The organism is Mesobacillus zeae (assembly GCF_003570705.1).
GTDB lineage: Bacteria > Bacillota > Bacilli > Bacillales > Cytobacillaceae > Mesobacillus_C > Mesobacillus_C zeae.
Genome location: NZ_QWVT01000011.1, coordinates 1 through 57,671 on the forward strand (window position 1 = coordinate 1; position 57,671 = coordinate 57,671).

Below are 57,671 nucleotides of genomic sequence, written 5' to 3' on the forward strand. Positions count from 1 at the left end.
TTCGTCATTTACACAAAATTATTGACGCTCCCCTATTAAATGACGGTAAAAAAGTAATAAATCTGGTATGATTATATCAGAGAATCTAATCCTCCTAAATCAAAAATACTAAAGCTAGAGGTCTTAAGATAAGACTTTATTAGCTTTATTTTTTTATATATAAGTGTTGATATTCTACTGTAATACAAAATAAATGAGGAGAGCGTAAAATATCTTGTGTAAATGAAAAATAGAAAAAGGAAGGCCTGGAAGAATTGGAATGAAATCCTCTTTCTTAATCGTTTTAGTAGAAGCCTGTCCCGTTGTATCCAACAGAAAATTAATATTGAATAACAATGAGGTAAAGGCATCACTTTATTTAAAGGGTGTTATTACCTCATTGCACTATGGACATTAGAGGAAAAGCGTTCAGCCTTTATTAGTAGTTTTAAACCTCAAAATAATTTTGAAGTAAATAAGAGATCCATTTACAAAGAGGATGATTTCGAATATTTTCTAGTAAACCTTTCACAATAGCAGGACTTAAAGTCGGTTCACGCAGCTGTTGCTTTAGTAGGATTAACGATTCTTTTTCAATAGGCTCTTCAATTTCTTCTATTTTTTGTTCCAAAATTTCAAGAATCTGCTCCTTCGATCCTTCCTCGCACATCGGCTGCTTTATTACTTGAATCAGATCTTCTGAAATAAAAGGAACGTGAGTGTGCCGCGCTAATAGATTTGTTTTTTCCACAAGTGATTCTGACAAGAGGTTCAAATCTAATGGAACGTTATAAAAGAGAAACAGCTGGGAATACGTATTCATAAAGCCTTTAATACAATACATCAAATCATATTTTGTCTGTTTGACCTCTTCCCCATATAAACGTTCAATCATCGATAAAATAATGTTCTCGATTAACCGATCAAAGTAATGCATTTTTACAATAAATTCTTCATTAAAAGTCTGCGATTGTTCTTTCATGAGGATTTTTGCAAAATCCGAATGCTGATGAAAGGAATGAAAGGTTGCATAATAAAAATCATATAAAAGTTTTTCAATCTCAGTATTCCTGACTATGTAGTCAATTTCAGTGGTGAATTGCATCATAAAGTGGTCAATCAATGCTATAATCAGTTCGTCCTTTGATTTGAAAGATAAGTAAAAAGCACCTTTTGAAATACCGCAATGCTCTGTTATTTGTTGAACAGATGTGGCTTCAAACCCTTGCTTCGCAAATAGTTCTAATGCTTTATCCATAATTAATTGCTTTTTCATTTTAGCTGATCTCTCCTAGGTCATATTGACAAATGACTCGTTGGTCATTATTATATGTAAATGAGTGTGATAAGTCAATTTGGGGTAGGTGTAGCAGTGAAAGGTTTAGTTAATTTTGTCCTGAGGAACAAACTTGCAGTATGGTTGCTTACCATCATTATTACGGTATCTGGTATTTATTCAGGTACACGTATGAATATGGAGACGATTCCTAATACTTCGATTCCTTACTTAATGGTCATGGACGTTTATCCTGGTGCCACTCCTGAGAAAGTAATGGAAGATGTGTCCATGCCGATTGAGAAGGCGGTAGAAGGACTTGAAGATGTAAAAGCCGTTTATTCAAATTCATATTCTAACATGTCCAGTCTGCAAGTGGAATATGAATATGGTATCGATATGGCTGAGGCAAAGCGTGCCTTAGAATCGGCGTTAGATACCGTGAAATTACCTGAAGGAACAGAAGAGCCGAAGGTTACAGCGATTAGCATGAACATGATGCCGGTTGTGGCTCTCAGCGTAAGCAGTTCAAAGGAAGATATCGTTGAATTAACATCAACTGTTGAGGATATCCTTCTTCCAAAAATCGAAAAAATTGATGGTGTTGCGTCTGCCACAACTACAGGCCAGCATATTGAAGAAGTCGATCTTACGTATAATAAAGAAAAACTGGCTGAGTTTGGTTTAACCGAAGATAAAGTAAAACAAATGATTCAAGCAAGCAATATGGCGGTTTCATTAGGCCTTTATCAGTTTAAAGAAGGTGAACAAGCAGTCGCTGTTGACGGCAAGTTCATGACAGCAGATGAATTAAAGAATATGTTAATTCCTGTTACGCCATCTGCAGCCAATCCGTCCCCATTTGTGAAACTGAGTGACATCGCTAGTATTGATGTTAAGGGTAAGATTCAATCTTTGTCACGTACAAATGGTGAAGAGGCTATTGCCATTCAGATTGTGAAAGAGCAGCAAGCCAACACGGTTGATGTGGTCAAAGGTGTGAAAAAGGTAATCAAAGAACAAAAGGCGAAGATTGATGGACTTACCATTGATGTCACGCTTGACCAAGGTAAACCAATTGAAGAATCGGTTTCAACCATGGTGGAAAAAGCACTATTTGGCGGTTTGATTGCTGTATTAATCATTTTACTATTCCTACGTGATTTTAAATCAACGATTATATCGATTGTGTCTATTCCAGTTTCCATTTTTATGGCGTTATTGATATTAAACTGGATGGATATCACTCTTAATATTATGACGCTCGGGGCGATAACGGTGGCCATCGGTCGTGTTATCGATGACTCAATCGTCGTCGTGGAAAATATTTACCGTCGTCTGCACTTAAAGGAAGAGAAACTTAACGGACGCGCCCTTGTCCGTGAAGCAACAATTGAAATGTTTAAACCAATCCTGTCATCAACATTAGTAACGGTTGCGGTATTCGCACCATTAATCTTCGTTGGCGGTATGGTAGGTGAACTGTTCGAGCCATTCGCCTTAACGATGATGTTTGCGCTTGGAGCTTCCTTGCTTGTAGCGATTACTATCGTTCCTGCTCTATCTCACTTCTTATTTAAGAAAAAGTTATATGGTGAAAAGACAGAGAAGAGCCATAAAGAGGCTGGTAAGTTAGCTAATTGGTACAAAGGTGCCCTGAGAATGACCCTTAACCACAAAGTGATTACTTCTATTATTGCAGTGGTTTTATTAGCAGGAAGTTTGGCATTAACGCCATTAATCGGTTTCAGCTTCATGGGCAGCGAAGAAGATAAAGTAATGTACTTAACGTACACGCCAAAAGCAGGCGAGTTGCCGGATGAAACCATGGAAAACGTTAAAGAAGTCGAAGAGAAGATGCTCAAACGGGATGATATTGATATCGTTCAAATGTCGATCACCGAAAAGGGTGATGAAATGACCGCGATGATGGGTGGCGGAGGCGGCGGTGCCTTAATGTACCTCATCTTTGATCCAGACATGGAGGACTTCCCTAAAGTTCGCGGGCAAATTGAAGACTATGTTAAAGACATTGGCCAGTCAGGAGAGTGGAGTTCACAGAACTTCTCTCCAACTTCGATGAATTCAAATGAAGTCAGCTACACGTTCTATAGTGAAAATCTAGATAAACTAAATAAGTCGGTTGAAATGGTAGAAGAAGTGTTGAATAAGAGTAAAGACTTAAAAGACGTTTCTTCCAGTGCCGAGGATGCTTACGTTGAATATACCTTCAATGTAGCACAGAATGATTTGATAAAGTATGGTTTAACCTCAGGTCAGATTGTTATGATGTTAAACCCGAATAAAACGCAGGATGTTTTAACCACAATTGAAAAAGATGGGGACACATTAGATGTCATTGTTCAGCAAGAGCAATCTAAACAGCCAGAGTCAATCGATGATCTTCTAGCGACACAAGTTCCAACTGCGCTTGGTACAACGATGCCTCTGTCTGAACTGGTAACAGTGAAGAAAGGGACAACGCTCAATACGCTTGCCCGCAGTAAAGGTGAATACTACGCAAGCGTTTCAGGAACAATCCTTGGTAAAGATGTATCAAAGGTAACGTCTAAAGTCGATAAAGAATTGGATGAGCTGGATTTACCGAAAGGTGTTACCGTTGGAACTGCCGGTGTACAGGCAGATATGACAGAAACCTTTACACAGCTTGGAGTAGCGATGCTTGCGGCAATCGGAATTGTTTACTTTATCCTTGTTGTAACATTCCGTGAAGGTGTCGCCCCATTTGCGATCCTATTCTCATTGCCATTTGCGGTAATTGGTTCATTTGTTGGTTTATTAATCGGCGGTGAAACAATTTCTGTATCTGTCATGATGGGTCTATTAATGTTAATCGGTATCGTTGTAACGAACGCCATCGTACTGGTAGACCGTATTATTCATATGGAACGCGATGGTATGACGATGCGTGAAGCGGTTCTAGAAGCTGGCGTAACGCGTCTGCGTCCAATCCTAATGACAGCAATCGCAACGATCGGTGCATTAATCCCGTTAGCACTTGGTTCAGGTGGTGGCGGATTAATTTCCAAAGGTCTAGGTATTACCGTAATCGGTGGTTTAGCAAGTTCTACGCTACTAACATTAATTGTTGTACCAATCGTCTATGAAGTATTATCTAAGCTATTCAAGAAAAATCGCAGAAACGAAGAAGAAAATTAATCATTTATTTGGCCCAACAAGTTGGTACGTCATCTTGTTGGGTTTTTGTTATGTAAAAGATTGGTTTCTGTTGCAGGTTTCACCAGACGTACATGGATAAATTTAGTATGATTATAGCTGATATATTAATCAGCATGGTATAGCAATTACTCTTCAAAAAATAGAAGTTGCTAAAAACCAAACAAGAGTCTATTTAAAAGTCAAAAATGATACACCAGATAATGCATCATAGTAAAGAAGCTGGTGAAAACGCTCTGCTTTTCGCCAGCTTCTTTTTTATTGGGGCTGTTAATTTTATTTCTGTAAGAATTTTGGTAACTTCCAAACGCAAATAGATTAAAATTGTGTATAATGCAATCATTGTATTTAGTGGAACTATGCGGAAAAATCAGAGGTTTCGATTCTCGGAGGAATGAAATGAAAACAGCATTTAAAGTTATTATTAATCTAAGTTTTATCATTTATTTATTCATGCTGGCGGTTATATTATTCTTAGGTTCAAGGGGATATCTGAGGGCAGATATGTCACTGCTTGAATATATAAAGAACTCCTCCAATATTGTCCCATTTAAAACGATAAGTATATATATGAGAGCAATTTTTGATGGAGGAATGAATGCTGATATACCTATTAAAAATCTCGTAGGTAACTTTATATTGTTTTTGCCGATGGGTGTTTATCTGCCATACTTTTTCAAGAGGATAGACAGAATCACCTTCTTTTCCATGGCTATGTGCGTGCTGGTATTTAGTATTGAAGTTATACAACTAGTTACAAGAAGAGGCAGTTTCGATATAGATGACTTTATTCTTAATATGTTGGGAGCCTGGCTGGGATTAAGGATTTGGAAAACAAGATTTTTTCAACGTTTATTGAAACAACAGTCAGAGCAGCAGCTTCCTTTACAGTAGGAAATCAACATTGCTTTTGAATGAATACGAGATATTTAAAGTCATTCGCCACCATCGGAGGAGAGATGATGTCTAACAAGAAGAAGTTACTGATCATTTTAATACCTTTGGTGGTTCTGCTTATCTGGATTGTCTACTCCTATAATCAGCCGCCAGAGTGGGCGGGAGAGTCCAAGGATGGAGTCTGACAAGCTGATTTTACAAGTGAAGCCTTTTCTGCAAAAGGATTTTGGAGCGGAGAGGTTTATACTCAGCAGGAGAATATTACTATTCAAAGCATAACATTGAAAAAAGGCACTGCCGCTCTTCATAAGAAGGAGGGGAAGGGTTCCGTCAATAGAGCTGGGGCGTTTATACAACTGAAGTGTTAAACAAAACAAAAGGACTACTCCGTCAATTTTAATTGGACTGATCCTAAAGGAAAACATAAGGATATGATAAATATATCGCCAAGCCACAGGTATTTTGTTTTGCCCACTTTTCTGCGCTGGAATTGAGTATTAAGAAAGATGAGGGATTCATCAAATAAGGCCGCCCCAACAGGTTCGTTGCTCTGCAACCTAGTGGGGCGGCCTTTTTCTTTTAGTAAAAATCCAACTTGCTGTTTAGTGCTTCACTACTTCTTGTCCGCGGACGTTCCAGGTAACTGCGAATAGCAACGCTGCAAGGCCGCATGAGATGGTCAAGAGAAGGAAACCTGCATCCCAGCCGGATTTTTCGACAATCATACCCCATAACCGCGAAAAAGAGACTGGAACCCTGCTGTGCGTGTACTCGATGTCTTCACGCAGCTCGTCCGCAAGCTGAAATCCAAGGTGACAGTCAAAAATCCAATCGCATATTATACCGGGATCCTCAACAAGAAGTTTGAGGAAATGTATTTCGAGAAGCTGTACGAAATGGAGTTTTGTAATATTACCCAATAACCGGATAAAATAGGGATTTTTATTCCGTTGATAAACATAAACTTTGTAAGAAGGCAAAATTCAGGGATGAAAAAAACTTGAATAGTTTACTTTTTAAGGATTAGATAAGGGGATTGAAAGGGTATTTTTAAATATACTATTTTTCGATGATTCGCAGAAAGAAAAGCATTATACTGTATAAGGATTAAATTGTATATGGATCACCGTTTTTTTCTTAATTTCCCTGGACGATATAGGTTTTTCGTAGATTTGTGGGTTTCCAGGAAGCACAAAATTTATTAAGAATATTTTTCTGCAAAAAAAGACACTTTTCTGCATGCAATGTCGTCTTTATAAATGTAGACTATACATTGTGATAAATTTGTAGCCAATTTAACTATCAGCATGATGAAGTTGCAGAGATAATTGGAGGAATTTTTTAATGAAAGGACAAACGCACAAAACCCGTTACATCGCTGGATTGGATGGCCTTCGGGCATTAGCCGTACTGTCAGTAATTGCATATCACTTTAATTTTAGCTGGGCCAGTGGAGGATTTTTGGGTGTTGATATCTTTTTCGTACTGTCTGGCTATTTGATAACATCGCTTATTTTACCTGATCATGATCATCCGTTCGAATTTAGTTTAAAGAAATTTTGGATTGGACGAATCCGGCGCTTGCTTCCGGCAGCTTATGTCATGATCATGTCAACATTCGTCTGGGTCGTGCTGTTTCATCGGGAGTTGCTGACCACTGTTCGTGGCGATACGATTGCTTCTATTTTTTATGGCAGCAACTGGTGGTTCATTTTTCATAAACTCTCATACTTCGATAGCATGGGCTCTCCTTCACCTATAAAAAATCTTTGGTCTTTAGCAATAGAAGAGCAGTTTTATCTAGTATGGCCCCTTGTGGTATTAGCAGGATTACATATATTGAAAAAACGAAGCAGGTTTTCTACTTTCGTCCTTGCTGGCGCTTTTTGTTCCGCACTGTTAATGGCAGTGCTTTATGAGCCAGGTTCGGATCCGAGCCGGGTCTATTATGGGACAGATACGCGCTCTTTTGAACTACTCATCGGCTGCTGGCTCGCTCTTGTCTGGCCAATGAAGCGATTGTCTACCAAAAAGGTTTCTGCCAATCTTAAAAACAAGTTAAATATTACGAGTGCCATTTCTTTTGGCATCTTTATCCTGTGCGTCGTATTCGTTGATGAATATCAAACGTTTTTATACTGGGGTGGAATGCTGCTGGTTTGCCTGAACGCAGCTGTCCTCATCGCGTGTGTTTGCCACCCTAGCAGTTCTTTAGGCCAGCTGCTCTCATGGAAGCCGCTCCGCTGGATTGGCACTAGGTCCTATGGGATTTATCTCTGGCATTACCCTGTGATCGTGCTGGGCACTCCCGTTTATGAAATAGGCCAGCCTGTATATTGGCGTGTTGCTTTACAGCTAATCATTACATTCGGCATTGCGGAAATTTCCTATCGTTTTATTGAAATGCCTATCCGAAAACATGGACTCCTGCCATTCCTCAGGCAGCTTCACCCATCTTTGAAATGGAGCAGCGCATCTTTCACCAGAAGAGCAGCCACTGTATCCCTGACCATGGTGCTATTGGTATTTACCGCGGGAATCACCGGTGTGGTGAAAGGGGAAGGAAATGGGAGAGAGGAATCTCCAACAATAATAAAAATAAACAATTCGGAGAAACCTGCAGCAAGAGAAGGTTCTGGTAAGGATGCTCCTGAAAAACAGGGAATCCATCCGGCCGAGAAAGAAAAGCAGGATAAAAAGCCGGAACAAAAGCAAGAATCAAATATGGAACAAAAGTCAGAATCAAACCTGGAAGTGTCCGAATCGGAGAAAGAGGAAGCCGCTCCTCCGCCAGAAAAGATTATGAATAAGGAAATACTCGCCATTGGGGACTCTGTCATGCTGGACGCTGCTCCAAGCCTTCTCAAACGGTTTCCGAACATAACGATTGATGCAAAAGTGGGAAGGCAAGTGTCGCAGGCTATTCAATTAGCACCCAGCTATGCAGCGTTTAATCATCCGGACAAAGCGGTCATCATCCAGTTAGGGACAAATGGGTTTTTCACTGAAGATCAAATAGATACATTGCTAGACTCTTTCTCAAATGCTGACATCTATTTAGTCAATGCGCGAGTTCCGCGCCCGTGGGAAAGGAAAGTAAATGAATCTCTAAAAGAAATAGCGAAAGAGCATGAACATATTACATTGGTTGATTGGCATGGAACGGGAATCAACCACCCCGAATATTTTGGATCTGACGGTGTACACTTAGGACATAAAGGCGCCGAAGCTTTAACAGACCTAATCACTCAAACGATCAAAGAAAATAAGCCCAATGCGGATATTTACTAGTCAAACGGCAGAACCTCTGCCGTTTGATTTTTTTTCTAAAAGTATATCCTGAACACTTTTTGCTATTAAGTAATTGCCAAAATTAAAAATAACAATAGATGGAGAGACCGTCTCGCTAGACGGTCTCTCCATCGTTTCAATTAAACTTGTATATTGTTTTTTACATGGGAACCGATTTGCGAAAAAATAGGCGATACGAAGAAATACAAGAGTGTTTACTGCTGTCCTTACTGCCAGTTTGTATGAAAGACTCCTGCCATATCGGTTCGTTGATACGTATGGGCACCAAAATAATCACGCTGTGCCTGCAGAAGATTGGCATTTGAGCGGCCTGTCCGGTAACTATCATAATAAGTAATAGAGTTGCTTAAGCATGGGAATGAGATGCCGGAATTTATCCCTTCACTGACTACTTTGCGTAAGCCTGCATGATATACTTTTGCCTTTTCAGCAAAATGGGAAGCAATTAATAAATTTGCCAGATTCGGCTGTGCTTGATAAGCTTCGCTGATTACGTTTAAAAATTCTGCGCGGATGATGCAGCCGCCACGGAAAATAAGGGTAATATCTTTTAATGGCAAATCCCAGCCGTAAAGCTTCTCTTAGAAAAGTATAGGCTTCTGCAATCAGCTGCATATCGGCATACTCAATGCCGTTGTGGACCATTTTCACAAAATGGCCTGCCCCTTTGGGACCCATATACGCACAGCAGGGCTCGCCATCTACCTGGGCTGCTATTTTTGTAAGAATGGGAGCTGCTTTTTCATATACATCTTTATCCCCGCCTGGCATGATAGAAGGCCCTTTCAAAGCTCCGACTTCGCCGCCGGAAATCCCAATCCCTAAATAACCAATTCCTTTAGATTTCAACTCATCATATCTGCGCTCCGTGTCCTTGTAGTGGGAGTTGCCGCCATCCATGATCACATCACCATTTTCAAGAAAAGGGAGCAGCGACTGAATGATGGAATCGATCGGATTGCCTACTGTCAGCATCATAAAAATCTTCCTGGGGCTTTTTAGTGACTGGACAAACTCTTGAATTTCATAGTACGGATGGATAGATTGTCCTTCACTCTTTTGAACAAGCTGGTCGGTTAGGTCCCTTGTGTAATTGTAAACCGCAACCGATAGAGCAAGACCTGAGTAAAAGAACCTGAAGGGGGTACTGTTTTATAGTCGCGCTTTTCACCGGGAGGGCTTGGACGCTGCTTCTTTTGGTGGAACCGGTATAATAAATGGCATGATGCAAATGTTAAAAAGGTCTGCATTGTGTTTATATGGTATGTATAAGGAATATAGGTTTGGGATCTGTTCATATAAAAAACAAGAAGGAAGGAGAAACTATGACAGAGAATAAAGGATCAGGATGGAACTTAGATAACAGTTATACCAGGCTGCCGGAATTGTTTTATTCGAATACTAAGCCAACGCCTGTACGGTCGACCAAGCTGGTCATTCTTAATGAGCAGCTGGCAGCATCACTTGGTCTGGATGCCGAGGGACTTAAAAGCGAAGAAAGTGTAGCGGTGTTTGCCGGAAATAGGGTTCCAGAAGGTGCTTCGCCGATTGCACAAGCTTATGCCGGGCATCAATTCGGGCATTTTACCATGTTAGGCGACGGCCGGGCTGTGCTGCTGGGCGAGCAGGTCACATCCCAGGGCGGGAGGGTTGATATCCAGCTTAAAGGTTCGGGCAGAACGCCATACTCCCGTGGAGGAGATGGCCGGGCGGCACTCGGGCCGATGCTGCGTGAATACATCATCAGTGAAGCGATGCAAGCGCTTGGCATTCCAACTACCCGCAGTCTGGCAGTAGTGACAACGGGTGAAGGGGTAATCCGGGAAACAGAGCTTCCTGGCGCAATTCTGACCCGTGTGGCTGCAAGTCATTTACGCGTCGGTACTTTTCAATACGCAGCGAATTGGGGTTCTATTGAGGATATTCGAGCCCTTGCCGACTATACGCTAGAGCGCCATTATCCCGATATTGAAACGGACGAAAATCGCTATTTATTGCTTCTTCAGGAAGTAATCAAGCGTCAGGCCGGGCTTATCGCCAAATGGCAGTTGGTTGGCTTTATTCATGGCGTCATGAACACTGACAACATGGCGATTAGCGGTGAAACCATTGATTATGGTCCTTGCGCTTTTATGGATACTTATGACCCTGCAACGGTATTCAGTTCCATTGACAGGGACGGCCGTTATGCCTATGGCAATCAGCCGATTATTGGCGGCTGGAATCTTGCGAGGTTTGCTGAAAGCTTATTGCCGCTGCTGCATGACGATGAGGAAGAGGCAGTTAAAATAGCTCAGGATGAGATTTCAAAGTATATGGATCTGTATCGCCAGCATTGGCTTGCCGGAATGAGAGCAAAACTGGGGATTTTTAATGAAGAGAAGCAGGATCAATCTCTGATTGAAGACCTCCTCACTATGATGCAGAAGCATCGGGCGGATTATACGAATACCTTCCTTGCTTTAACCTTTAATCAGCCGGAGGATAAGCCCCTATTCAAAAACGAGGAATATGCCAAGTGGCATCAGGAGTGGCAGGCGAGACTTGATAGGCAGCAAGAATCGAAGGACGCATCGGTCCAGTTGATGCGTGACAGCAATCCTGCGGTAATCCCCCGTAACCACCGGGTGGACGCAGCTTTGAAAGCTGCAGTGGAAAAAGGAGATTACAGCGTGATGCAACGGCTTCTGGACGTTCTGGCCAAACCTTACGCACACTCGGCCGAACAGGCTGAATACGCTGCACCGTCTGCGTCTGAAATCCCTTACCGAACCTTTTGCGGTACCTGATAGAAGCTGTAAAAGAAAAATGGAGGCCGGCGCCTTGGTTAGAGGCTTTATTAGTTAAAGATGATCGTCATTGCCCAGGGTTATGCCGGGACAAGGCGATCTTTTTTGTTTATATTTTTTTTAAAACAATTCGTTTTTTATGAAAAAGCGTGGTTTTTCGAGAAGATTGAGGAGGAAACGATTCTTCTACTCGCTTTTTAGCAAGCGGTCTAGCGGATTAACCATGTGTAACCGGTTCCGCAAAGACAAAATAAGATGCGTTTTGTCTTAATAAAGCAGGACAGCAACGTCTATCTACGGTAATAGCTATTCTATCTACAATTACTGTAAAAAAATTATAAATAACTGCAGGTGGATTCACAAGAACGTTGAAAAAAAACAAAGTTCCAGTAATCAAAAGAAAGGATCCCGTTACCATATGGGATCCTTTTTTATAGTGCTATTAAAGTCTTAAATATAAGATGCGAAACACCGCAAACGCAGTTCAACAACTTAACCATTTATTGCTTCAATATGCTTTTCGGAAAATCCAGATTGGGAATGAATAAACGATATCGAGATTTCGTTGAATTCTTTTTCTTTTTCGATATTGCATACATGTCCGCTTTTTGGCAGAATGTGCAGCCGTGCATTCATGATCTTCTTGTACCGTTTTTTAATATTGGGCAAAAACATGTAATCCTCGCTACCCATGATGTAGATAGCAGGAGTTGTATGCACCGGCTTTTTTCTGGCGAAAAATTGATTCACTTCCTGATGCAGAATTCGATACCAGCAGAAAAATTCTCGCTGCCCTAATTTCACTGCTTCCCTAATAAAGGTTTTTCTCGCTTCCACATGATGTTCCCTCGGCATTAGAATCCACGCCACCAATCGATAAATCCACATATATGGAATGAAGTACTTTACTCCTTCTACTAATCTGACAAATAAAATTAAAGGTGGATGAATGCGCTCAACTGAGCCGCCTAAAACCATTGATTTTACCCGGTCAGGCGATAAATGCTGAATAAATTGAATCACCATTGTACCCAATGATATGCCAACAAAATGAGCATCCCTAATACCGTGATAGTCTAAAAGGGCGATGACCTTATTGGCGATTTGTTCAAAGGATCGATCCGTCTCATCCTTTAACCCTGCATGATTACCACCGTGACCGGGAAGGTCGACCAAAATTAAATTGAAATGCTTGCGATATTCCTTAATTTGTTTAAACCATATCGATGAACTTCCACCCATTCCATGAATGAAAATAACCCACTCTTTTGAATTTGGATGTGAAAGAACTTTATGATGTAAAGTTTCCAAATCAAGCTCCTTAATAATTATATTTTTAATAATCTTTAAAAAAGTTATTCGATTTTTATTATACTGTGTTTTGGTTTCCGTCTCCACTGGGAGTATTCGACCGGTTTATTGTTATGAGGTGATAACATATAGTGTGAAAATCTGGGTGGAATTGCAGGCTCAATTACTTTGTGGGCAATGGTAATTAGCATGCTTATCTAGAGGAATGTAATAGGCGATAGGGTTCATGAAAGTTATACAGGAGAGTATCGATAAGTAAAAAGTTCTATATGGACAGAAAAAATAAAGGTATTTTGTAACGGTACATGGAAAATAAAAGATAATACTTTATATTTACTGGAAAGTTATGAAGAAAAATGAGTGGTAATGGGAGATGATCTAGACACAATCCTCAAATGAAACGGGATAATAGTTACTTTAAACCATTCCCTTTTATAGAGTTTGAAAAAAATAAAAAAAATGGCATTTCTAGACGATATACTTAGTGGCAGTTTATATTATTTAAAATTGAAAGAAGGTTGACCTATGCAAAGGAAAGTACTGATAAAAGCGATTGTCATGATGATGCTATTACTATCCGTATCGTTTGACAGTACAGTACAAGCTGTAAGCAATTCATTAAGTGGTGGTACATATACGGTAGGAAAAGAAATCCCAGCAGGATTAATTCAATTTAGCATCTCGGAAGGTACTGCTACTATTTATATTAGCAGAGAATCTAACGCTTTATTAAACGAAACGCTCAGTAACGACCTAGACTCCTCAAATCACATTAATGCAAAGTTGAAAGACGGAGATGAAGTTGAAGTCAATCTAAACGATGGTGCTTCAAATATAGAAGTACAGCAACTTTCGAATATAGACTTGAATCAAATATCAGCAGGCTATTATGAGATAGGCTCTGATATTCCACCAGGAACCTATACGCTATCTATTGATCATCCAAGGGATGATTATGATATGGCGTATATCAACATATACGATAATCAAAGTATGGAGAAGGATTCCTTTGCTGTATATCCTGGAGAGGGCCCTTTTGAAATCACTGCTTCAGAAGGAGAGAAAATTTATATTTCCTCTTTAAGAGGAACGATGTTTTTTAAAGAAAAAATTCTTGTTCCTCAAAGCATCACGATAAATAAATCTAATTTTTCACTGATGGTAAATCGGACGGTACAGTTAACAGCTACTGTGAAACCTTCTACAGCGATTAATAAGTCTGTAGTCTGGACGAGCAGCAATCCGTCTATTGCAACTGTGGACACTAGGGGCAATGTAAAAGCAATTAAAGCTGGGAAGACAAGCATTACGGCAACAGCCCAGGGAGATACAGCTATTAAAAATAGTGTTGAAGTGACAGTGACGGACATTGTTCCAACCAGTTTGAAGTTAAGCAGATCAGCATTAAATATCACCAATAATCAAACTGTAAAAATAACTGCAACAGTAGCTCCAACTAATGCAGTGAACAAAACAATCGTATGGAAAAGTTCAAATAATAAAGTGGCAACAGTGGATTCAAAAGGAAATATTAAAGGAATCGCCAACGGATCTGCTGCCATTACGGCGACTTCTCAAGCTAATCCTAAAGTATACAAAAAGGTAAATGTAAAAGTTTCTACTAAAACGGTAAAAATTAATAAAACAAGTTTATCTCTAATTGCAGGCAAGACAGGAACACTGGCTGCAACGGTATCACCAGCTGATAGTACAAATAAGGACGTAACATGGAAATCTTCTAATAAAAAGATTGCAACTGTGGATAGCAAAGGAAAAGTTACTGGCAAAGCAAAAGGAACAGCAACCATTACTGCAACTGTTCAAGGTGCTAAGGCTGCAAAGGTAAAAGTAACCGTTACACCGCCAGTTGCTGCCAAATCAGTCAAGTTAAACAGGACAATGGTAACATTGGGCAAGGGCAAGACATTAACCTTATCGGCAACAGTCAGCCCAAGCAATACGACGAATAAAACGGTAAGGTGGAAATCTTCCAATACAAAAGTAGCAAAGGTTAATAGCAGCGGGAAAGTAACAGCTGTTGGGGCAGGAACAGCTAAAATTACAGCGATCACAACAAACGGTAAAACCCATACAGCGACGATTACTGTGCCTTACGTAAAAAGCTTAAGTGCAGGAAAGTGGAAAGCGGGCAAAGATTTACCGGCAGGCCGCTATAAAATAACTACGAAATCTGGCAGCGGAAATTTGTTTATCGGTTTAGAAACCGACCGTCCTGTCAACGAAATTTTATCAGATGGTAAAGATGGTTTCGGGGTAACCGTTGTAACGACAGATATAAAAGCTGGTGACAGTATTGAAATCCTAGGGCTTGATAGCGTCCAGTTCACCCGTGTCTCGCATGTGAAATCCAATACCTTACATTCCGGGTATTGGACGGTGGGTAAGGACATATCTGCGGGAAAATATAGGATAACAACACCCAGTGAAGCAGGCAATCTGATCATTTACAGAGGAGACTATTTGCTTGTGAATGAAATCCTGTCCAGCCAGCCAGATGATTATTCCGTCACCAGTGTAACCACCACACTTAAAAATGGGGATAGAATTATGATTTCGAACCTGGATAGAGTCAAGTTTACCAGGAAATAGTTTTTGAGGAGCGGGATTGATCTCTATAATGGGTCAGTCCCGTTCTTGTTTACGATAAATGTAAATAATCATAGTATAAGGGTCTGCTTTGATGTAAACCCGCTTGTTTGTACCTGATCATCTTCTATTCAAAGTTAAAATACACCTTCGCATTCTAGTAGGAGGAATTGGACAATCCATCTAAAAAAATAGCAATGCAATATTTATGTCTTTAGTAATATTTAAGAAACCGACAATTAAGTCACTATATCCAAGGTCGCTTTTAATTTTATTAATATTGCCGTCTATGTTAGATGAAAGTTTATTTGCCATTCGTCTTCCCATCTTAATGAACGCGCTTGTGATATTTTCTCTCAAGTTTCGATTTTTATATGTGTCATAAGAAGCTAAAGTGTCATTCAAATGGTTCAAGTACAGGAGCCTGTCCGTAAAAAGTTTAAATGTAAGCTCCGGGATGCTCATTTGATCATCTCTCTTCAAGATAGGAGGCTGGTTCTATAAAAATCTTTTTTGACAAGAAACAGAATCCGTTATAAAATGAATGATATTCAGTCATGAACTTGGGGAGGAATCAGGTGTTGAACAAAAAGGAAAGAATTGTACACGCAGCCGTTGAGGTGTTTCGGGAGAAGGGGATAGAAAAGACAAAGATTTCGGATATCGTCCAATTGGCTGGCATTGCCCAAGGTACGTTTTACTTATATTTTCCCTCCAAGCTGTCGGTCATGCCGGCGATTGCGGAAGTCATGGTAGAAAAGACGATTGAGGAAGTAAAAAATCGTGTGGATGAACATGCTTCTTTTTCAGTTCAGCTGGAGCAAATGGTGGACGCCATTTTCGATGTGACCAGAACGTATCGGGAAGTACTTGCCATGGTGTATGCCGGATTGGCATCATCTGAACAGCTGAAGGAGTGGGAACTGGTTTACGAACCTTTCTATTCATGGATGAGCGGGTTTCTGCATAAAGCGAAAACGGAAGGGACCATTCGATCTACCGTGAATGAAGTACGCATTTCAAAGCTGGTCATCGCGCTGGTTGAGTCGGCAGCCGAACAAATTTATTTGTACAATCTGAAGGAAGACGACCAGGCCCGTGTCCAAAAATCCGAGGTACACTCCTTTCTAGAGCATGCTTTAGGAGTTTGTGAATAATATAACAAAAAGCATCATCAATTTGAATAAAAATGAATGATAATCATTCACCTCCAGGAGGGTTACAGTTGAACAAGGCGTGGATTTACGTTGCAATGACATCGTTTTTTGAACTGGTATGGATTTTCGGCTTCAATGTTGCGAGTTCGTGGTGGCATTGGGTCTTTATTGTATTTTTCATTTTTGTGGATTTTTACTATTTAACAAAAGCGTGTGAACTCCTGCCAACGGGTTCTGTATATGCAACGTTCGCAGGGATTGGCACGATTGGAACGGCTCTGATGGATATTTTCTTTTTTGGCCAGAGTCTAAATTTAGGAAAGATATTCTTTATTATTGTTTTGGTGGCAGGTGTGATTGGTTTGAATATCGCTGATGTGCAGGATAAGAAAAAGCAAAGAAAGGAAGCGCGTAAAAATGGGTTGGATATTCGTCTTTTTGGCAGCAGCCAGTGAAATCGCCGGGACACTCGGGCTTAAAATGTACAGCCAGGAAAAAACGTGGAAAAGTGGTGCTCTATATTTAGCTGGATTTGGCGCCTCTTTTGCGCTTTTATATACTTCTTTCCATTATTTACAGATGAGCATTGCCTATGCGGTGTGGATTGGAATTGGCACTGCCGGTGCCGTCGTATTTAACATGGTGTTTTTTGGAGAACCAAAGAACCTGATGCGGTTTGTCAGTCTCGGGCTGATCGTAGTCGGGGTCACAGGATTGAAGGCATTATCTTAAGAGTTTGATGCGCTGTTGTGAAAAATGGATGTTGATTTACTAATAAAGTGTTTTTTCATAAATGTTCTTATTAAATGGAGGCCTAAGTCAACCTGCAAAAAAGGGTTTGTTTAGACCTCTAAGGATTTATTTATATAAGAAAACCTTCAGATTATCTTTTCTGTCAATGGTGGCAAGCAGAACGTTCTTTACCTGGGTCTGATATGAACTTTCTAAAGTTGAAGACACCCAGCCTATGTCCTTCTGAATTTTGTTTAGCTCTTCGAAAATAATCTTACCTTCCTTAATAACCGTCCTTGGTAAATCGAAAGGCTCTGTTTTCATCTGGAAAGAAGCAGGTGTAATCGATTCGTATTTTGGATCCAAAAAAACCGAAAACTTCCCGTCCGCCTCCCAAATTGCTAAGGCTACTTTCTTTACATCTTCTACTTTTTCTTCCCGCAGCTCCTCCAATAAATCATCAATGGATATCCTTGCTTTTTTTAATCCTTCATAAATGATCTCTCCGTCCTGAACAATAGTGATTGGTACATGATTAACCAGCTTTCTAAACCATGGCCATTTAAGGATCATAAAAACCCCGATGAGATAAAAGGAAACCAATACAGTTGTTGTAATGACAGACCCTTTTAGCCCAAGGTGCTCGTCTGAGAGCGGGTGGGCAATAATGTTTCCAATGACTAAAGCAATAACGAAATCAAGGAGCCTTAATTGGGAGATGGCACGCTGCCCTAAGACTTTAGCAACAATCACTAAAAAGAAAAAAGCAACAATAGCCCGAAGAATCCACTCAATGGCAGTAAGCGTTTCATTGCTTTGAAAAAAATTCATGTCAGACACATCCTTTACCCCAAAAGCTACCACTTAGTTTAACACTGGTGCCATTTTAATAACCCATAATCATGAAAAAATTAAAAGGAATTAGGAATGGCAAAAAAACGTGGAAATCTGGATCGACCTTTAAAATAAATGTCCTTAGCGATCCGTATGCAGCTATAGCGCAAGATTATCGTTGCCGGGAAAAAGACGGATTCGATGGAAGTGGTGATATAGAAATTCGCAGACTTTTTTTATCTCAATATTCTCTAGTTAAGATAGGTCTTCTGGATGGTTTTTATAAATCAAAACTATATTAATATTGATAATTTTTTATTATTAATATTAATATAGGGTATAGATAGATATTGGTTAATAAGTGTTTTTCCTGAAAATACAATTGTATTTTATAAGGAAAGTTATTATTATAAGATAAGTATTTAGGTGTCGTATAAGAGCGGGAGAGGCGAATGATTTTTCGAACTATTATGTATACTCGGTCTGGAAGTGAATGATTTTTAAAGGTTTTGTTAGATAGACTGAAAAAGTGAGGCCTGCTTCGCCATTTTGTCATGAATTCTTGGGGTTTGGTTTTTAATAATGGAACAGGAGGAAATTTAGTGGCTAACAAAGAATTGAACAGAGGCCTTGAATCACGTCATATTCAAATGATAGCTTTGGGCGGTACAATTGGTGTTGGATTATTCATGGGGTCTGCCAGCACAATTCAATGGACAGGTCCGTCTGTCATGCTTGCTTATGCAATTTGCGGGATATTTATCTTTTTCATCATGCGTGCAATGGGGGAAATGCTGTTTTTGGAGCCAAGCACTGGATCATTTGCAACATTTGGCTATAAGTATATCCATCCGCTGGCAGGATATATGACTGCATGGAGCAACTGGTTCCAGTGGGTGATTGTCGGGATGTCGGAAATTATTGCGGTTGGAACATATATGCAATATTGGTTCCCTGATTTGCCTGCCTGGATTCCAGGTATGATTGCAATGGTCATTCTCGGGACAGCAAACTTCATTTCTGTTAAATCATTTGGTGAATTTGAATTTTGGTTCGCGCTGATTAAAATAGTTACGATTGTTTTGATGATTTTTGCGGGACTTGGCCTCATTTTCTTCGGCTTTGGCAACGGAGGCAGCGCAATAGGATTATCTAACCTTTGGGAGCATGGCGGTTTCTTTACAGGCGGCTGGACAGGCTTCTTCTTTGCTCTATCTTTGGTTGTCGCGGCATACCAAGGGGTCGAACTGATCGGGATTACAGCGGGTGAAGCAAAAGATCCGCAAAAAACAATCACAAAATCGATTCAAAGTCTGATTTGGCGTATTTTAATTTTCTATATTGGCGCAATCTTTGTCATTGTGACCGTTTATCCTTGGAATGAACTTAATTCATTAGGCAGTCCGTTTGTGGCGACTTTTGCGAAAGTTGGGATCACTGCAGCGGCCGGACTTATTAACTTCGTCGTCATTACAGCTGCGATGTCTGGGTGCAACAGCGGTATTTACAGTGCAGGACGTATGCTCTATACATTAGGAGTGAATGGACAAGCTCCGAAAATTTTCACGAAGCTATCCCATAATGGTGTCCCCCTGATTGGTACGCTTGGTGTGCTGATCGGTTTAACAATAGGGGTTATTCTCAGTTATATAGCACCGGAAAATCTGTTCGTATATGTATACAGTGCCAGTGTGCTTCCAGGCATGATTCCCTGGTTCGTTATCCTGATCAGCCAAATTAAATTCAGGAAAGTAAAAGAAGCACAAATGGGCAGCCATCCATTCAAAATGCCGTTTGCGCCTGTTACAAATTATTTGACCATTGCCTTCTTAATCATGGTATTAATCGGTATGTGGTTTAACGATGACACACGCATGTCACTGATTGCGGGAATTATCTTTCTAGCCATCGTAGTAATGAGTTATTACATTTTCGGAATCGGCAAGCGTGTTCCCGTAGAGGCTCAAACAGAAGATGAAGCGGTTAGGCGCTGAGAATAACAGGTGTACAATAAAAGCCCATGAAGATCGCCTTCATGGGCTTTTGTGATTCATGCTGCAAAACGTGAATCATTCTTTGGGTTAGGGCCGTATTTAATCTCGCCTTCCTGGCTGTCTAAGCATGTGAAGACAAGTATGATAATTCCCCCAACCAAAAGAGGGAGACCGCCATTTTAGAGGATCTCCTTTTTTACTGACATTGGATTAAGTATTTATTAGAAAAACAATTCATCGTCCTTCCTGCTTCATGCAGGAGTGGCGCTCGATGATTGTATAGGGTACAAGAATGTTTTTCGGCAAAAGATCTGGTGCTTCAATCTTTTCAACTAAACTTTTTGCGGATTCATATCCTAATTGAAAGATGTGAACATCAACGGATGTTAATGGAGGATTGGAAATCTCGGAAAGAATAACATTATTAAAGCTTATAACAGATACGTCATCAGGTATGGAATACCCTTTTTCCGACAGTGCGCTTAACACCCCGAGTGCCATAAGGTCATCTGTTACAACGATAGCGGTAGGCGGCTGTTTGAGTTGAAAAAGTTGTTCGACAGCTTCTTTTCCGCCTTCCTGCAAAAATTCCATATGACAAATATAATCATTGGAAATCTGCAAATCTGCCATTAAAAGAGCTTCCCGAAAACCGGATAAGCGTTCTTTTGTCACCATTAAATTAGGGCTGCCCCCAATGAATGCAATGTGGGTATGACCAAGCTTAATCAGGTATTCTGTGACTTCTCTGCCAGCCGAATAGTTATCGTTATCTGTATATGTGATATCCTGGGCAGTTTGCTGCGGCTTCCCGATTAAGACGAAAGGGAACTTTTTCTCAATTAAATATTGAATAATTTTGTCATCGACACGGGAATAAAGGAGAACGATACCATCTACACGCCTTCCCTGTACCATTTTGACAACGCCTTCATAAATGGCCTCTTCGGTTTCGCCCGTTACCATAAACAAAGAGTATTCTCTTGATTGAATATATGAACTGATACCGCGGATCACTTCCGGGAAAAATGGGTTCTGAAAAGACTTGCTCGCCGATTCAGGCATGACAATCCCAACTGAATTTGTCATTTGATTTGCCAAACTTCTGGCGTTCAAATTCGGATGATATCCGAGTTCCTGTATTGCCTTTCGAACACGCTTTTTTGTTTTTTCACTAATGCGGGGGTTGTTTGCAATCACACGGGAAACAGTGGATGGTGCGACATTTGCCTTAATCGCTACATCCTTAATCGTAACAGTCATTCACACCATCCTTTCTTGCTCATTTATTATATCATTAAACCATTTTTCTACTTACAGTTTCTGTACGGATTTTAAGCAGTGAGACCGCTATATATGAACGAAATAAATATTGTTGTGCAAGCGATTGCACGAAACTGAGATGGTGTGTTAATCTTTTTGGTATAGGCAGATAAAAAATTCAGTGTGTTCATGAATAGTCTTATAAAAACCGAAAATAGCGATTGTTATCACCCATTGAAATAGATTTAAAATTTTAAATTGGAAAAGGAATGAATGATGATGGATGAAAAATGGCTGGCTGGTGTTGATATAGGTGGTACCACAATTAAAATGGCTTTCGTCAATCAGCTGGGTGACCTCATTCTTAGCTGGGAAATTGATACGGATAAAAGGGAGCTTGGCCGCCATATTCCCTCGGATATTGCGAGATCGCTAGATCAAAAGTTAAATCAATTAAATCAAACTAAAAGGAAGTTAATCGGGATTGGAATCGGTGCGCCTGGTCCTGTCAATGTGGAAGACGGGTCGATTGAGGTTGCTGTAAATTTAGGGTGGAGCAATTTTCCGTTGCAAGACCTCCTGCAACAAAAAACATCTTTACCTGTTGTTGTAGAAAATGATGCTAATTTGGCAGCAATCGGTGAAATGTGGATAGGTGCTGGAAGTGGAGCGGAAAACTTGATATGTGTAACTTTAGGAACAGGTGTAGGCGGCGGGATTATCGTCAACGGTGAGATTGTACACGGAGTGAATGGTGCCGGCGGTGAAATCGGGCATATCACATCGCTTCCTCAAAATGGCACCTTATGTAATTGTGGGAAGACGGGATGTTTGGAAACGGTAGCATCTGCAACCGGAATTGTCCGCCTTGCAGTAGCAGAGTTAGCTGCTTCTGATGAACCGAGCAAGTTGAGGGATTATTATAAGATCCATCAAACCATAACGTCCAAGCTAGTATTTGATTTAGCGAACGAGGGTGATGAAACAGTGAAAAGGGTCATTCAGCAAGTTGCCTATCATTTAGGTTTGGCTTTGGCTAATTTGGCCAATGGTTTAAACCCACAAAAGATTGTCATTGGCGGCGGAGTTTCGAAAGCGGGAGACTCATTGCTAGTCCCCCTGAAAGAGCAGTTTAGGAAGTTTGCTTTTCCAAGAGTTGCCCAGGGCGCGGAACTGGTGATTGCCACATTGGGCAATCATGCAGGTGTAATCGGAGGGGCCTGGCTGGCAAACGAAAGACGAATGAACCTATAGCAAGTTAAATGAAACCGCTATCTCATTCAATTAGGAAGGGAAGATCATGATGGAGAAGAAATGGTGGAAAGAAAGCGTTGTTTATCAAATTTATCCTCGCAGCTTTATGGATAGTAATGGGGACGGAATAGGTGATTTACGTGGGATTACTTCCAAACTTGATTATTTAAAAAAATTAGGGGTGGATGTCATTTGGCTTTCCCCTGTTTATAAGTCTCCCAATGATGATAACGGCTATGATATAAGTGATTATCAGGATATTATGGATGAGTTCGGAACCATGGAAGATTGGAGTGAGCTTTTAGAAGGATTGCATGCCCGCGGAATGAAGCTGATGATGGACCTTGTTGTAAATCACTCTTCCGATGAACACCATTGGTTCATTGAATCCCGTAAGGATAAGGACAGTCCTTTCCGTGACTATTATATTTGGCGCCAAGGGAAAGATGGGCAGGAACCAAACAATTGGACATCATTTTTTAGCGGGCCAGCCTGGCAATATGATGAAGAGACGGATGAATATTACCTTCATCTTTTCAGCAAAAAGCAGCCTGATTTAAACTGGGAAAATCCTGAATTAAGGAAAAACATCTATGACATGATGACATGGTGGCTCGAAAAAGGAGTCGACGGGTTTCGCATGGATGTCATTAACCTGATTTCAAAAGTTGACGGATTGCCAAGTGCAAAAGAAGGCGGGGGTAGCGAGTTCTTCATGAATGGACCGCGTGTTCATGAGTATCTCCAGGAGATGAACCGTGAAGTGCTTTCGAAATATGATGTCATGACTGTCGGCGAGTGTCCGGGCGCAACCGTAGAGGACGCTGCTCATTATGCCAATGTGGAAAATACTGAGTTAAATATGATATTCACTTTTGAGCATATGGATTTGGATTCAGGGTCTGGAGGCAAATGGGATGTACAGCCATGGAAGCTCAGGGACTTGAAAGATGTGATGACCAAGTGGCAAAAAGGGTTGGAAGGCCAAGGATGGAACAGCCTTTACCTGAACAACCATGACCAGCCAAGGATGGTTTCCCGTTTTGGAAATGATACAGCTTACCGTGTCGAATCTGCAAAAATGCTGGCAACCTTCCTTCATATGATGCAAGGGACACCTTATATCTATCAGGGCGAAGAAATCGGCATGACAAATGTCCGCTTTAATCTCGAAGATTACAATGATATCGAGATTCATAATATGTACCGCGAAAAAGTGACAGAAGGCGGGGCGGACCACGATAAAGTGATGGAGGCGATCCATTACAAGGGCCGCGATAATGCCAGGACGCCTGTTCAATGGGACAGCAGCGAGAACGCCGGATTTACGAAAGGCACACCTTGGCTGAAAGTGAATCCGAATTATAAAGAAATCAATGCAGTCGCCGCACTGGCAGACCATGATTCTATTTTTTATTACTATCAGAAATTGATAAAGCTGAGAAAAGAGCATGACATCATTGTGTACGGCACCTATGACCTCATTTTGGAAGAGAATGAAAAGATCTATGCGTACACGCGTACTTTAGGGGAGGAAATGCTGCTTGTTGTCTGCAACTTCACAGAAAATACACCTTTTTTCGAACTGCCGGCAAGCATCAGCCAGAAGCCCGCAAAATTATTGATAGGCAATTACCATATTGAAAATAGTAGAGAAACAGAATCGTTTACATTAAAGCCTTATGAAGCACGCGTATACTTACTAAAGCGGTAGACAGACCTAAAGAGAGTGGCCCAAAAGTATAACTTTTGGGCCTTATTAATTTTAATTGGTAGACTGTTGTGTTTGTAAAGTTAGGAACATAATGTGAATTATCGTAGATTCTATTGTTACAAACAGGATATTTGTATAAAATCAACTTTGTGAATTAAATCACAATTTGTTATACGTTTTGAAAGGAGTAGTTTTTATGGTAAATAACCAAAAAGGAACATTTATTCAATGAACAACCTATTCGTTGTTCGAAAACGATTTCGCTTATTTTAATTACATAAGTATTTATTAAGTTACTTTAACTATTAAAATAGTTCACGAAAATTTAATATATTAATAATTCTAATAAATGGGATCGGTTACAAATCAATTGGTAGGGGGTTAAATGTTGAGGATTAATTTTAAGAGTCTTACTACCCAAGTGATTTTAGGTATTTTTCTCGGTATTACAATTGGATTTATTTTTCCTGAGTTTGGTTCACAGCTGAAAGTGATTGCAGATATTTTTATTAAACTAGTAAAAATGGTGATTGCTCCAATCATTTTCCTTACCATCGTCATCGGAATTGCCGGAATGGGTGATCTAAAGAAGGTTGGAAAAATCGGCGGGAAAGCCCTTATTTATTTTGAAGTCGTCTCGACCATCGCTTTGACCATCGGAATTATTGTGGCAAATGTCATTAAACCGGGTAAAGGTATTGATGCGAAGGCGGGCGAGGGCGATATTACGCAATATACAAAAGCAGCGGAGGAAACGAGTCACGGGTTCATGGACTTTGTCATGTCGATTATTCCTGACAGCTTTATCGGTGCTTTTACAGGCGGACAGCTCCTGCCAGTGCTCTTGTTAGCCATTCTGTTCGGGGCCTCTCTTGCTCATTTGGGCCCGAAAGGGGAGCCGCTGATCGCGCTGTTTGAAAAAATAGCGGATGTGTTCTTTGGAATCGTCAATATCATTATGAAGCTCTCTCCATACGCCGCGTTTGGCGCAATGGCATATACCATCGGGGAATTCGGACTTGAGTCCTTGTTTTACCTTGGAAAGTTAATGGCTTCTGTTTATACAACCATGACGATTTTCATTATCTTCGTGTTAGGCGGAATAGCGAAATTCTACGGATTGAACATTTTCAAATTTATTAAATACATTAAAGAAGAAATCTTCCTGGTCATTGGCACTTCTTCTTCCGAAGCGGCTTTGCCGGGGATGATGAGTAAACTCGAGAAGTTTGGTTGTTCAAAATCAGTGGTAGGTCTCGTCCTTCCTACTGGATATTCCTTCAATCTTGATGGAACATCAATCTACTTATCGATGGCAGCATTATTTATCGCCCAAGCATACGGAGTTGATTTAAGCATCTGGCATCAAATTACGCTGCTTGGAGTGTTAATGTTAACGTCCAAAGGTGCAGCAGGTGTAACAGGCTCCGGATTTGTCACACTGGCTGCTACACTTGCGGTTTTCCCATCCATCCCAGTTGAAGGAATGGCACTGATCCTCGGGGTTGACCGTTTCATGTCAGAAGCACGTGCGATAACCAATCTGATTGGTAACGGTCTGGCTACTGTTATTATTTCAAAAACAGAAAACGAATTTCATCCAATCCAGGAAGTATCCTTGGAAGAACAATCAGCATAGAAAAGCGAAAGCTCCCGTTCAGCGGCGTATGGACTGGAGCCCGCCGGCACGAGATAAAGGAAACACGAAGAGCGTAGCAATTCGATGTTGACTTATCGTAGAGAGGTGGGCGAAGTCCACTAGACGCTGGGAGCTGTAGCTAGACAAAGAAAAGCGAAAGCGCCTTGCTCAGGGGCGACAAGCATAAGACGGGCTGGCGGGAAGGTCGCTCTTTGACCTTCATGACGGATTGGCTTATGACTCGAGCCCCTAGGCGCTGTAGCTGGACAAAGAAAAGCGAAAGCGCCCGTCAGAAGCTGGACGAGTCTTATAACTTAAAAAAATGTGAACCGCCGCCTGGTTCACGTTTTTTTATTGCCGCTTTATAACCAATTTTTAATTCTATCCTCTTGGCCTTTTTTGTACTTGTACAAATAAACGGGCCTCCCAATCCCATAAGTCAGGGATTGTTCCAGTATGCCCAATTCAACTAAAAATTTAAGATACTTGCGGATGGAGACCCGGGATATATTCGTTTCGTCAGCGATATCCTCGGTTGAAAACGGAAGATAGTTCTTGCCCTTAATGACGTCAAGCACACGATGTAACGTATTTTTAGAAACCCCTTTTGGCAGGGGCAAGCTGGTTCCACTTTTTTTCCTCTGGACTTTGCTGAGAATCTTTTCATCAAGATCCTTTTGCCTTACATGCAGGTTGGTATTTAAAAAATTGGCTTTGGCCTTATAATTCTCGAGCGCTTGTTTAAACCGGTCAAATTCAAATGGTTTAATTAAATAGTCTGCCGCACCATAACGTAAAGCCATTTTAATTTTCTCTCCATCCGAAGCCGCAGTAATCAGAATCGTATCAATTGCTTTTTCTTGTTTTCGTATATATTTTAGAAGCTCAAGGCCGTTTTGCTTGGGCATATATATATCAAGAAGGAGCAGGTCGACCTCTTGCCTGTCCATTAAGTCTTTTGCGTCATCCACATTATGTGCGACGCCTGCTAATTGAAAGCCTTCGAGCTTGGCGAGATACCGTTTATTAAATTCAGCAACCATCGGATCATCTTCCACAATCAACACTCTAATCATCATTTACTTCCTCCTTGGTTTCAAATGGAATGATTATGTGGAATTTCATTGCTGGTTTCATCGAAATCTTGAGTTCCCCGCCAAGTTTAGCCACGCTTTTCTGGACTAAATAAAGTCCATATCCCCGATTGCTTCCCTTGGTGGAGAAGCCTTTTTGAAAGATTTCCTGTGCAATCTCCGTTTTAATTCCCGGACCTGAATCCATAATCTCCAGATTTAAGCTTTGACTCTCGTACTTTAATTTTACCTCGACCGTTTTATGTGGGCTTTCCGCTACGGCCTCAATCGCATTGTCTATTAAATTGCCAATGATTGTAATGAGTTCATGGGTAATCTCGGCATGATTCGGTTCGGGAATCACCGATTCATACACAATGTTTAAATCAACATTTTCTTCCCGGGCATAGCTTAATTTCCCTATAAAGAAGCCAGCTAGCGCTGGATCCTTTATATATCCTGTGATTGTTCCTATTTCATGATGGTTTTGGTCAACAATATTATGAATAAAGTCTTTCAGTTCATCGTACCATTCCATCGAAATCATCCCGAGGATGACATGCAGCCTGTTCATAAATTCATGGGACTGGGCACGGAGAGCTTCTGCATACATTTTCACACCTGTTAGCTGCTCCGCAAGCTGGTTGACTTCCGATTTATCCCTGAACGTTGCGATTGCCCCAACCACTTGTTCATTTACAATAAGCGGTACTTCATTGACGATAATGCTGTGCCCATTAATGTATTGCTCCTCATCAAGCGCGGGCTGTGCTGTTTCCATTACATGGTCCAGCTTTGAAGAATGCAGGTACTCTGTAAGCTTCATTCCAACTGCCGGCTCTTGCAACCCTGCTTTGTGATAAATGCTTATGGCGGATTTATTGACGAGTGTAATGTTGCTTGCCCGGTCTACAGCAATGATTCCTTCGTGAGCGGATTGAAGCATTGTATCGCGTTCCTCGAGCAGTTTGGCAATCATGAAAGGTTCAAAACCGAAAAGGATTTTTTTGATGTATCTTGCGAGTAAAATGGCACCGCTGATTCCAACTAATAAACCAACGACTGTTCCAATTAAAATATTTTTCCGCCTGGAGGTTAAGGTGTCTTCCATACTTTCTAACGAAATACCAACAGCAACAACTCCAACCTGTTTTTGATTCGAGCCATAGACGGGTGTGAATGCCCGGACAGATTTCCCTAACGTTCCTGTTGAAGTTGAGATATGTTCATTGCCTTTTAGTGCTTCTTTTTCATCTCCGCCGACGAAATGCTTCCCAATCATTTCTGGTTTCGGATGTGATTTTCGAACTCCATCCATATCCATCACCACTACAAACATTACATTGGTCGTTGCCTGAATATCTTTGGCATAATCTTGGATTGCCGCAGCATTACGTTTTTTCTCCAGGCCTTCAATTACAATTGGCGATTTTGCCACCATTCTCGAAACAATCATCGCTTTCTCTTCAATGTTCTTTTTTACATGCTCGCCAGTGGTCTGGCTGATTAGTAAATCAGTTACAACTAATGATAATAGCACCACGATCACCACAAAAAATATAATGAGTGTACTGATTTTCATGCGTTTATTATACAAACCATCCACCCTCAATTCAGGTTCTCTCTATCTTCTATTTTACTAGATGGGCGGGGGTTATCCTACCATGCAGAACGTAAAGGTGAGGGGGTGAATATCATAATGTAGCCGTAAAAAGGTTTTGAAGGGACAGGATGTGCCGATTTTGAGACTGATTCATACCATGCCGCTAATGTACAACTCCAATGACTGGAAGATGTTCCATCGGTGCTTCGAAAGTCTCGGATGATCTCTCTCAAAAATAAAGAGGTGGAATTTGAGGGTAAAAATAGTTTAACTGTAGTGGAAGAAATTTGGCATTGTGGTTTGGAAAAAAATTTCTCGTTATCCGCAACACTTGCTGCAAAAATGATGCAATATATACTATGCTTACAAGTACTGAACCTTATTAAGAAGGGGGCAAGGATATTGAAATTAGTGGATAAAATGTATGGAGAATTCATCCTTGAACCTGTTTTGGAAGAGCTTATCAATAGTGCGGCTGTACAGCGGTTAAAAAAGATTCATCAAGGCGGTGCGAGCTACCTGGTGAATGAACAATGGAATGGCACAAGATATGAGCATTCCGTTGGTGTCATGCTTTTGATCAGGCAGCTTGGCGGCAGCATTGAGGAGCAAATCGCGGGGTTATTGCATGATGTATCGCATACTGCTTTTTCCCATGTGATTGATTATGTGTTTGATGAAAAAAATGAAGACTACCATGAGAAAATATTCACTGAAGTGATCGAAGGGTCGGATATTTCGACGATACTGGTCAGGTACGGTTTGGAAGAAAAAAATATCATGGAAGACTTATCGCAGTGGAGTATACTGGAGCAGCCTTTACCTGAATTGTGCGCGGACCGGATCGATTATACATTGAGGGATATGCTGCATTTCGGTGTAATTTCCTTGGAGGAAATAGAAACTTTTCTGTCTCATCTTGTTATGATCGAAGGAAAGATTTGCATCGATGATATAGGGCAGGCAGAGTGGTTTGTGGATACATATTATAAAGAAGTGATAGATTATTTCCTGGATCCCTTAAATATTTATGGTTATACCATCCTTTCTCAAGCATTAAAGATAGCGCTTAGGAAAAACATCCTGAAACCGAATTATTTCTTGAGAACGGACGAGGAAGTAATGGATTTATTATATCGCTCGAATGATGAAGAAGTTATCCGCTTACTAAGGAAGCTTCAGGAAGATGTTATCCTGATGGAAGATGAAGAGGAATTTGATTATCACATGAAACAGAAAGAGCGGCTGATCGATCCGCCCGTCTGGATGGGGAACAAACTAGTAATGGCCTCCTCGATCTCCGGGAAAGTTGCAAGACAAACAAAAAGGGCATCCGTAAAGGCCCAAAAAGGAGTTCACCTGCGGGTGGTTCGGAAGCATAACCAATAATATATAAATGAGGCTCCCCGGAAACTCGGGGAGCCTTTAAAGAGTTTTAGACATTTTTCTTTCTTGAAGTGAAAGTATTGATGATTAACGAGACAATGCCTGCGAAAAATGCTAGCCACGCAATCGGGATTAAAAAGAATGGTTCATTAAGCGTGCCGTCGGGTGCGACTTCTGAACCGATCATGTTGTAGGCAATCAAGCATACAGCTGAAATAATAAAGGGAACCAACATTAACATTGCTTTTTTCATTTCATTCACCTTACCTTAAATTATTTAAATTCATTCCGTTGGCAGAGCAATCAGGCTTTCGGGATCTTAATCATCGCTTCTGTATTCAAGGATGTCACCGGGCTGGCAGTCGAGAGCCTTGCAGATAGCTTCTAGTGTAGAGAACCGGACCGCTTTCGCCTTGCCATTTTTCAAGATGGATAGGTTCGCCATCGTGATACCGACTTTTTCGGTTAGTTCAGTCACACTCATTTTCCTCTTTGCTAACATCACATCAATATTAATGATAATTGCCATCTCTTTCACCTCAGACTGTTAAATCGTTCTCGGATTTTATATCAAGAGCGTTTTTTAATAACATCTGAAGGACTGCCGAGAAAAGTGCAATGACTACAGATGCGAAAATGACAGTGGCAACAATGATGACGACACCTGGATGAAGGGCGTTTTCGAAAAATAAGAGCAGGCTTCCAAATGCATATAGGACGCTGATAGAAATTGCACAGTATTTGATGTGTTTCAGCGTTTTTACGGCTTCTTCGGAGAATGCCTTATTACGGTCAATGCAATTCAGAAGCTTCAGTGCCTGGTACAGGGCGAAATAAAATGGTATGGCCGTCGCATATACGCCAATTAAAACGGGATACTGGAGCCCGGAAAATTCCGGGAATCTGTCTGCCGTCTCCTGTGCCAAACCAGGAAAATAAAAAATGCACAGGGAGAGCGATATTATTCCAACAATCGAAACCGCTGCCTCTAAGGAGAAAGTTGTTCCTTTTTTCAAGGAAAGCACCTCACTTGTATATCGTTGATTTCATTCTAGCACGCTATTTATTGTTTTTCAATAAATATTTCTCTTAAATCATTAATTTTTATCTGTTTATTATGTAGAAGGAGTTTTTTTTTATTGTAGATAGAAAAAGTAAAAGAGCAGGGCTCAGTCCCTGTTGAAGTAGAGCACTTTTACATCATGACGTACCCGCAAACAACCTGGTGATTGGCAAGAGGGTGAAGGATATGCTTAAGGGCAAGAACCCCGGTACGGAGTTCTTCCTGAAGAGATAAGGCAGCTGGTAGTATAGGTTCTTTTCGGTTAGCCGAAATGAAAAAATAGTAGTTATCTGCGTCTGTGAAGTGTTCAATACTACTCAAAGCAAGTTAATAATTTAATAAACTAGTTGGATTTTTTCATGAGCGATATCATAAAGATAATGGTAATATTATTAAAAAAAACGATCCATTTACTGCGGCAAAAAGTGAATGTAACACATTTTTTATATCTAGAACTGAGAATTAGAAAGGAGCAGGGCTAAGCGCTCCTGCTCAATAAATCTATAGAAGTTTAGTCCGTTCATTCTGCTTTAACCTTAATTTGATCTATCGCATGATAGCCGTAGCCTTTTCTATTCCAAAAAGGAAGTGCTGGCTGTGTCTGGCCGGTTGAATCGGTTGCTTTCGACAAGACCGTGTATTCGCCTTTTTCTAATATTGTCCATTCATAAGACCAGGAAACCCACTCGTAGCTCATGTCATCAGAATAATCCATGTTTGCTTTTGCCCATGTCCGCCCGTTATCTGTGCTGACTTCTACCTTTGTGACCGTGCCTTTTCCTGTCCAAGCAATGCCTTTGATGGAGTGCTTTCCAGTATTCAAAATATCCATGTCCAATGGTTTCTGTATCGTAGAATTTACATTTATTGTAGTGACGGGAAAAGCATTGTTATCATTCTCTTTACTCGGATAATACACGTAATCAATCGATTGAAAAGGCCCGGAAAAATGAGAGCCGATAATACTTATTCGCTTAATCCACTTGACGGAGGCCATTGCATACCACTGCGGAACGATTAACCGAAGCGGATAGCCATGCTTGAATGGAATTGGACGATGATTATATTCATAGGCAATCATCGTGTCAGGGTGTAGCGCCTTCTCAATGGGCAAACTCCTGGAAAAAGTATAAACCTGATCCAGATCTGTCCTTTCTCCATAATCATAGCCTTCGACGACAACTTCTTTTGCCCCTTCTTTTATCCCGGTGTGCTCAAGTAAGGCACTTAATGGAACACCTTTCCAGATACCTTGGCTAATGGCACCCTTTTCCCACTGTTCACCAAATACTTTAGGTTCAAACAGGCTGCGCTTGTCTCCAGAGCATTCAAGCACCACTTTCAATGTTTTAGACGGCAAACGAAGAAGGTCATTCATGGACAGAAGTGCAGGCGATGTGACCAGCCCATCAATAGGCAGCCAATAATTTGAATAAGAAAGTGCAGGGTATGAAAAGTGGTTCCGCCGATAAAATAACTTGTGTTTCACAATGTCCGACTGAATAAATTGAATGGGTGTCTCCTGGTTTTCAGGCATGAGACTGCGTGTCGTTAAATAGGGCCGCACTACAGGCTGTTTTGGTTCTGACATAGCTTCCTCCTGGCAAGAAAAGGATGATGGATTATGTATATGTCGATTGCACTTTAATTAGGTTATTTTTAGTTCTGAAAAGTGAATAGCGGGTTGGGAGGAGGATTATGGAACACTCAAGCAAACCATATCAAAAAGAGGAATTTTTAGTTATAATAGAGGCTACAAAAATAAAGAATGAACGGAGAATACGAAATGTCTAATTTGCCTAATTGCCCTAAATGTAATTCTGAATACACGTATGAGGATGGCAGTCTTTTTGTATGCCCAGAGTGTGCCCATGAGTGGAATTTAGAGTCAGAAGAGGCGGTAAGTGATGACGTAAAGGTCGTTAAAGATGCCAATGGAAATGTTTTAAGTGATGGCGACGCAGTCACAGTCATCAAAGACCTGAAAGTAAAAGGGACATCATCCGTCATAAAAATCGGCACAAAAGTAAAAAGCATTCGCCTAGTGGACGGCGACCACGATATTGACTGCAAAATTGATGGTTTTGGAGCGATGAAGCTGAAATCTGAATTTGTGAAAAAAGTTTAATGGTGTTGGTCTCATAAAAAGAAGGAGGGCAGAAATAATAAACGCCATCCTTCTTTTTTCTTGTTATTTCCCCAAAAACAGCGGGCAATTCAATATCCGGTCTGCATCCTTCGACAATTTCCCCGGAAATGATGTAGTTTTCAACTGAAAACCACCGCATTAACCCGCTGCATTCCTTATGGAGCTTATTGTGGTAAAATCTTGATGAAAAGAGTCTCTCCGGAAAGGAGCTAGTCACTTGAATATAGAGTTGCGTAAAGAAATGATCGAAGAAATGTGTGGCGCAGTCTCCTTGAAAAGAGGGGATTCTTTCTATCGCTCGAATAAAGTCATTTTTGAACAGTATCTTCCTGATCTCTGTGAAGCGACAGTGAAAGGAAAAGAAAATTTCCATGTTACAGTAAAAAAGTCAGCACAAGGGGACATTTCTGCCCAATGCAGCTGTCCAAAGCTGGCATCTGTGAAATGGGAATGCCAGCATGTAGCGGCGGTGCTGCTGTCGATATATGAACGTCAACGTCGAAACCCTTCCCGGAATCAAGCACTGACAAAAGGATTAATGGGTCTCTTCACCGACCAGCCTGTGAGAATCAGCAAACAGAAGTCTCACTTTGAAGATAGAGAGATTTTAGATGTGACTTTTACAATCAAACCTGTCCTCGCAGGAAAGGGGACACATTTGTTTGGAATAGAAGCTAGGGTAGGCTCAGCTGTTGTACCAAATATCCGTGAGTTTTTAAATTCCGTGAAAGAAGGCCGACCTAGCTGGATTTCTCCTTCGTTTGAATTTGACCCCGGCCTTCATTGCTTTCAAAAAGAAACAGATGCTGTGATTCAACAGCTTATCAGTGTGATACAAGAAGAAAAAGTATATATTAAACCGCTGTCTGAAGCATCAATTGATCACATTAATGATTGCAGGATCATCCTTTCACCTTCTTCGTGGGAAAAACTTCTCCCTTTATTGGTAAATTCTCCATTGGCAGAGCTGGAGAACGGTGGTAATAAATATGCCGGATTGGACCTGTCGGATGGGCCGTTGCCTTTAGTGTTTGATTTTTTGGAAGAGGAAGGCTGCGCCCAGCTGGAGATAAAGGGACTAGAGCTCATGAACGTGATGGATTCCTACGGGATTGTCCTTTTCAGGGGGAAATTGCATCAGCTGGAACATGAAGATTGCCAGCGTTTGTCAGACTTAGAACAAATGCTTGATGCTTCAGGAACGCAGCAAATTAGCATCCCTCAAGAGCAGCTGGGCTTCTTCTTGGAAAAAGTGGTTCCAGGTCTGAGAAGACTGGGAAAAGTGAATATCTCTCATACAATATCCAAGAGGATGGCAGAGACTCCGTTAATTGCCAAGCTTTATTTAGACCGTGTGAAAAACAGGCTGCTGGCAGGGCTCGAATTTCACTATGGAAATATTGTCATCAATCCATTGGAAAGCCGCCAGCCTCAGACAAAATCCTTGTTTATACGGGATGTTGAATCTGAAGAGGCAATTCTAACGCTAATGGATGAAAGCTCGTTTGCCAAAACGGACGGCGGATATTATTTGCAAAACGAGGAATTGGAGTACGAGTTTTTGTATCATACCGTTCCAAAGCTTCAAAAGCTTGTACAGATTTATGCAACTACGGCCGTAAGGAACCGGATTTTTCGGAGGAGCGCACCTCCTCAAGTCAGGGTGAGAGTAAAAAAGGAACGGACCAATTGGCTGGAATTTAAATTTGAATTAGATGGCATTCCCGAAAAGGATATTCGCGAGGTTCTCCAGGCTATTGAAGAAAAACGAAAGTATTACCGCTTACGGAATGGCTCCTTGCTTTCGCTGGAGGCAAGGGAGTATGAGGAAATCCATCGTTTTCTGCATGCCCTTCCAGTCCAGAAAGAAGATTGGGAGAGCAGCATGGAGATGCCTTTTATCCGTGGTCTTCAGGCTCTTGATTCAGTTGAAGAGTCTGTATTAAAACGCGAGGATTCATTCCATAGGTTTATGGAAAGCCTCAGCAATCAGGATGATTCAGAATTCGAGGTGCCAAAAAGTCTGGACCATGTATTGCGGGACTATCAAAAAAGGGGTTTCAAGTGGATGAAAACCCTCGCTAAATATGGCTTTGGCGGTATTCTTGCGGATGATATGGGACTTGGCAAAACGCTGCAAAGCATTACGTTCATCCTGTCCGAGCTGCCCGAAATCCGGAGAAGGAAGCATCCGATCCTGATTGTTTGTCCTTCTTCTTTAATGTATAACTGGCTGAGTGAAATAAAGAAATTCACTCCTGAAGTAAGTGTTGCAGTCATTAATGGCGATAGAGAAGAGAGAATGCAAGGATTGAAGATGTTAAATGGGCATGATGTGCTGATTACTTCCTATCCTTTGTTGCGTAAGGACATAAAGGAGTATGAGAAACAGGCCTTCCACACGGTATTTTTTGATGAGGCACAGGCATTCAAAAACCCGTTGACACAGACGGCAAAAGCAGTGCAAAAGCTGCGGTCGGATTACCGATTTGCGCTTACAGGAACGCCGGTAGAGAATGCACAAGAAGAGTTGTGGTCCATTTACCACGTTGTCTTTCCCGGGTTATTCCAGGGGTTAAAGGAATACAGTAACCTGTCACGAAAAAAAATCGCAAGGCGGATCCGTCCGTTTCTGCTGCGAAGGATGAAAGAAGATGTTCTTTCAGAGCTTCCTGAAAAAATCGAATCAATGGAGACGGTCGAGTTGTTTCCTGAGCAGAAGAAACTGTACGCTGCCTATTTGGCAAAACTGCGCCACGATACGCTGAAGCATTTAAATAAGCAGACACTTAAAAAGAACCGGATCAAAATCCTGGCTGGTTTGACGCGCCTGCGGCAGATATGCTGCCATCCAGCATTGTTTGTGGACGGCTATAAAGGAAGTTCGGCAAAATTTGAGCAGCTTCTGCAGCTGATCGAGGAGTCGAGGCTTTCGAACAGGCGGTTGCTGATTTTTTCACAGTTTACCAAAATGCTGGAGCTTATCGGCCGGGAGTTAACGCTTCAAGGATTGGTTTTTTTCTATCTAGATGGACAAACTCCTTCGGAAGAACGCCTGGAGATTAGTAATCGATTTAATGAAGGGGAACGTGATCTGTTTCTCATCTCATTAAAAGCAGGAGGAACAGGCCTCAACCTGACAGGCGCCGATACTGTTATCCTGTATGACAGCTGGTGGAATCCGGCAGTGGAGGAGCAGGCAGCTGACCGTGCCCATCGAATGGGCCAGACTCATGTCGTACAGGTCATCAAGCTCATTACCCGGGGTACGATCGAAGAAAAGATAAATGAACTGCAAGATAGAAAAAGGAACCTAATTGAAGAAATCATCGATATTGATGAAAAAACATCATCAGCTCTTACCGAAGAAGATATAAGGGAGATATTGAGGATATAAGAGGAATGAAGCCTATGGGTTTTTTCCTTTAGACTGTTGTGAAAAGAATCATTTTGAAGATCAGATAAGAGATTAGGTTAGCAAAGGTCGTCCTTACCAAGCTAATTTTAGCTTGGTAAGGGCGATTTTTTATGTTCAGGTCGGTTTTCTTGAGCTCAATGATTTGTTTTTAGAAAATTTTTAAAGAAAAATGAGCCCATCTGCTTCTTTAAAAGAAATATTATGTAAACTCTCTTGATTAATGGTGACTGTAACCGGTTATGATGCTGTTTGCAGAAGTGGTTAACATTGTACTGCAGGCTATCTACGGTAAAGAGGAATCTATCTACGATAGCGTCCATGCGTTTTTCTTGAATGGAATTTTGTGTAAAAAACAAAAGGCTCACCGTGTCTATAAAAGCTTAGCACATTAAAAAGCTTTGACAATACAGGTTAAGGGTCTCCTGCTCATACAGGGTTTTTTTATTGCAACAAACACGGGCTCGCACTCGTTTGACCAAAAACAACCCACCTGCATACATTAAAAACGGTTCTTCATTGGGCAAAATTGGTATAAGAGAGGGCTTGATAAAGAGTGAAGAAATTTTTATTCGTGTTGGCGACAATGGTTGTATTGGTTGCGGGTTGCGGCAACGAAGAAAACGATTCCTCCAAGAATGACATCGAGGGTCCTAAGGCGGAAGAGAAACTGAAGGAGGAGAAGCTGTCTCATCTTGAGAAGCAACAGATCCTCATGGATTTTGTAAACGAGGATATCTCCAGGATCAGCTATTATGAAGTGGAAGCTAATAAAGCCTTAGCCACCGTATCGGGCCAAAATTACAGAAACGACCAGAAATTGTATGAAGTCCTTGTCAATGAAGTCCTGCCAACCTACAAAAAGGCAGTGGACCGGGCTGCAGCCATTGAGGTGGAAATGGAAGAGTTAGAGCCAATCAAGGTAATGGTAGAAGAGGCCACAAACACATTTTACAAAGCGTTGCTGATCGAGAAAGAAGCCTTGGAAAAGCAGGATATTGAATTGATCGAGGAAGCGAATGTCATAGCGGAGGAATATGACATCCTGATAAACGAATATCACGAAGAGATGAAAAAGTTATCTGAAAAGTACAATGTCATATATGAGCCCTCTCAACTGGATATAGCTTAGGCTTACCAAGAAACTAAGAGAAGAATGTACTATTTGGTTCTTTGACTTTATCCAAGGGAAGCAGAACAGATATATGAGTGAAAGGAGGTCCAATGACCTTCTTTTACTCTTGGGAGTCTTCAATTCACTTTAGCCCATTGTTGAAACGGTGTGCTTATTCTCTTTTTCAAGGAAGCGATAAAACATCCCAATTAAGAATCAATAGAACAAGGTGAGTGGGAACTTTAGCCCTAGTTTCAGCTGGGGCGTGTAACCTTCTGGTAGTACATATTACACATTTTTGCCATTATATAGGCGGAGGATTGTGTGACAGGCGAAGGATAAGTTAGTATGAAATTAAATACTTTTGTTAAGTGGAAATATGATTTAAGTGTGCTGGATGTATGATAATTTAAAAAAGGTGATGTTGAATGAGTGCAGATTTACTCAGCCATTATTACAGGCTAATTGCCGAAAATAAGGAAAAAATCAAAAGACTGAATGAAGCGAAAACCAAACTGTCTGAATATAAAGAAGAACTAGCCGGACATTACAACTTGTTTTACCAGCCGGAGCTTTCGGATGACACTTGGAGCGGTCAATTGGCCGAAGGATTCGAAACAATAAGAAAAAGTCTTCAAGTTTCATACAATGAACTGAAAGGCACCAAGTTTACAAATATTTTTATTTCAATTACAGCAAAAATAAGCGAACTTCAAATTCAAATTGTTTATTATCAAAACTGTATCGAAGCGATTTTGGCTGCAATGCGGGAAGAGGAAAATACTAAAATATAAAGCAAGGAAGTGGTGAGAATGAACGAAATTAAACTGGACTATTCAAAACTGGGAACTGTGCTATCTACCTTGCACGGCGCAACATCAGGATTAGAACCGTCAATGCCAGGGGATATCTCAGGCAAAAATCAGCTCGATGTCGTGAAAACGCTGGAGGAGATCAATCAGTTATTTGAGCAGGTTATAAGAGATTACCAGAGTTTACTTGTATCCAATGAAACAATGACAAAAAAGTCAATTGAGGCCATGAAAGCCACTGATGAAAAGCTTTCTGCTTCCTTTGGCCCTGTTCATATGAGGTGAGAGTGCGATGAAGGTTCTAGAGGTTAATGGTTTAGAGCTTGGGATTGACAAAATCGTGAAAGCGATTAATGAAAAGAGAACGGCTTTTGAAGCACTTCAAAAAGCTATTGGCGGACTGATTAATTTAGATGATGGATTTAATGGAAAAGGTGCTGAAGCCATTAAATCTTTTTATGAAGATTGTCATACGCCTTTTATTACAAAGACCATGCAGATATTATCCGATTATGATAAAAAACTGGTTGATTGCAGGAATGCAGTGGATGCATTGGAGCCTTCCCAAAGCGGTTTTATCAGGCAGCCATTTTTACAGAATGATTTATCCCAATCTTTAGGGAAAGCCAAAACGTATACAGAAGAAGTCACGAATGAGGCCAATGATGTCATTTCAAGTATACAGGATATCACTCCGATTCCTCAGATTGATGATTCTACTGTCATTGAGGATATCGGGTCAGCCGAAAAAAATATAGAAGAGACTATCACAAAACTGGAAGAGTTTGATTACCAGCAAACGGTTTCTTTGCAGCAATTGAAGAATGAACTTCATTTGCTTGAACAGTACATAACAGATATGAAAGCGAGAGTTTCCTCGGGGCAGCTGACTGTAAACAATTACTCCGCGACACAGTTGATGAACTTCCACTCGCGTTTTTCATTGGTTATGAGCATTCGCCCTGAAATGTCTGACCTTATTCCTGTACCACATTCAGCTTTTGAATATATCATGAATAAAAGAGAAGCCCTCTCCATGTTCCTGGGATTCTATCCTCTTGGTTTTTCGAAAACGTTTGAAAGTCAGGGAGAGCCATCATCAGTCAGTAAAGATGGCACTTACTTAATTGGGGACACAGTTGAAAAAAATGGCTTCAAAGTAGGCGTAGGAGCTGGGAAGATTGAAAATAAGTGGAATGAAGAAGGGCAGATTGGCGGTAAGTCCAGCTTTGTCGGTATTCATGCAGGCATGGCGCATGATACGAAAATAATTGATAGCGAATTCAACCAAAATATTGGAATGGCGGAAGGCCAGGCAAGCATCGGTGGAGAAAGTATCTTTCCATTACTTAAGGCATCCGGTTCAGTTTATAATATAAAAGCAAAAGCTCAACTGGATAAAGATCTCACTCTCATTGGGCGCGCAGGTGCGGAAGCACAGGGAGATATTTTAAAAGCAAACGCCTATGCAGGTGTAGATAACAGCTCTATAGGGATTGGAGCTAAAGCAGCCGTTGCTGAAGGAGAAGTGTCGGGCATCATCCCAATCCCATTTACGAATATTAATGTAAAAGGAACAGTAGGCGGGTCAGCATTGGGCATCGGCGGCGAGGCAAAAATAGGGAAAGAAACAGTACTTGACCTAAGATTTATATTGGGAGTCAAGCTGGGCATCAGTTTTGAAAAGGCAAATTAAATATGTAGAAGATTCATTGAGAGGAGCAGTATATTGTCATGGTAGAAATTGATTTTAATTCATTAAAAATTGAGCTAGGGGAGGAGTTACTGCCCATCGGCACTGTTTTGCTGGTCCAAGGTATCAAACAGCCTGTCATGGTGTATGGCAGGAAACAGCTGCAGGGGGATACGGAGAAAGTATGGGACTATGTGGCGTGCCCTTACCCTCAAGGCCATTTAGGAGAAGACACAAACGTATTCTTTAGCCATTCACAGATTCAGGAAGTAGTGTTTAAAGGATTTGAATCAGAAGGCGAGAAAGCCATAAGAAAACAATTGACTTCATTGTTTAGCGGGAAGGAATAACATGAACGGGATACTCAACTGGTTTGTGGAGCCCTACATCATTGGGGTTTCTGAATTAAAATACTTGGCTCGTCTTAAAAAAGAGCCAGCATCAAAGGATAAGAAATCTAGGATCGCGCAGCTGCAATATTTCAATATCCTGTTCATGGCCGTTTATTCTGTTTTTGCCCTGGCCTCAGTTGCCTATATTGTCCTTTCGTTCATTGTCGTTTGGTATGGCTTTGCTGTTTTGGTAGTAACCATTCCCATGATGGTACTTGCAAAAACTGTGCAAAAGAACCGGTATTTAAAACGCAGGGATGCATTTTTATCGGGCGATCCTAGCATGATTAAGTACAATTGAAAAAGGTCATTAATAACTGAATAGACAGGAAGGGTTTTAAAGTGAGATATATCAAAGTTTTATTCATTTTAACGTTGTTTTTAACAGGATGTAGCATGAATGAATCATCCGGAGAAAGCAACGAAAACAAAAGTGAACAAAAAGAATTGTCAAAGAAGGAAAAACAGAAAATCATACTTCAATTTGTGAATGAAAAAACTAAAAAAGTATCTGATTATGAAGAAGCGGCGTTTAAGTCATTATCTTCTGTATCGGGAGAAAATTTTACAAATGACCAGACTTTACATACCGAGCTGGTCAATAATACATTGCCTGCCTATAAAAAAGCTCTTGAAGAAGCAAAAGGAATCACACCAGGATTATCCGAGTTGGAAAAGCCCACAAAGCAGATGGTGAAGGCAACAGAAATTTTCTATGAGGCTCTCCAACTTGAAAAGAAGGCATTGGAAAAACAGGATAGCGGCTTAATTGAGCAATCGAATGTAAAGATGACCGAATATCAAAAACTAATCGAAGAATATCATTCACAAATGCAAAAGATAGCCAAGGAATATAATGTGGAATATACTCCCAACCGGAGTTGAGTTATATTGTGATATTTAGAGAGAAGCTTATGGTGTTTGATTAGCTTTATTGCTTTTTATGTTATTTTACTTAATCGGGTCCGTTAAAATCGGGCCTTTTTCTCGTTGTGTTTCTTCAACCTGAATGAATGCCTGTGCTGAAATATCCGGGACCCTATCGATATCCTTATCCGCGTGACCATGAATTAATGGTCCCCAAGACAGAATATAGCAATATATTCGTTCCCATTGATGTCATATATTTTAGAACCAGCACCGTGGCTAACAAATATTGGATCGATCCCTATTGATTGAAAGGATCTAACTGGACTGTTTACTCCCCCGGGCATTAATAACTAGGCTTTCTCAAAAGCTTTAATAAAGTGATGGTTATTCATCATATTTGCTCCTTTAAATAGACTTTGTAATCTGCGCAGGTTGCCTCGGGTCTGAGCAGAGTAATGAGAAGTGATAGAGAGATAAACTTAAATTTTTTCCTTTAATATAATAAATGTGATAAAATGGAATAAAATATTAATTATGGTGTATATTTGGGTACTAAAAGCTATCCAAAGTGCAAAAAGAGGAGAGAAAAATGAAGAAACTAGTTATGCTCGCCACTGCTTTAGGCCTCTTGCTGACAGGATGCGGTTCGGATGAGGAGAAAGCAGCGAAGCCGGCAAAAGAAGAGACAGCTGCCAAAACTGAGGTGAAGAAGGAAGAAGCAAAGCCTGAGGCTGCAAAAGAAGCTTCAAGCAGTGAGAATAGTGATGCTGAAGAGTCTATTAAAAAAGATCTCTTGGAAAGTATGAAATATGCTGAAGAAGAAAATATGGATCAATATTTAGATACGCTTCTTATTTCGCCGGAGGATAAGGAACTTACCAAAACTCAAATGGGGCCTATTTTTGAGAAAACTGAACTCGAATATAAACTTGAATCAATGAAAGTGCTCGAAAGCTCTGCTGACTCTGCAAAAGTAGAGGTCGTACAAACTACAGTTGCAAAAGAGGTAACGGATAACTTTCAATTTAAGGATAATAGAGTCACCGGAATCCATACAATGAAACTTGATAACGGCAAGTGGAAAACAGCCGGTACTGAAGTTAAGAATGTAGAGTATATGGAATAGACGCTTTAGAATGTCCGTAACAGCTGCTTTTTTGCAGCTGTTTTTTTAGCCCATTTTCTATGTAAATTAAGAATTGGTAACATCGGTGAAAGTTTCAGAAAAGGAGGCAGCAGCCGTGATTTTAGGTCTCATCAGTGCGGGGTTGCCCATTCTATATCTGTTATCGTTGGGCTTTTTGCGTAAGTTTACTGCTACTCAAAGTGCCAAAAATGCAGCTGTGATTTTTCCAGTATTACTGCTTGTTTACACTGGGATGGTTTTATGGCTCATCTGGGATACATCACTCCACTTTTTCTGGACTTTTTTACTTGGTGGATTAACCGTTGGAATATCACAGTTGTTTTTACCGAAGCTGAATAGGATGAAGGAAAAAAGGGGCTCAATAAATAGTTGAGATCCCTTTTTTACGTTAAAGCATTAAGTTGTTTCGCCGTGTTAGTACGGTTACATCAGTGAAAAGATTCACAAACTTCAATATCGTGTGTATATACGCATATGTTAAAATGTTCATAAAGTTTACGCAATTGAGTCATAGGTTACAATAATATAGCGATATAATAAATTTAATAGCAATTGTTAATCATTGCTAAAATATACAGGGAAGAAGGAATTGGTCGTGTTTACTAATGTTATTGTAAGAGTACCTTCAAAATCAGTAGTAGACGGTATCAGTAGCTCGAATGAAGGAAAACCAAACTATGGTTTGGCGCTGAAACAGCATGAGGAATATGTAAGCGCTCTAACAAAGGCTGGCGTAAATGTTACTGTATTAGAACCAAATGATGATTTTCCCGATTCATGCTTTGTTGAAGATGTGGCACTTTGTACCAAAAAATGTGTCATTATCACACGCCCTGGTGCAGCATCCAGGCAAAAAGAAGCTGCTCTGCAGGATATGCAGGAGGCGTTGAAAAAGTTTTATGAACATATTGAATACATAGAGGCACCTGGAACGGTTGAAGCCGGCGATATCATGATGGTTGGAGACCATTTCTACATAGGTGAGTCTGCAAGGACGAATCGAGCTGGTGCTGAGCAGATGATTGCCATCCTTGAAAAATATGGACTAAGCGGTTCCATCGTTCCACTAAAAGAAGTATTGCATTTAAAAACAGGCTTAGCCTATTTGGAAAATAACAATCTATTAGTAGCAGGTGAATTTATAACATCACCTGTCTTCGAAAAGTTAAATAAAATTGAAATCTCTCCGGACGAAGCTTACGGTGCAAACTGCATTTGGGTGAACGACCATGTGCTTGTGCCAGCGGGTTACCCAAATGCCCAGAAAGCCATCGAAGGCCTTGGATATAAAGTGTTGGTCGTAGACACATCCGAGTTCAGAAAAATTGATGGCGGCTTAAGCTGTCTTTCTCTCAGATTCTAATAGCAAGCCAACAATTGAGAAGAGTATGGGATCATTTTCTCATACTCTTTTTTAGATTCCTTTAATCGATTGGAGGGGAATATTATGGCGGAAGAGAAAAAATTAAACCTTGGTGCACTAACTGCTTTGGTCATCAGCTCCATGATTGGTGCCGGAATTTTTAACCTGATATCGGATATGGCTTCACAGGCTTCACCTGGTTCCATTATCATCGGCTGGATCGTGACAGGGCTTGGCATGGGGTCGCTGGCATTTTCATTTCGCAACCTAAGCGAAAAGAGACCGGATTTGGATGCCGGTATTTACAGCTATGCTAAAGCCGGTTTTGGGGACTACATGGGCTTCAACTCAGCTTGGGGATATTGGATTTCAGCTTTCCTGGGCAATGTGGCGTTTGGCACACTGACATTTAGTGCATTAGGTTATTTCTTTGACCTGTTTGGAAATGGGCAAAATATATATTCCATCATTGGGGCCTCCATCACGTTATGGACAATTCACTATGTCACTGTAAAAGGGGCGCACAGTGCATCGATTGTTAACTTTATCGTTACCGTCGCAAAAATTATTCCGATTGTCCTTTTTATTCTCTGTGTCATTTTTGCATTCAAGGTTGATATCTTTTCACTGAATTATTGGGGGACTGGATCAGGAGAATTTGAACTTCAGTCTGTCGTCACCCAGGTAAAAAATACAATGCTGACAACAGTATGGGTGTTTATTGGAGTGGAAGGAGCCATCATCTATTCCGCTAGGGCGAAACGGGCAAAAGATATCGGTAAAGCGACATTGATTGCATTCGTGTCGGTGCTCTTGCTTTACGCCTTGGTGACCATCCTGTCTTTCGGAATCATGGCACAAAGCGAACTTTCCGAATTGCCGAAACCATCCATGGCATATGTATTGGAAAGCGTCATTGGCAAACCAGGTGCCATTATTATCAATATTGGAGTCATCATCTCCATCATTGGCTGCTGGCTTGCAACAACTATGTACGCCGGGGAAGTGCCGTACCAGGCCTCACAAACAAAGAACTTCCCTAAATTCTTTTCAAAAGTAAATGAACATGGAGCACCAACTTCAGCATTATTGGTTACAAATATACTAATCCAGATCTTTTTATTCTCGTTCTTGATTAATGACAGTGCTTATAACTTCATGTATTCCCTTTCTTCCTCAGCCATCCTGCTTCCATACGCGCTGATCGCATTTTTTCAGGTGAAGCTGTCGCTGCAAGAGGAAAAAGGGACGGAGAACCGAATCAAAAACATTGTGTTAGGATTGATCGCCAGTATCTTTATCCTGTGGGTCACCTACGCTTCCGGCATGGAATATATCCTGCTGACAATGATGCTCTTTGCAGCCGGGCTGTTTGTCTTTATCTGGGTCCAAAAGGAAAACGGCAGAAAAATCTTTGCGAAACAGGAATGGATTTTTGCGGCCATTATCCTGGCATTGTTCCTGTTGTGTATCTATCAAATTGCCACAGGGGCGATTGACCTTCAGACGATTTGATATTGTAGCATCACCTGTGAATTCGTTTTTCTCTCGTTTAATTCTTCGTTTTAGGGTATAATGAAAATGTAGATTTTGCATATATTAAAAAAAGACCGCTTGGTGCTGGTACACCAAACGGTCGGCAATAGACTGGTTCCCTTCAGGGGCGATCAGCACAAATGGGAATAATCCACCTTATGCTTGCAGGCTCAAGGGTGGATTATTTTTTGTGGTTTTTATCAAACGACAGTACAGCGAGGACTAAGCTTGTGAACGTACAAGCAAACATCAAAGCTTCGAAAACCGTCATACAGCACCACCCCCTTTCAAATGGGGATGAGCTGACCACCCTTGAGACACCTATTCTATTGCTGTGTCCATTATATCAGCTTCAGGAAATAAAAGGATGATTCTTTGGACATAAACCAAATCTTAAAAGCGGTATTTTCCTTGAATGATTCTGACGAAGTTTTCGACGCTCCGTTTGTTTTTCATAACGGGGGATTGAATATAGGAAAAGGTCCTGGTAAAGGACTTTCCTTTTATCGGAATGGCCGTGAGCTCTCCATACTTGAGTTCTTTTTCAATCACGCTCCTGGACAATAGTGAAAGTCCCATGCCGTTTATAACACTTTCTTTGATGCCCTGGTTGCTGCTGATGGTCAGTAACGAAGAAACGGACAAGGCGTTGGAACGGATGACATGGTTTAAGTACTCCCTTGTGCCTGAACCTTCCTCCCTGACCACCCATGCCTGGTTCTGCAAGTCAGACATGGCAGCGTTATTCCGGGAGGCAAGCGGGTGGGTGTTTGACGCGACGATGAATAGCTCGTCTTCCATAAACGGGCGGATGGAGAGTTCTTTTTCGTTTGTCTGCCCTTCTATAAGGCCAATGTCGACAGTAAATGACCGTACTTTATGCACGATTTCCTCCGTATTTCCGATCTCCACTTCGAGTTCAAGCTCCGGAAATTCACTGTGCACTCTGAACAGCAAAGAAGGTAAAATATATTCCCCGATGGTAAAACTTGCCCCAATTCTCAGCTTCCCTCTTATCGACTGATGATGCTCCAATATATCCGTTTTTGCCTGCTCGTAGAGAGCGATCATTTGCTTTGCCCGATTATAGAGGATTTCTCCAGACGGAGTGATTTGCACGGCCTTCGGAGAACGAAGAAACAACTCTGTCTGGAACTCCTTCTCCAGATTTTTGATATGCAAACTCACGCTTGGCTGTGAGATATGGAGCAGTTCCGAGGTTCTTGTAAAATTTTTTATCTCAGCAAGCGTGACAAAGGTTTTCAAGCTGTCGTAGTACAAGGTAATCCCACCTAATCATTAGTTTTTTTAATGATGACGATTATTTATATATATTTTACTAATCATTATCTTTTACTTAAAGTGAATATATAAGAAGATTTTTAAGGAAGTGGAAACGATGGAGAAGACAAAGCGAATGAAGCAGCAGGTTTCCCTAGCTTTTATGCAAGGCATTGGGATGACGCTACTGATTGCTATAGCAGCAAAATATTTGGCGCAGCTCCCATTTTTATCGATTATGGGCCAGTTGGTGCTGGCTATCCTGATTGGCATGGGCTGGCGGGCTGTCTTCGGCGTAAGGGAAAGCTTACAGCCTGGTGTAACGTTTGCGAGCAAAAAACTACTCCGGCTCGGCATCATCCTGCTTGGAATGAGGCTGAACCTTGCTGATATTTATCATGCCGGATTAAATGTATTTGCCATCGCGGCAATCAATCTGGTATTTGCCTTGGTTGTCGTGTATCTGTTAACGCGCTGGCTGGGTGTTGAGAAAAAGCTGGGTATTCTAACCGCTTGCGGAACAGCCATTTGCGGAGCCGCAGCTGTTGTCGCTATAGCCCCGCAAATTAAGGCGAAAGACGATGAAACAGCCATTGCCGCAGCGATTGTCGCTATTTTGGGCACTCTTTTTACACTGGTGTATACCGTTTTTTACTCAGTTCTGAATTTGTCGCCAACAGGGTATGGCGTGTTCGCGGGCGGCACGCTTCATGAGCTGGCGCACGTGATTGCGGCCGCTGCTGCAGGCGGGAAAGAGGCAGTGGACCTTGCTGTCATTGTGAAGCTGACACGTGTCGCGTTATTGGTTCCCGTGGCGCTGGTCATAGGGTGGATATTCCGTTCGAAGGAAACCAAAGGCGGGGGAAAGGCGGCGGGGATCTCCATGTCGATCGTTCCGTGGTTCATCTTTGGGTTCCTTGCCATGAGTGGATTCAATACGCTGGGTATCGTATCGGCGGAGACGGCGGAGAATATTGTCAGCCTGGCTTACCTGTTCCTTGGAATGGCCATGGCGGGGCTGGGGCTCAACGTCGACCTCGGGGCATTCCGCAAGTGGGGCCTGCGCTCCTTTGCAGCCGGCCTTGTGGGCTCTGTTTTTCTGTCCGTACTCGGTTACTGTCTCGTTTGGCTTTTCGGATTGAATTAGAAGTAGGGCGGCAGCCGCGGGGACGGCTGTCGTTTGGTTTTTTTTAGGAAAAATGAAAATTCTGGGACTTGGGATCTTTCTTCGGTAATTTAACATCCTTTTCATCTTGGGGCTCCCATCCGTTCTGCTACAAGCTGTTTCATCCACACCAGTGCGGACAGCCTTTGCAGCGACAAAGTTAGTCGGTGGACATCACCAATAACTAATCATATCAAAATAAAAACGGCAGTTATTTAAAACTACCGTTTTTCAGTGCTTCTTTTTGGTTTTCTTGCAAATAAAAGGATGCTTAAAACAATAAGAGTCACCAAGCCCATAGTGGCAGAAAGAATTGTGCCAAAACGATTACTTAAATAAATGAAGGTAAATAATGGAATAGCAAGCAACAAAAACATTTTTAATAACAACATATTTTTGTTCAATGTTATCCCTCCTATTAAAGCTTAACATAACACAATGACCGGAGGAATTTAAGTCTATCAGCAATAACCAAGATTTTTACAAGTACTACCACAAATCAACTTATTATCTAGAACACATTTCACAAACCATTAAGCACCGCAGATAAGAACACAGGGCGGACCAGCAATTGTTGCACAAACCACTGCACAGGCAACTGCTCCAGTTAGAGAACAAGACATTCCCTGAAGGTGATTGCAAATTGATTTACTGGCCCAACCCTTTCTTGAAGAGCAAAGAGACAGGCTCGAACTGGTATTCCTGCCTCCCTACAACCCTGAATGAACCTGATTGAGGGACTTTGGAAATGGTTGTAGGAAACCATCATTAATAATGTCTTTTATGCCAACGTTCAGGAAATCCGTTTGAACGTCAGGAAATTAATAAAGCAAATCAGCATGAGAGCGGATGAAGTCATAGACACGCTCTGCGTGAAAATGTAATTCATTTTATATAGAAGTCCCGACAAAGACGGACATCATGGAAGACATGTGGGTGCGCTGTGGATAGAGCTTAACGTCCAATATTCATGGGCATACTTGAATAGTGAAACACCTTATCAATGGACGGGAACGGAGCTTCTCGTCTATTATTTTCCTATATCGTTTTTTTTTGGGAGGAATTGCGGCCTGAAAGCAGGATAAAGTAGAAAAAACTATGTTCGGAGAGATTAGAATGAAGCATATTTTTGGGATTTTCGGCCGCGACATGAAAAATATCGCGACAAATTGGGTTGCGCTGATTCTGATTGGCGGGCTTGTTTTTTTGCCGTCGCTGTACGCGTGGTTCAATATCAAGGCATCCTGGGATCCTTACGGGAAAACCGGGGGATTGACGGTGGCGGTCGCAAATAATGACACTGGCGCCACAATAAAAGAAAAGCGGTTCAATTTGGGAAATGAGATTGTGAAATCTCTTAAAAAGAATGACAAGATAGGTTGGAAGTTCATAGATAAAAAAACTGCCAAGAAGGGTGTCCGGCACGGCGATTATTATGCAGCGATCGTCATTCCGGAGGATTTTTCGAAGGATATCGCTTCGGTAGTGACGAAAAACCCGACAAAGGCTAGAGTGGATTATTATGAAAATGACAAGATCAACGCCATTTCCCCAAAGATCACTTCCAAAGGGGCGAGCAGCATCATTGAGGAAGTGAATGAAAACTTCATCAGGGAGGCGAACGGGGCAATATTTTCAGCGTTGAATGAGGCCGGCTATGAATTGGTCCAAAACAGGCCGACGATCGACCAGGTGAGAGACTTGATTTACCGGCTGAATGCGCTGTCGCCAAAGCTGAATGAAGCGGTGAACCTGGCAATAGAGGATGTAGACAAGTCCCAGGAGCTTGTGGACCAGGCGCAGGAAGGGCTTGGGACGGTGGACAGTATTGCGAGGGATGGCGAGCGTTTCGCCGGTAAGCTGAAGCCGTTCATCGATCAAAGCTCGCAGACGGTCGAGTCGATGGGTCCAGTGGTGAAACAGAATCTCCTGCTCATGCAGCAGGCTGCGGCAACGGTTAGCGACCTTCCCGAGATGCTCGAGAAAAACGATTTCAAGCCGGAAGAGGTGCAGCCTGTCCTGGACCAGGCTGTCAGCAGGCTGACAGTTGCGAACAATGTTTCGGGGAAGATGATTGAATTTTTCTCTGGGCTTGATTCCCTGCAAGGCCTGGAGCAACCGTCCCCGATAACAGCGAGTCTCCAGGAAATCAAAGGGAACCTGGAGAATGAACTGAACCTCGCCAGCCAGGTGAGCGAAGCGGTGAAAAATGGCTCGGTTCCAGCGAAGGAGCTGCTGGACCGGCTTGCAGCCGCCGCAGGGGAGGCGGACAGGGCGCTCGGTGACCTACTCGGCCGCTACGACAGTGAAATCTTGCCTGCAATCAAAAGCGGGCTTGATAGGGTGAACGGCAATATCGAGAAGGCAAACGGACTGTTTACTACTGCGAAAAACATGGTCCCTGAAGTGAGCAAGATTTTGGGGGATGCGGAAAGAGGATTGACGGTCGGCGATGAAAAGCTGCAGGAGGTGCAGGAACAACTTCCGGCGCTTGAAGCAAAGCTGAAGTCTCTGGCGGGTGAGATCCAGAAAGTAGAGAATGAAGGTACGCTCGACGAAATGATTGAGCTCCTCACCCTCAATGCAGCAAAGGAAACAGAGTTCTTCGCTGAACCTGTCGTCATGAAGTCACACCAGTACTATCAGATTCCAAACTACGGTTCCGCGATGTCCCCGTTTTACACGACGCTATCGTTGTGGGTCGGCACCCTTCTGCTTGTTTCGATGCTGACGGTGGAAGTTCATGAGCCAGGTAGGGAGTTCAAGAGTTATCAAGTATACTTCGGACGCTTCCTGACCTTCCTGACGCTTGCGGTCCTGCAGTCGATCCTCGTCACGACAGGGGATATGTTCCTGCTCGGCACCTATGTTGCCGAAAAGCCATGGTTCGTGCTGTTCGGGATGTTGCAAAGCGCCGTCTTCATGCTGATTGTCTACACGCTTGTCTCCGTTTTCGGTAACGTGGGCAAGGCCATGGCGATCGTCATGCTTGTCATCCAGATTGGTGGATCCGGGGGTACCTTCCCGATCCAGCTCACACCGGAGTTCTTCCAGGAAATCCACCCATTCCTGCCATTCACGTATGGTATCAGCATGCTACGGGAGGCGATGGGCGGCATCATCTGGGATATCGCCTACCGGGATATCATTGCGTTGCTGGCATTCGGTGGTCTTGCCCTGATCCTTGGACTTGCGCTCAAGAAGTTCATCAACCGCGCGGCGCTTCCACTTACCAAAAAGGCAAAAGACAGTCGGCTATTGCATTGATCGGAGAATGAGCCCCTTCTTGAACAAGGAAGGGGCTCATTGTTTTTCTCGTAATGGAAGTGTGGCTGTTGCCTGGTTCTGGTTGGAAATTGAAATCACAAAAAGGAATAATAAGGCCGGAGCACAGTTCCAGTTGGAAAATGAAACGAATACTTTGGAAAGTAAAGCGGTCCTGATGGGAAAAATCGGGAAACGGAAAACGGAAAACAAGAGGGGTGCTCTAATCATGGGATTTCAATATTTTTTACAATCCATCCTTTAAATGTCGATGGCTAATGAGTCTTTCGTAGGTTTCCCATGAATTCACAGAAATTCAACTGAAGTACAGCTATTGTAGATATATTGGGGCTAATCGTAGATATTTCGTTCCCCATCGTAGATATCCTGCTATGCGAGGGTTCTTGAGGTCGAATTTTGTGCTGTGTAACCTGTTACACTCCGGCTGAAAATCAATATTTGTTTGGGATGCTTCGTCTGTAACGCGTTACACAAGACAAATTCCGAAGAAAAGAAGGCGCCAGACTGCTTTTTCAAAAAAATATGTGGCCGGCACAACTAAAACGAACAATATCAGCTTAAGTTCAAGTCCGAAAAGTGTATTTTTTCTGAACTTTCTTTTTCATGGATAATCAGCCGAAAATGTTCATATAGTTACAGTAGTTCCATACGGTGATATAGCCAAGTGATTAAGGAGAAGGTCTGCAAAACCTTTATCCCCGGTTTGAATCCGGGTATCACCTTCTTCAAGAGTGCCGGCGACGGTGCTCTTTTTTCAATCATGGCGGCCACTGGTATCTGTCGGGCGGGGGCATGCAGTCCATGAAGAAAATGGTGGAAGATGCAGAGGCAGGTCTTAAATAAGAATGAAAAGGAGCGAACCAGCATAAAGGTGGTTCGCTCCTTTTTTTTCGGATATGATCGCCTATCCGTTGGCGATGTAATTAGGAAATGGCGTTCTCGTCTGCCGGCGTCCGGCACGATGTGTACGTCGCTAAACAGGCGCTTGCTCTCTTTTTTGACCTACCATTCTTTTGGCGTATAGTCGAGGTCGCTGAATAACTGTTTGCGCTCTTTTTTTGACAGGTCCCTCCACTGGCCGTATGGGAGATTTCCGAGATGGATATTCATGATTCTGGTACGCTGCAGCCTTGTGACTTCGTAACCCAGTTCGGCACACATCCGGCGGATTTGCCGGTTTAATCCCTGTGTCAAAACTATATTGAAATCATATTTTGAGAGTTGCGTCACTTTGCAGGGAAGCGTCTTTGTTCCTAGGATTTTGACTCCTGACTCCATCTTTTCGACAAAATCTGGTGTGATAGGCCTATCCACTGAAACCAGATATTCTTTTTCATGCTTGTTTTCGGCGCGCAAAATTTCATTGACAATATCACCATCGTTGGTGAGCAGTATCAAGCCTTCGGACTCTTTATCAAGGCGGCCGATATTATAAATCCTTAAGGGATGATTGACTAAATCAACAATGTTTCCTTTGACGTTTTTTTCGGTGGTGCTCGTAATGCCGACAGGCTTGTTCAAAGCAATATAAACATAGTTGCTTGCCATCCGGATAGGATTGCCGTTGACCCGTACATCATCGCCGGGCTCAACCTGACTGCCAACCTTGGCTACTTTCCCATTAATTGTCACTCTTCCTTCATCTATAAGCCTGTCCGCGCCTCGCCTAGAGGTTTTTCCGGATTCGCTGATAAATTTATTAATACGCATGTTAACCACACCTTTATGCGGAGATTTGTACCATTACAATAACTTATTTACGGCGTTATATCAAAGCTATTGGAGAAATGGATTTGAGAAAGAGCAGCATAGCCCTTTAGCAGGCGAAAATGTTAGTTTTCTAAAGAAGATTACTGCAGGGTGAACTCAGTTGGACACGAACGGGGTGCCTTGCTGTCATTTTAGCATCAAAACAGGTCATTTTTTCGTTCACTTAATGTGCAAGGGGAGGATTTTGTATCGCTGGCAGGCTTTTGTCGATGTGGAGCCCGTTACGCACATAGTTTCAAGCATAAAAGAAGCACTCGAAAAAGTTTTATTCCCGGTTACGGTCGGTTTATTCCCGGTTAGGAACCGTTTATTCCCTGTTAAGGTTCAGATATTCCCGATTACTATCAATATATTCCTGTTAGATGTAATTCTATCCCATTTAAGTTTTTCAATGGAAAAACAAACCTTGTTCTTCATGAGAAAAGCGGCCGCTCTCAGTCTTGAGAACGGCCGCTTTTTTTAATCTCCATATGTTGCTTCATATATTCTGTGCAGCTGGTTCCTAAGCTTTTCGATTGGGACGAAACGTGCTTCCCGAAGCACTTCTTTTCCATCCGCGAACAGAACAAGAACGGGTGCTGTGAAAGCCATCAAATAGCCGGCAATCTCGGTTACTTCTCCTGCATTCACAATTCCCAGCTTAATCAGTGGGAATTCCTTCAGCACTTCCTCAACCTGAGGAAGTAGTGCGTGGCAGACACTTCAGCCCGATGAAAGTACATAGATAAAACTGAGTTTGTTTGTTTGGATAAAACTTTCGGTTTCTTCAATTGAAGCAAGGTTTCTCATTTCCTTAGCACTCCTTCAAAACCCTAGTTTGCAAGTGTACTTTGATGTTTTCTAGCCTGGACCGCATAGATTTGGTAAACGACCAAAGCCACCGCTGACAGGATGATTCCTGAAATGTATGGTAGTCCGATGGATACGGAGAAGAGCCAGCCGCCAAGTGGAGGGCCGACAATCCTGCCAAGCGAGTCGAACGAAGAAAGCAGCCCGGTTGTGCTGCCATGCCCTGACTTGGATTTCTTCGTCAGCAGAGAGGAAACACTCGGGCGGATAATTCCGTTTCCGATTCCAAAAATGGTCATGAATGCAGCAGATGTTGCAAAGCTGTCAGCGCGCAGGATGAGGGCAAATCCGATGGCGGAAATGATAATTCCGGCTTGGATGATGGCGCCTTCTCCCCATTTTTTTGTAAGGCGGCCGACAAGTCCTCCCTGGACAATTGCTCCTGCCACTCCCATGATCATGAAGATATAACCAAGCTGTACTGTGCCCATTCCTGCTCTTTCAGCCGCAAAATAAGCAAATGTCGCTTCAAGACCGGACAGGGAAAGGGTGACGAACAATTGAAGGATGAACAGCAGGGACAAAGGTCCGCTGAATGCTTTCCACATAGAGGTTTTTTCTGTTGAATGAGTGTGCCGCTGTTCTGGTGACAGTGACTCTTTTAAAACAATGGCGACCAACACGAATGTGAGCAGGGAAGATGCACCTGCAAGATAAAAAGGTGTTGCCAGATTGTTTTGAGAGAAAAGGCCGCCAATCGCCGGTCCAAATATGAAGCCAAGACCGACAGCTGCTCCGATGATGCCCATACCTTTTCCACGGTCCTCATTAGAGGTGACGTCTGCCACATACGCCATGACGGTCGGCATGTTGGCAGAGGACAGCAATCCGCCGATGATTCGTGCGGCAAACAGCATCCAAAGCTGAGTCGAAAGAGCCATCAGGAAGAAGGAGATGGCAAGCCCTGCGATTCCAACCATAATGACAGGCTTTCGGCCAATCCGGTCGGAAATCCGGCCCCACATTGGGGCGAACAGCAGCTGCATTAATGAATAAACGGCCATGAGTAAGCCTAATTGAGTAGGCGAGGCCCCGAGTTGTTCTGCATAAAAAGGCATGACAGGGATAATGATTCCAAATCCGACCATGACAAGAAACATGACGGCAAATAAGAGAGGCAATGCTCCTTTTTTTGTTTCCAATTAATTTCCCTCCGGTTTCACTGTTGCATATGTAGTTTCTTATTATATATATATTTGGCTCTAAACAAGAAGCACTAAACCTTGCAGACGGTAAAAAAAAGTTTCCAAACATTAAGGTACTCCTTGTATTCGTTTGCAGTCAAGCTGATTGCCTGATGAAGCTGATACTTTGTCGTCTTGAATCTAGGAAAATGGTTGGTGGCAAACCGGGAAGATAGGAACAGAGACTTATGGCGAGCCTTCAATGGAAATAGTATTATATAATTGGTTAAATTGGAAATTAATACTATGTGAATAGATTAACAATTGAGGGGTGCATGATTGTGGAGTCGACGGAAACAAGGGAACTATCTAGAGCTTTCGCCGAGGCGACAATGGATGCGTATGAGAAACAGCGCAAACTGCTGAGCGATATTCAGAACTATGCAAACGACTGGTCAGGGAAAGCGCGTGATGAATTCGATGCGCTAGTCAATGAAGTGGAGGTCCTGTTCCACCACCATATCACGGACCTGAATGATATCTCGAACGAACTTTTGGCAGCGGCTGGCGAAATCGACCGTGTCAGGGAGGAAATCGAAAGACAGAAGGAACAGGAAAGGCTGCGCAGCCTGACCTACGGTGCAAGCCGTGATTTCTACTCCGTGTAGGGACAGGGAGGATAAAAGGTGCGATTTGATAGCCATAAACCAGAAAAGATTTTTGAAAGCAACAGATGGGACCATACGGATTCAAGAATCGTAGCCCCAGAAAAGGAACAAAAGGAAGGCTGCCTGGAAGGATGTTTGGATGGCTGCTTTCAAGGCTGTTTCTCCTTCGTGTTATGGATTTTTTTATCAGCCTATGCAGTTAAGGAGATTATCAGCTTTATTTTTTAAATGAAGAGCGAGAGAAAGCGGGGATGAACGATGGGAAATAAGATTGCGGTAGATCCGGACAGGCTGCAGGGGCTCGCTGACAGCATGGTTGGGGGCATTTCGGCCATTCAAGATAATTACAAGGATTTGCACAAGAGGCTTGCCCTACTGGTACTGAATGCCCCTGCAGAGTACAGACACTGTTTCAACAATGTCGGCGACCCATGGAATACAGGGGGTAGGCTGGTAGAAGGATTGAACGAGATGGAGATAAAAGTGCGGCAAACAGCCGACAAATTCGACGAGGCTGATAACTACGTCGCGAAGCTCTACAATCTGTATGATAAATATGGCACCATGACAGCAATGGGCGCAACTGCAGGCCGCCAGGGGCTCTATTACGCAATGGGGGCGACCCAATTCATTAAAGACAGCAACGGTGCTTATACTTTTAAGCACGCCGGACTGTTATCCTACTTATCTGATATAGTCGATAATTCCAAGGCTAGGAACTTTGTGAGGGGTCGTCTTAGTGTATTTAACTTAAGAAAGAAGTTTGTAAATACTCCCCTAGAAGATTTGGTACACAAAAAATTTGCGAGATACCTTCCTAATGACGTGCTGGATTTAGTAAATGCGACTCAGACATTTGATGACGCGATAAATTTGGGGGGCCTTAAGTCTGCAAATTTTGGCTCTGTAATAAAATCGGCAGCAAAGTTCGGCAGAGTCAATGCTGTTTTTACAGTGGGTACGACATTTGCAGTGGAAATGGGCGGAATGGGATTAAAGATATCTCAAAACTACTCCAAGTATAGCAGGCAACCGGAAATCTTGAAACGCGAAAATGCCAAGGCTGTTGGGAACGCCCTCAACAAGACAGCTGCAGTTTCAACAGGTGCTATCATTGGAGGAGTAATTGGCGGAGTAGCTGGAAGCTTTTTGGGACCTGTTGGAACAGTTATAGCAGCTGGAGTCGGTTCGACTATTGGAGGTTTTATTGGAGAACAAGCAGCAAAGCTGACTGCTGGTTTTGCTGAAAAACTCGCTCTTAAAGCCAAAGAGCCGATACACAAAACTTTAGAAACAATAAAAGGCGGTTTAAAGAAAGTTGGAAAAGTTGCCGATGCTGTGTCTAAAGGTACTGATCTAATAAATGACGGAATAAAGGGGATTTTCAAATCACCAAAGGCTTTGTTTAATCCTTAACTGAATAAAAGTTCCTTACTAATAAACTAAGTTGTAGAGGATGAATGAAATTGTTTTTAAATCTTAAAAAAGGAAGCGGCAATCTAGTGCAAGTGAAGGGTTCTAAATTCTCTTATACACAAATGATGGTGGCTATTCCTGTGTCTTTTATAGGAATGTTATTTGTGTTAAGGGAAGGAATAAGATTTGAATCTAACTACTCTCTTTACTATCTAGCCAGTAGTATGGTCTTTATTCCAATCCTTGTATACGGTATGTTATGGTATTTTCCTGCTTTTATTCCAGGCAAAGTATTGGTGACGATCATCCCTGGTGAAAATGGCCAGATAAAGGGTGGGAGAAAGTCTGTTCGGATTAAAGACATTAAGGAAATGTTCTTTTACCGAAGATCTATTAATTTGATGAATATGATCATGATTGAGACAATAGATGGTAAAAAAGTGAGGATTCCAACATATAGCCTGCTAAGTGATGCCGCCTTTTCTATAATGGTCGACCAATTCATCTTTCCGTATATGAATGAGCAGGCGAAAATTGTATG

Annotated in this window: 51 protein-coding genes, 1 tRNA gene and 3 pseudogenes (1 of these 55 running past the window's edge); 37 read left to right on the top strand and 18 right to left on the bottom strand. The window is 41.8% G+C overall.

Annotation, left to right across the window (positions count from 1 at the left end; all coding sequences use genetic code 11):
• Positions 1-427 precede the first annotated feature (427 nt).
• The gene (locus D1970_RS05490) at positions 428-1,255 is read right to left on the bottom strand and encodes a TetR/AcrR family transcriptional regulator (RefSeq protein WP_119111894.1); all 828 of its coding nucleotides are present in this window, start codon (positions 1,253-1,255) and stop codon (positions 428-430) included.
• A 96-nt stretch (positions 1,256-1,351) separates the two neighbouring features.
• On the opposite strand from D1970_RS05490, the gene D1970_RS05495 reads away from it, so the two are divergent.
• The 3 genes from D1970_RS05495 to D1970_RS22785 all read left to right on the top strand — a co-directional run bounded on the left by D1970_RS05495 (position 1,352) and on the right by D1970_RS22785 (position 5,535).
• Entirely contained in the window at positions 1,352-4,435 is a 3,084-nt protein-coding gene (locus D1970_RS05495; protein WP_119111895.1) for an efflux RND transporter permease subunit, read from the top strand.
• A 417-nt stretch (positions 4,436-4,852) separates the two neighbouring features.
• On the top strand, positions 4,853-5,347 hold the full coding sequence (locus tag D1970_RS05500; protein WP_119111896.1) for a VanZ family protein: 495 nt from the start codon (positions 4,853-4,855) through the stop codon (positions 5,345-5,347).
• A gap of 65 nt (positions 5,348-5,412) precedes the next feature.
• Positions 5,413-5,535 carry a hypothetical protein gene (locus D1970_RS22785; RefSeq protein ID WP_259339562.1) on the top strand — a complete coding sequence of 41 codons (123 nt, stop codon included), beginning with the start codon at positions 5,413-5,415 and terminating at the stop codon, positions 5,533-5,535.
• 417 nt (positions 5,536-5,952) lie between these two features.
• On the opposite strand, the gene D1970_RS23350 is transcribed toward D1970_RS22785, so the two are convergent.
• Positions 5,953-6,270: a hypothetical protein gene (locus tag D1970_RS23350; protein ID WP_374978543.1), complete on the bottom strand. Its 318-nt coding sequence runs from the start codon at positions 6,268-6,270 to the stop codon at positions 5,953-5,955.
• Positions 6,271-6,694: 424 nt separating this feature from the next.
• On the opposite strand from D1970_RS23350, the gene D1970_RS05510 reads away from it, so the two are divergent.
• Entirely contained in the window at positions 6,695-8,641 is a 1,947-nt protein-coding gene (locus D1970_RS05510; protein WP_119111897.1) for an acyltransferase family protein, read from the top strand.
• Between the two features lie 227 nt (positions 8,642-8,868).
• On the opposite strand, the pseudogene D1970_RS05515 reads toward D1970_RS05510, so the two are convergent.
• A pseudogene (locus D1970_RS05515) lies at positions 8,869-9,772 on the bottom strand (NAD(P)-binding domain-containing protein); the annotation flags it as partial.
• Between the two features lie 215 nt (positions 9,773-9,987).
• Between D1970_RS05515 and D1970_RS05520 the strand changes: the two are divergent.
• Positions 9,988-11,451, top strand: coding sequence for a protein adenylyltransferase SelO (locus D1970_RS05520; RefSeq protein ID WP_119111898.1), 1,464 nt, complete (start codon positions 9,988-9,990; stop codon positions 11,449-11,451).
• 492 nt (positions 11,452-11,943) lie between these two features.
• Here D1970_RS05520 and D1970_RS05525 read toward each other — a convergent pair whose 3' ends face one another.
• Positions 11,944-12,762 (bottom strand): alpha/beta fold hydrolase, encoded by an 819-nt coding sequence (locus D1970_RS05525; RefSeq protein ID WP_246370154.1) that lies wholly within the window; start codon positions 12,760-12,762, stop codon positions 11,944-11,946.
• A 525-nt stretch (positions 12,763-13,287) separates the two neighbouring features.
• Here D1970_RS05525 and D1970_RS05530 point away from each other — a divergent pair.
• The 4 genes from D1970_RS05530 (at position 13,288) to D1970_RS05550 (ending at position 17,258) form a co-directional block, all read left to right on the top strand.
• Positions 13,288-15,372 (top strand): Ig-like domain-containing protein, encoded by a 2,085-nt coding sequence (locus tag D1970_RS05530; RefSeq protein WP_119111899.1) that lies wholly within the window; start codon positions 13,288-13,290, stop codon positions 15,370-15,372.
• A gap of 575 nt (positions 15,373-15,947) precedes the next feature.
• Positions 15,948-16,526, top strand: a complete 579-nt coding sequence (locus D1970_RS05540; protein WP_119111901.1) for a TetR/AcrR family transcriptional regulator — start codon at positions 15,948-15,950, stop codon at positions 16,524-16,526.
• A 32-nt stretch (positions 16,527-16,558) separates the two neighbouring features.
• Positions 16,559-16,981, top strand: a complete 423-nt coding sequence (locus tag D1970_RS05545; protein WP_119111902.1) for a DMT family transporter — start codon at positions 16,559-16,561, stop codon at positions 16,979-16,981.
• Entirely contained in the window at positions 16,944-17,258 is a 315-nt protein-coding gene (locus D1970_RS05550; RefSeq protein ID WP_119111903.1) for a DMT family transporter, read from the top strand. Before D1970_RS05545 ends, D1970_RS05550 begins: the two co-directional genes overlap by 38 nt.
• A gap of 126 nt (positions 17,259-17,384) precedes the next feature.
• Here D1970_RS05550 and D1970_RS05555 read toward each other — a convergent pair whose 3' ends face one another.
• Positions 17,385-18,089: a DUF421 domain-containing protein gene (locus D1970_RS05555; protein WP_119111904.1), complete on the bottom strand. Its 705-nt coding sequence runs from the start codon at positions 18,087-18,089 to the stop codon at positions 17,385-17,387.
• Between the two features lie 605 nt (positions 18,090-18,694).
• Here D1970_RS05555 and D1970_RS05565 point away from each other — a divergent pair.
• Positions 18,695-20,086 (top strand): amino acid permease, encoded by a 1,392-nt coding sequence (locus D1970_RS05565; protein ID WP_310648612.1) that lies wholly within the window; start codon positions 18,695-18,697, stop codon positions 20,084-20,086.
• 234 nt (positions 20,087-20,320) lie between these two features.
• On the opposite strand, the gene D1970_RS05570 is transcribed toward D1970_RS05565, so the two are convergent.
• On the bottom strand, positions 20,321-21,349 hold the full coding sequence (locus D1970_RS05570) for a LacI family DNA-binding transcriptional regulator (RefSeq protein WP_119111907.1): 1,029 nt from the start codon (positions 21,347-21,349) through the stop codon (positions 20,321-20,323).
• Positions 21,350-21,628: 279 nt separating this feature from the next.
• On the opposite strand from D1970_RS05570, the gene D1970_RS05575 reads away from it, so the two are divergent.
• The 3 genes from D1970_RS05575 (at position 21,629) to dctA (ending at position 25,956) form a co-directional block, all read left to right on the top strand.
• A complete protein-coding gene (locus D1970_RS05575; RefSeq protein WP_119111908.1) occupies positions 21,629-22,603 on the top strand; it encodes an ROK family glucokinase in 975 nt (324 codons plus the stop codon).
• Between the two features lie 49 nt (positions 22,604-22,652).
• Entirely contained in the window at positions 22,653-24,317 is a 1,665-nt protein-coding gene (locus tag D1970_RS05580; protein ID WP_119112073.1) for a glycoside hydrolase family 13 protein, read from the top strand.
• A 385-nt stretch (positions 24,318-24,702) separates the two neighbouring features.
• Positions 24,703-25,956 (top strand): C4-dicarboxylate transporter DctA, encoded by a 1,254-nt coding sequence (gene dctA / locus D1970_RS05585; RefSeq protein WP_374978540.1) that lies wholly within the window; start codon positions 24,703-24,705, stop codon positions 25,954-25,956.
• A 362-nt stretch (positions 25,957-26,318) separates the two neighbouring features.
• Here the strand turns inward: dctA and D1970_RS05595 are convergent, their stop codons facing one another.
• Together D1970_RS05595 and dcuS are read right to left on the bottom strand one after the other, a co-directional pair.
• Positions 26,319-27,035 (bottom strand): response regulator, encoded by a 717-nt coding sequence (locus D1970_RS05595; RefSeq protein ID WP_310648613.1) that lies wholly within the window; start codon positions 27,033-27,035, stop codon positions 26,319-26,321.
• A complete protein-coding gene (gene dcuS / locus D1970_RS05600; RefSeq protein ID WP_181213322.1) occupies positions 27,025-28,626 on the bottom strand; it encodes a DcuS/MalK family sensor histidine kinase in 1,602 nt (533 codons plus the stop codon). Before dcuS ends, D1970_RS05595 begins: the two co-directional genes overlap by 11 nt.
• Before the next feature lie 408 nt (positions 28,627-29,034).
• Between dcuS and D1970_RS05605 the strand changes: the two genes are divergently transcribed.
• Positions 29,035-30,021 (top strand): HD domain-containing protein, encoded by a 987-nt coding sequence (locus D1970_RS05605; RefSeq protein WP_119111911.1) that lies wholly within the window; start codon positions 29,035-29,037, stop codon positions 30,019-30,021.
• Positions 30,022-30,067: 46 nt separating this feature from the next.
• Here the strand turns inward: D1970_RS05605 and D1970_RS05610 are convergent, their stop codons facing one another.
• From D1970_RS05610 to D1970_RS05625, 4 genes are all read right to left on the bottom strand, one after another.
• Positions 30,068-30,271, bottom strand: coding sequence for a DUF3955 domain-containing protein (locus D1970_RS05610; protein ID WP_119111912.1), 204 nt, complete (start codon positions 30,269-30,271; stop codon positions 30,068-30,070).
• A 66-nt stretch (positions 30,272-30,337) separates the two neighbouring features.
• The gene (locus tag D1970_RS05615) at positions 30,338-30,547 is read right to left on the bottom strand and encodes a helix-turn-helix domain-containing protein (RefSeq protein WP_119111913.1); all 210 of its coding nucleotides are present in this window, start codon (positions 30,545-30,547) and stop codon (positions 30,338-30,340) included.
• A gap of 10 nt (positions 30,548-30,557) precedes the next feature.
• A complete protein-coding gene (locus D1970_RS05620) occupies positions 30,558-31,034 on the bottom strand; it encodes a DUF2975 domain-containing protein (RefSeq protein WP_119111914.1) in 477 nt (158 codons plus the stop codon).
• A 567-nt stretch (positions 31,035-31,601) separates the two neighbouring features.
• Positions 31,602-32,672, bottom strand: coding sequence for a sulfite oxidase (locus tag D1970_RS05625; protein WP_119111915.1), 1,071 nt, complete (start codon positions 32,670-32,672; stop codon positions 31,602-31,604).
• A gap of 195 nt (positions 32,673-32,867) precedes the next feature.
• On the opposite strand from D1970_RS05625, the gene D1970_RS05630 reads away from it, so the two are divergent.
• The 9 genes from D1970_RS05630 to D1970_RS05670 all read left to right on the top strand — a co-directional run bounded on the left by D1970_RS05630 (position 32,868) and on the right by D1970_RS05670 (position 41,541).
• On the top strand, positions 32,868-33,209 hold the full coding sequence (locus D1970_RS05630; protein WP_119111916.1) for a zinc ribbon domain-containing protein YjdM: 342 nt from the start codon (positions 32,868-32,870) through the stop codon (positions 33,207-33,209).
• A gap of 238 nt (positions 33,210-33,447) precedes the next feature.
• Entirely contained in the window at positions 33,448-36,627 is a 3,180-nt protein-coding gene (locus D1970_RS05635) for a DEAD/DEAH box helicase (RefSeq protein ID WP_119111917.1), read from the top strand.
• 574 nt (positions 36,628-37,201) lie between these two features.
• Positions 37,202-37,777 (top strand): hypothetical protein, encoded by a 576-nt coding sequence (locus D1970_RS05640; protein WP_119111918.1) that lies wholly within the window; start codon positions 37,202-37,204, stop codon positions 37,775-37,777.
• A gap of 410 nt (positions 37,778-38,187) precedes the next feature.
• Positions 38,188-38,553 carry a YwqH-like family protein gene (locus tag D1970_RS05645; protein WP_119111919.1) on the top strand — a complete coding sequence of 122 codons (366 nt, stop codon included), beginning with the start codon at positions 38,188-38,190 and terminating at the stop codon, positions 38,551-38,553.
• A gap of 18 nt (positions 38,554-38,571) precedes the next feature.
• Entirely contained in the window at positions 38,572-38,856 is a 285-nt protein-coding gene (locus D1970_RS05650; protein WP_119111920.1) for a YwqI/YxiC family protein, read from the top strand.
• A gap of 7 nt (positions 38,857-38,863) precedes the next feature.
• Positions 38,864-40,267: a ribonuclease YeeF family protein gene (locus D1970_RS05655; protein WP_119111921.1), complete on the top strand. Its 1,404-nt coding sequence runs from the start codon at positions 38,864-38,866 to the stop codon at positions 40,265-40,267.
• 38 nt (positions 40,268-40,305) lie between these two features.
• Entirely contained in the window at positions 40,306-40,614 is a 309-nt protein-coding gene (locus D1970_RS05660; protein WP_119111922.1) for a DUF4176 domain-containing protein, read from the top strand.
• 1 nt (position 40,615) lies between these two features.
• Positions 40,616-40,957, top strand: a complete 342-nt coding sequence (locus tag D1970_RS05665; protein WP_119111923.1) for a hypothetical protein — start codon at positions 40,616-40,618, stop codon at positions 40,955-40,957.
• Between the two features lie 95 nt (positions 40,958-41,052).
• Complete coding sequence (locus D1970_RS05670) at positions 41,053-41,541, top strand: hypothetical protein (protein ID WP_119111924.1); 489 nt, start codon at positions 41,053-41,055, stop codon at positions 41,539-41,541.
• Positions 41,542-41,700: 159 nt separating this feature from the next.
• Here D1970_RS05670 and D1970_RS22790 read toward each other — a convergent pair.
• Positions 41,701-41,870 (bottom strand): annotated as a pseudogene (locus D1970_RS22790) (aspartate aminotransferase family protein); the annotation flags it as partial.
• 245 nt (positions 41,871-42,115) lie between these two features.
• Here D1970_RS22790 and D1970_RS05680 point away from each other — a divergent pair.
• From D1970_RS05680 to D1970_RS05700, 5 genes are all read left to right on the top strand, one after another.
• Positions 42,116-42,652: a hypothetical protein gene (locus tag D1970_RS05680; RefSeq protein WP_119111925.1), complete on the top strand. Its 537-nt coding sequence runs from the start codon at positions 42,116-42,118 to the stop codon at positions 42,650-42,652.
• A gap of 115 nt (positions 42,653-42,767) precedes the next feature.
• Complete coding sequence (locus D1970_RS05685) at positions 42,768-43,046, top strand: hypothetical protein (RefSeq protein ID WP_119111926.1); 279 nt, start codon at positions 42,768-42,770, stop codon at positions 43,044-43,046.
• Between the two features lie 222 nt (positions 43,047-43,268).
• Positions 43,269-44,036, top strand: a complete 768-nt coding sequence (locus D1970_RS05690; RefSeq protein ID WP_119111927.1) for a dimethylarginine dimethylaminohydrolase family protein — start codon at positions 43,269-43,271, stop codon at positions 44,034-44,036.
• Between the two features lie 84 nt (positions 44,037-44,120).
• A complete protein-coding gene (gene arcD / locus D1970_RS05695; RefSeq protein WP_119111928.1) occupies positions 44,121-45,551 on the top strand; it encodes an arginine-ornithine antiporter in 1,431 nt (476 codons plus the stop codon).
• A 161-nt stretch (positions 45,552-45,712) separates the two neighbouring features.
• Positions 45,713-45,943, top strand: coding sequence for a hypothetical protein (locus D1970_RS05700; protein ID WP_119111929.1), 231 nt, complete (start codon positions 45,713-45,715; stop codon positions 45,941-45,943).
• A 22-nt stretch (positions 45,944-45,965) separates the two neighbouring features.
• Here the strand turns inward: D1970_RS05700 and D1970_RS05705 are convergent, their stop codons facing one another.
• Positions 45,966-46,853 (bottom strand): LysR family transcriptional regulator, encoded by an 888-nt coding sequence (locus D1970_RS05705; protein ID WP_119111930.1) that lies wholly within the window; start codon positions 46,851-46,853, stop codon positions 45,966-45,968.
• A gap of 118 nt (positions 46,854-46,971) precedes the next feature.
• Between D1970_RS05705 and D1970_RS05710 the strand changes: the two genes are divergently transcribed.
• The gene (locus D1970_RS05710; protein ID WP_119111931.1) at positions 46,972-48,000 is read left to right on the top strand and encodes a YeiH family protein; all 1,029 of its coding nucleotides are present in this window, start codon (positions 46,972-46,974) and stop codon (positions 47,998-48,000) included.
• 239 nt (positions 48,001-48,239) lie between these two features.
• On the opposite strand, the gene D1970_RS05715 is transcribed toward D1970_RS05710, so the two are convergent.
• A complete protein-coding gene (locus tag D1970_RS05715; RefSeq protein WP_119111932.1) occupies positions 48,240-48,422 on the bottom strand; it encodes a hypothetical protein in 183 nt (60 codons plus the stop codon).
• 247 nt (positions 48,423-48,669) lie between these two features.
• Between D1970_RS05715 and D1970_RS22795 the strand changes: the two are divergent.
• The 3 genes and pseudogenes from D1970_RS22795 to D1970_RS05730 form a co-directional block, all read left to right on the top strand.
• Positions 48,670-48,902, top strand: a pseudogene (locus D1970_RS22795) (transposase); the annotation flags it as partial.
• Positions 48,903-49,134: 232 nt separating this feature from the next.
• Positions 49,135-51,285, top strand: a complete 2,151-nt coding sequence (locus tag D1970_RS05720) for a YhgE/Pip domain-containing protein (protein ID WP_119111933.1) — start codon at positions 49,135-49,137, stop codon at positions 51,283-51,285.
• A 668-nt stretch (positions 51,286-51,953) separates the two neighbouring features.
• Positions 51,954-52,025 (top strand) — tRNA-Cys (locus tag D1970_RS05730).
• Positions 52,026-52,305: 280 nt separating this feature from the next.
• Here D1970_RS05730 and rluF read toward each other — a convergent pair.
• Complete coding sequence (gene rluF, locus D1970_RS05735) at positions 52,306-53,013, bottom strand: 23S rRNA pseudouridine(2604) synthase RluF (RefSeq protein ID WP_119111935.1); 708 nt, start codon at positions 53,011-53,013, stop codon at positions 52,306-52,308.
• 244 nt (positions 53,014-53,257) lie between these two features.
• Here rluF and D1970_RS05740 point away from each other — a divergent pair, with 244 nt between their 5' ends.
• Positions 53,258-53,536 carry a hypothetical protein gene (locus D1970_RS05740; RefSeq protein ID WP_119111936.1) on the top strand — a complete coding sequence of 93 codons (279 nt, stop codon included), beginning with the start codon at positions 53,258-53,260 and terminating at the stop codon, positions 53,534-53,536.
• On the opposite strand, the gene D1970_RS23355 is transcribed toward D1970_RS05740, so the two are convergent.
• On the bottom strand, positions 53,533-53,739 hold the full coding sequence (locus D1970_RS23355; protein WP_119111937.1) for a YbbN family protein: 207 nt from the start codon (positions 53,737-53,739) through the stop codon (positions 53,533-53,535). The two genes, D1970_RS05740 and D1970_RS23355, sit on opposite strands and share 4 nt — an antisense overlap.
• Before the next feature lie 146 nt (positions 53,740-53,885).
• On the bottom strand, positions 53,886-55,064 hold the full coding sequence (locus D1970_RS05750; protein ID WP_119111938.1) for an MFS transporter: 1,179 nt from the start codon (positions 55,062-55,064) through the stop codon (positions 53,886-53,888).
• A 323-nt stretch (positions 55,065-55,387) separates the two neighbouring features.
• Here D1970_RS05750 and D1970_RS05755 point away from each other — a divergent pair, with 323 nt between their 5' ends.
• The 4 genes in view from D1970_RS05755 to D1970_RS05770 are tightly spaced (at most 50 nt apart) and all read left to right on the top strand, a layout consistent with a single transcriptional unit that may run on beyond the window.
• Positions 55,388-55,714 (top strand): WXG100 family type VII secretion target, encoded by a 327-nt coding sequence (locus D1970_RS05755; protein WP_119111939.1) that lies wholly within the window; start codon positions 55,388-55,390, stop codon positions 55,712-55,714.
• 18 nt (positions 55,715-55,732) lie between these two features.
• Entirely contained in the window at positions 55,733-55,942 is a 210-nt protein-coding gene (locus D1970_RS05760) for a hypothetical protein (protein ID WP_119111940.1), read from the top strand.
• Between the two features lie 30 nt (positions 55,943-55,972).
• Positions 55,973-57,130: a WXG100 family type VII secretion target gene (locus D1970_RS05765; protein ID WP_119111941.1), complete on the top strand. Its 1,158-nt coding sequence runs from the start codon at positions 55,973-55,975 to the stop codon at positions 57,128-57,130.
• Between the two features lie 50 nt (positions 57,131-57,180).
• Positions 57,181-57,671, top strand: the 5' portion of a protein-coding gene (locus tag D1970_RS05770) for a DUF5381 family protein (protein WP_119111942.1). The gene runs 85 nt beyond the window's last position; the window shows 491 of its 576 coding nt (coding positions 1-491); the start codon lies at positions 57,181-57,183; its stop codon lies beyond the right edge, outside the window.

Coding starts and splice junctions, on each gene's coding strand:
- D1970_RS05650 (WP_119111920.1), top strand. CDS start 38,572: ATGAACGAAATTAAACTGGACTATTCAAAACTGGGAACTGTGCTATCT.
- D1970_RS05720 (WP_119111933.1), top strand. CDS start 49,135: ATGAAGCATATTTTTGGGATTTTCGGCCGCGACATGAAAAATATCGCG.
- D1970_RS05700 (WP_119111929.1), top strand. CDS start 45,713: ATGGGAATAATCCACCTTATGCTTGCAGGCTCAAGGGTGGATTATTTT.
- D1970_RS05680 (WP_119111925.1), top strand. CDS start 42,116: ATGAAGAAACTAGTTATGCTCGCCACTGCTTTAGGCCTCTTGCTGACA.
- D1970_RS05765 (WP_119111941.1), top strand. CDS start 55,973: ATGGGAAATAAGATTGCGGTAGATCCGGACAGGCTGCAGGGGCTCGCT.
- D1970_RS05520 (WP_119111898.1), top strand. CDS start 9,988: ATGACAGAGAATAAAGGATCAGGATGGAACTTAGATAACAGTTATACC.
- D1970_RS05615 (WP_119111913.1), bottom strand. CDS start 30,547: ATGGCAATTATCATTAATATTGATGTGATGTTAGCAAAGAGGAAAATG.
- D1970_RS05570 (WP_119111907.1), bottom strand. CDS start 21,349: ATGACTGTTACGATTAAGGATGTAGCGATTAAGGCAAATGTCGCACCA.
- D1970_RS05545 (WP_119111902.1), top strand. CDS start 16,559: ATGAATGATAATCATTCACCTCCAGGAGGGTTACAGTTGAACAAGGCG.
- D1970_RS05610 (WP_119111912.1), bottom strand. CDS start 30,271: ATGAAAAAAGCAATGTTAATGTTGGTTCCCTTTATTATTTCAGCTGTA.
- dctA (WP_374978540.1), top strand. CDS start 24,703: ATGTTGAGGATTAATTTTAAGAGTCTTACTACCCAAGTGATTTTAGGT.
- D1970_RS05665 (WP_119111923.1), top strand. CDS start 40,616: ATGAACGGGATACTCAACTGGTTTGTGGAGCCCTACATCATTGGGGTT.
- D1970_RS05595 (WP_310648613.1), bottom strand. CDS start 27,035: ATGATGATTAGAGTGTTGATTGTGGAAGATGATCCGATGGTTGCTGAA.
- D1970_RS05710 (WP_119111931.1), top strand. CDS start 46,972: ATGGAGAAGACAAAGCGAATGAAGCAGCAGGTTTCCCTAGCTTTTATG.
- D1970_RS22785 (WP_259339562.1), top strand. CDS start 5,413: ATGATGTCTAACAAGAAGAAGTTACTGATCATTTTAATACCTTTGGTG.
- D1970_RS05625 (WP_119111915.1), bottom strand. CDS start 32,672: ATGTCAGAACCAAAACAGCCTGTAGTGCGGCCCTATTTAACGACACGC.
- D1970_RS05645 (WP_119111919.1), top strand. CDS start 38,188: ATGAGTGCAGATTTACTCAGCCATTATTACAGGCTAATTGCCGAAAAT.
- rluF (WP_119111935.1), bottom strand. CDS start 53,013: ATGCGTATTAATAAATTTATCAGCGAATCCGGAAAAACCTCTAGGCGA.
- D1970_RS05580 (WP_119112073.1), top strand. CDS start 22,653: ATGGAGAAGAAATGGTGGAAAGAAAGCGTTGTTTATCAAATTTATCCT.
- D1970_RS05670 (WP_119111924.1), top strand. CDS start 41,053: ATGAATGAATCATCCGGAGAAAGCAACGAAAACAAAAGTGAACAAAAA.
- D1970_RS05660 (WP_119111922.1), top strand. CDS start 40,306: ATGGTAGAAATTGATTTTAATTCATTAAAAATTGAGCTAGGGGAGGAG.
- D1970_RS05630 (WP_119111916.1), top strand. CDS start 32,868: ATGTCTAATTTGCCTAATTGCCCTAAATGTAATTCTGAATACACGTAT.
- D1970_RS05500 (WP_119111896.1), top strand. CDS start 4,853: ATGAAAACAGCATTTAAAGTTATTATTAATCTAAGTTTTATCATTTAT.
- arcD (WP_119111928.1), top strand. CDS start 44,121: ATGGCGGAAGAGAAAAAATTAAACCTTGGTGCACTAACTGCTTTGGTC.
- D1970_RS05490 (WP_119111894.1), bottom strand. CDS start 1,255: ATGAAAAAGCAATTAATTATGGATAAAGCATTAGAACTATTTGCGAAG.
- D1970_RS05555 (WP_119111904.1), bottom strand. CDS start 18,089: ATGAATTTTTTTCAAAGCAATGAAACGCTTACTGCCATTGAGTGGATT.
- D1970_RS05530 (WP_119111899.1), top strand. CDS start 13,288: ATGCAAAGGAAAGTACTGATAAAAGCGATTGTCATGATGATGCTATTA.
- D1970_RS05575 (WP_119111908.1), top strand. CDS start 21,629: ATGGATGAAAAATGGCTGGCTGGTGTTGATATAGGTGGTACCACAATT.
- D1970_RS05655 (WP_119111921.1), top strand. CDS start 38,864: ATGAAGGTTCTAGAGGTTAATGGTTTAGAGCTTGGGATTGACAAAATC.
- D1970_RS05550 (WP_119111903.1), top strand. CDS start 16,944: ATGGGTTGGATATTCGTCTTTTTGGCAGCAGCCAGTGAAATCGCCGGG.
- D1970_RS05510 (WP_119111897.1), top strand. CDS start 6,695: ATGAAAGGACAAACGCACAAAACCCGTTACATCGCTGGATTGGATGGC.